This window comes from Chryseobacterium salipaludis, from assembly GCF_022968825.1.
GTDB lineage: Bacteria > Bacteroidota > Bacteroidia > Flavobacteriales > Weeksellaceae > Kaistella > Kaistella salipaludis.
The window spans coordinates 115,344-173,014 of the sequence record NZ_JALHKS010000006.1; the positions used below are offsets into that span (position 1 = coordinate 115,344).

Consider the following 57,671-nt stretch of genomic DNA (forward strand, 5'->3'; position numbering starts at 1 on the left):
CGCTGCCGTAGCCCGCATCTGCCGTAAGCTCCGCTGGTAAAAAATCATATAATTTCTCAAAGGTTTCTAGGTGGGGTCTTAAGGTGTTTAAATCATTGGTCGTCTGGTGCAGGCTGTAATGGATCACGAACTGCGACTCGGAACTTACCTGTACATTATAAGCTGGCTTAAGCTGGCCATTCTGCAGGTGGTCATCCTTCATGCGCATAAAGGTAGCGTCTGGATCGGTCTTACTGTAGCTTCCCCGGCCCTGGAGAAGTTCTTCCTGCTGGGCATACCGGTCGAGATTCTGCGAAAAATTCTTTTCAATGTAGCGTAGCTTTGCTTTTGCCTTGGGGCTGGCCTTGGGATTTTTGCGGATGATATTTTCTATTTTCCGGGCCGTTTTTTCTATTTTTTCTTTGTCAATGGTTTTAAACTCCGGCGGGGTGGGATCCTTATCTTCATCTTCAGCAATGCTTTGAGCGTAGTTCCACATCTCTTCCAGCTGCCGTGCCATCTTCTCCTTGCGGGTTTTAATGGCATTGCCCCACACAAAAGTATATCTGCCTGCCACAGATTCTATTTTGGTGCCATCTGTATAAACTTCTTTTAAAGTAACCAATCCTTCCTGTGCCAATAGCATGACCACCTGTTTAAAGATATCTTTTGAAAATGGTTTTAAGTTTTTGGCTTCTGAAGCGTGCCAGGGTGTTATGATCTGCCACCTGCCGGGCAGAGAGCCACATAAAATTGATGTTCTCGCGCATGGCTTTTTCTATTTTCCTGCTGGAGTAAATATTGTCCATGTAGGCATACACCATCACTTTGAGAAGCATCTTGGGATGATAACCCGGCTTACCTTCATGACTGTATTCATCTACAAGTAACCTTAAGTCCAGTTGTTCAATAACTCCATTCACGATCCGCACTGGATGATCCTGTGGAATCAACTCTTCAATCGAGGGTGGAAAAAGCCAGCTTTGCTGTTGGTTGTAATCCTTAAATTTAATACTCATAGCATTGATTATCAATACTTAAAGATACTAAAAACCAATAAATTGTACAAAAAAAGCTCCCAATAAAGCAAAAAAAACCGCCTCAGTATTGAGACGGCTTCTTCTTTTTTTATGTACAGTAAACTGTGGCAAGATGATTACTTCAGTTCTACTTCAGCACCTGCTTCTTCCAGTTGCTTTTTCAGAGCTTCAGCTTCGTCTTTAGCGATTCCTTCTTTGATTGGAGTCGGAGCGTTGTCTACCATGTCTTTAGCATCTTTCAGACCAGCGCCTGTAAGATCTTTAACCAGTTTTACAACTGCAAGTTTAGAGCCACCAGCTGATTTCAGGATCACGTCGAATTCTGTTTTTTCTTCAGCAGCATCACCACCAGCACCACCAGCAGCAGCAACTACAGTTGCAGCAGCAGGCTCAATTCCGTACTCATCCTTCAGGATGGTAGCTAATTCGTTTACGTCTTTTACAGTAAGGTTTACAAGCGTTTCCGCTAAGTTTTTTAAATCTGACATCTTAATAATGTTTAATTGTTGAACGATTTATTGTTGTTTTTTTTTGAGTTCTGATTACTCAGCTGCAGGTGCTTCACCTTCAGCAGTGTTATCCTGTGCACCGGCAGCTTCTTCTTTGTTCTGAAGCGCAGACAGTACGTTGCGGATAGGCGACTGGAGCAATCCGATGATTTCACCAATCATTTCCTCTCTGGACTTGATGTTCGCCAGGGTATCGAGGTTTTCATCTCCTACATAGAAAGTTTCCTGCAGGTACGCTGATTTCAGCGCCGGGATGGTTTCTTTTTTTCTGAAGTTCTGAATCAGTTTTGCCGGAGCATTCGCTGTTTCAGAAATCATCAAAGCGGAATTCCCTTTGAAGCTCTGGAACATTTCAGAGTAATCTACTCCTTCCATTTGCTCCATCGCTTTCTGCAGCAGGGTGTTCTTAACAACTTTCAGGGAAATATTGTTCTTGAAAGCCTGTCTTCTGAAATCTGAAGTCGCAGCAGCATTCATTCCTTCCAGATTTGCTACATATACCACTTTGGCATCCTGCAGCATATCTTTGATATCTTGTATTACTAATACTTTATCTTCTTTTGTCATTGTCTTACAGATTTTAGTTTACAGATTTAGTATCAATTGCAATCCCCGGACTCATGGTAGAAGATAAGTAGATGCTTTTCACGTAGGTACCCTTCGCTGCAGTTGGCTTGAGTTTCACCAGTGTCTGGATCAGCTCAGCTGCATTTTCGCGGATTTTGGCAGCATCAAAAGACACTTTACCAATACCGGCGTGGATAATACCGTATTTATCTACTTTAAAATCAATTTTACCAGATTTCACTTCAGAAACTGCTTTACCAATTTCCATCGTTACGGTACCTGATTTTGGGTTCGGCATCAAGCCACGCGGACCCAGGATACGACCCAGAGGACCCAGTTTACCCATTACAGCAGGCATGGTTACAATTACATCAACATCTGTCCAGCCCTCTTTGATTTTTTGCAGATATTCATCCAGACCCACATAATCAGCACCCGCTTCTTTCGCTTCAGCTTCTTTATCCGGTGTTACCAGCGCAAGAACTTTCACATCTTTACCGGTACCGTGTGGCAGGGAAACAACTCCTCTTACCATCTGGTTTGCTTTTCTTGGATCTACACCCAAACGCACTGCAATATCAATTGAGGCATCAAATTTTGCGAAGTTTACTTCTTTCACCAGCGAAGAGGCTTCGTCCAGAGAGTACACTTTATTTTTTTCTACTTTGCTTAAAGCTTCCTTTTGCTTTTTCGTCAGTTTTGCCATGTCTATTGGGTTTAAGCGTTAGTGGGTTTAGTTCCTGTCACTCTCAGTCCCATTGAACGGGCCGTACCCGCTACCATGGTCATTGCAGAATCCAAAGTAAAGCAGTTCAGGTCGCTCATTTTATCTTCAGCAATTTTTTTCACCTGTTCCCAGGTTACACTTCCTACTTTGGCGCGGTTCGGTTCACCGGAACCTTTTTTCTGCTTGGATGCATCCAGCAGCTGAATTGCAGCAGGTGGGGTTTTGATAACAAATTCGAAAGATTTGTCTTCGTACACCGTAATTACTACCGGCAGAACCTGCCCGGCTTTATCTTGCGTACGTCCGTTGAACTGCTTGCAGAATTCCATGATGTTCACCCCTGCAGAACCCAGTGCGGGACCTACTGGCGGAGAAGGGTTCGCTGCCCCTCCTTTCACCTGGAGTTTCACCATTTTAAAGACTTTTTTAGCCATTGTTGTTGTTTAAATAATTAGGTAATTTATGAATGTGGAAGCATTTATAAATTTGCAAAGCCGCCGTCTCACCCGGCTACTTCACATTTCAGGCTGCAAAATTAAGAATTAAATTTAATTCTGCAAACGTTAATTGATTGATTTTTAAGTTAAATCTGAATTTAATTTGCGCACAGAAACCACAGTACTCAAAATCTTTTCTTTTATACAGCACAAAAAAATCCACTTTCTCGCGAAAATGGATTTAATTATTTCGAAACTATGTGTTTACATTACTTTTTCAACCTGCATGAAACTAAGTTCCATCGGTGTTTTTCTGCCGAAGATCATCACGGAGACTTCAATCTTCTTCTTATCCTCCAGCAGTTTTTCTACCGTACCGTTGAAACCATTAAATGGTCCGTCGATTACTTTTACATTCTCTCCCACTACAAATGGAATTGCCTGCTCTACGGCGTATTCGGAAAGTTCATCCATACGGCCCAGCATACGGTTCACTTCGGACTTACGCATCGGCACCGGATCTCCTCCTTTGGTAGAACTCAGGAAAGAAATTACACCGGGAATATTTTTAATGATGTGCGGAATTTCTCCGACCAGATTAGCCTCTACCATCAGGTATCCGGGATAGTACGGGCGCTCCTTCGGAACCTTCTTCCCGTTTTTAATCTGGATTACCTTTTCCATCGGAATGACCACCTGCGTAACGAAGTCTTCGAAACCATGGTGCTTCATTTCATTCTCGATGTAGGTCTTCACTTTATTTTCCTGACCGCTTACGGATTTCAGCACATACCACTTCAGCTCACTCATCTTAGGAAAACAATTTAATTGAACATACCGATAGCGAGGGTAATGAAGTTCGTAATTGCTTTATTGAAAAGCGAATCCACACCGAAAACAAAAAGCGCAAGGATCACAGTTGCCACCGTAACTACTACCGTGGAAGACTGCAGCATAGGCCACTTCGGCCATTCTACCTTTTCTTTAAACTCGATGTACGAACCTTTAATAAAATTTGCTAAGCTCATTATCTTTTATTTGCACGGGCACAAGGATTCGAACCCTGATCAACGGTTTTGGAGACCGGTATCCTACCATTGGACGATGCCCGTAAGAAGTTCCGCAAGTTGCCTTGCGGAACTGTATTGGTAGCGCTTATCAGCGCAATAAATTACTCTAGGATTTCAGTTACCTGACCTGCACCTACAGTTCTACCACCTTCGCGGATTGCGAAACGAAGACCTACGTTCAGTGCGATTGGCTGAAGCAACTCAACAGTAATAGTAAGGTTATCACCTGGCATTACCATTTCTACCCCTTCCGGCAAGAAGATCTCACCTGTTACGTCAGTAGTTCTTACGTAGAACTGAGGACGGTATTTGTTGTGGAATGGAGTGTGACGTCCACCTTCTTCTTTAGAAAGGATATACACCTCAGCTTTGAATTTTTTGTGTGGCTTCACAGAACCTTGTTTTGCGATAACCATCCCTCTCTTGATGTCGGTTTTTTCAATACCTCTCAACAGCAGACCTACGTTATCACCAGCTTCCCCTCTGTCCAGGATTTTGCGGAACATCTCCACCCCTGTTACAGTAGAAGTAAGTTTCTCATCACCCATACCTACGATGTCAACCGGATCACCAGAGTTGATAACCCCAGCCTCGATTCTACCAGTAGCCACAGTACCACGACCTGTAATTGAGAATACGTCTTCAATTGGCATCAGGAATGGCTTGTCAGACTCTCTTGTTGGCTGCTCGATCCAGCTGTCAACAGCATCCATAAGTTCTTCAACAGTTTTAACCCATTTTTCTTCACCGTTCAGTGCGCCCAGTGCAGATCCTTGGATTACCGGAGAGTTATCTCCGTCATATTCGTAAGAAGAAAGCAGATCTCTCAGTTCAAGTTCTACCAGCTCCAGAAGCTCAGCATCGTCAACCATATCCACTTTGTTCATGAATACAACGATTCTAGGTACGTTTACCTGACGGCAAAGCAGGATGTGCTCTCTTGTTTGTGGCATAGGACCATCGGTAGCAGCACACACCAGGATTGCTCCGTCCATCTGCGCAGCACCAGTTACCATGTTCTTAACATAGTCGGCGTGACCCGGGCAGTCTACGTGAGCGTAGTGTCTGTTTTCAGTTTCGTACTCAATGTGTGATGTATTGATAGTAATACCTCTTTCTTTTTCTTCCGGTGCAGAGTCAATTGCAGAGAAATCTCTTTTTTCTGCCAGACCTTTATCGGACAATACTTTACTGATTGCAGCAGTAAGCGTAGTTTTACCATGGTCTACGTGACCGATGGTACCAATGTTCAAGTGTGGTTTGTTACGATTAAACGTTTCCTTTGCCATGATTTAAATTATTTATTTAATTAATTATTCAAATTTTCGGTGCGCAAATATAGTGTTTTTTTGAATATCGAAAATCTTTTTTTATAAAAATTCTGATTATCCAAAAAACAGGGCGTCACACCGTTGGGACATTAATGAAATATCGGACTGCAAATTTATATAAAAATATTTATTGCAGAAAATGTACTGCCTAAAATTCACCATTCCGCGGAAATCCTTCCTTCTTCAGGAAATTTTTGTGAACCTCTGTTTATTCTTTTTTAAACCCTTTCCTTCGCGGAGTTCCGATAAAAAAGCCAGTAAATAATCGGGAATACCAGCAGCGTGAGCACCGTCGCTGTAATCAGTCCGCCTATAATTACAACTGCCAGTGGTTTCTGTGATTCAGACCCGATGCCTGTGGATAAAGCGGCCGGCAATAGTCCCACCGAGGCCATCAGCGCTGTCATCACCACGGGCCGCGTACGCACCTTCACCGCTTCCACAATACCAGCGAGTATTTCCAGCCCGCGTTTTTGGTTATGGTGAAATTCAGAGAGAAGAATTACGCCGTTCTGAATACAAATCCCAAACAGCGCGATAAAACCTACACCCGCCGAAATCCCGAAATTAATACCGCTTACATGCAGCGCTAAAATTCCGCCAATCAAAGCAAACGGAACATTCGCCAATACAAGCAATGAATCTTTCAGGTTTCCGAAGAGGATAAACAACAAGAAGAAAATCATCACCAGACTGATCGGAACCACCTGCCCGAGGCGCGAAGTGGCGCGCTCCTGGTTTTCAAACTGCCCCGTCCAGCCGATCGAATACCCTTGCGGAAGATCCAGTTTATCGATCTTTTGCTGCGCTTCGGAAATGGTGCTGCCCAGATCCCGGTCGCGCACCGAGAATTTCACACCGATGTACCGCTGCACATTATCACGGTAGATAAAGGCTGCACCGTTGTCCTGCTGGATTTCCGAAATTTCGTTCATGGGAATCAGCATATCGTCCTGCGTGGGGACCATCAGCCGCGCCAAATCTTTTTCATCTTTTCTGAATTCCTGATCATACCGGATCCGGATATCAAATTTGCGGTCGCCATCATATAATTCAGAAGCCGTGACCCCGCCAAAAGCCGTCTCCAGCACAGATTGTGCATCCGCCAAGGCCACGCCGTACTGTGCCATCTTCTCCCGGTTCAGTACGACCACCAGTTCCGGCTGCCCGATATTCTGAATGATGCCAGCATCCTTCACCCCATCCACGTCTTTCAGCACACCGTACACCTGCTGCGCCAACTCATCCAGTGTGTGCAGATTATCGCCAAATATTTTGACACCATTTTCAGCTTTGAAGCCTGCTACCGCTTCCGCAACGTTGTCTGAAATAGGCTGGGAGTAGTTATAGTTAATACCCTGAAACCGTTTCAGTTTAGCGTCCATTTCCTCAATAAGTTCATCCATGCTGATTTTGCGGCCCCACTCCTCTTTCGGCTTCAGATCCACTGAGAACTGCACGAAACCAAAACCGTTCGGGTCCGCACCATCGTTGCTTCGGCCCGCCTGCGTAAGCACATTGGTAACTTCCGGAAATTCGCGGAGGGTTTTCTTCAGATCTTCCGTTGTTTTCAAGGACTCTTTCAGGCTGATGCTCATCGGCATTTCTGCGGTTACCCATAAGGCTCCTTCGTTGAGCGGCGGTAAAAATTCTGTTCCCAGGAATCTTGCAGACAAGATCGTCAAACCGAGAAAGCTTAGAGATACGGCCAGGCTGATCTTTTTATTTCTTAAAGTTACTGCCAGACCTTTCGAGACGATACGCTCCCAAAACTCTGCAAATACATTTCTCTTTTCCCGTACATTTTTATTTAAAAGCATATGAGACATGACCGGCACCAATGTCAGGGTAAACAGCAAGGCACCCAGCAGCGCAAACCCAAGTGTAAAGGCAAGTGGCGAGAACATCTTTCCTTCTACCTTTTGGAAAGCAAAAATCGGCAACAGAGAAGTGATAATAATTACTTTTGAAAAGAAAACTGCTTTTCCCAGGCCTGTCCCGGTATTCTTAATCCAGCCTGCCTTGGCAAGTTTATTAAAGCGCGCCATGCCGTATTTCCGCGCCCGATGATCGAGCATCACAAAAATCCCTTCGACCATGACAACGGCGCCGTCAATAATAATTCCGAAATCCACGGCACCCAGAGACAGGAGGTTGGCACTCATGCCGGCCATATTCAGACACAGAAACGCAAACAGCAGCGATAGCGGAATGACAATGGAAACAATCAGCGTGGTGCGCCAGTCGGCCATAAACAGAAACACAATCACCGTCACGAAAATAATTCCTTCAATCAGATTGTGCATAATGGTACTGGTCGTGAAATCCATCAGGTCTTTCCGGTCGTACACCGTGATGAGCTTTACATCTTTAGGTAAAATCTTGGTATTCAGTTCTTCGATTTTAGCTTTCACACCTTCCAGTACTTCTAGAGGATTTTCCCCTTTGCGCATAATCACAATACCTTCCACCACATCGCTCATGTCATTGTACCCCGCCTGGCCCACACGCGGAAGCGATCCTTCCTGCACCGTTGCCACATTTCTGACCAGCACGGGATTACCGCTGTCATTCCGGATGATAACATTTTCAATATCACTGGTGGATTGCAGCAAACCGATTCCGCGGACTACGTAGGACTGCCCGCTGCGTTCAATCACATCACCACCTACATTCAGGTTGCTGCTTTCCACTGCTTCAAAGACCTGTGCCGTGGTAAGTTTATATTGCTCCAGCTTTCTGGGGTCCAGATTGAGTTCAAATGTTTTTTCTTGTCCGCCGAAGACGCTCACATCTGCAATACCGGGCACACTGCGGATGGCGCGGTCCACCACCCAGTTCTGTAGCGTTAGCAGTTCGCGTGAATCCTTCTTGGGACTGTGCAGAATATACCGGAAGATTTCACCCGTCGGTCCGAAAGGTGGCTGCACTTCCACCTCTGTGCCGTCGGGCAGGTCTACGGTCTGCAGCTGGACGTTCACTTGGTTTCGGGCGAAAAAGTCTTCCACGCCATCTTCAAAATTGATGGTGACGATGGACAGTCCGAACATCGTATTACTCCGGATGTTGCTTTTCTTCTGGACCGAACTCATCGAGAGCTCAATGGGTGTGGTCACAAAACGCTCTACTTCCTCGGCACTGCGCCCGTTCCACTGGGTAATGATGATGATCTGCGTATTGGTGACATCTGGGAAAGCCTCAATCGGCATATTTTTAAAACTGACAAAACCCGCAATCGCCAGAATTCCCACCCACACAAAGGTGAATGCTTTATTCTTCAGCGAAAAGGCGATAATGTTTTTAATAAATTTATTCATGAAAAAAGTCGGTCTGAAAGTGAAAAGGTAAAAGGCTGGGGTTTAGTCGGTCAGGCTGCGGTAGAACATCAGTTGGTTTTGTGTAACCACTTTGTCACCGGCGGAAAGTCCCTCAGCAATGAAAGCCGTGTTTTCCGTTTGTTGCAGTATTTTTACTTCCTGCATCCGAATATTATTCTGTGATTTAAAAACCACCACGAAATATTTGTTCTGGTCAAAAATCAACGCCTCGGCCGGAACTGATAATCCGATCTGGTCTGATATTTTTTTCACTTTAATCATCGCTTTGCTGTCGGGAATCAGTGAGCCGTCCGTATTATCCAGAATCACCTTGGCCTGCATGGAATTGGTTTCCGGATTGATAATTTTAAAAATCTTATCGATCTTGCCGTGATAAACGCGCTCCGGATCAGTCAGGGTAGATACTTCCGCCTTCATGCCCACCGAAATTTTATTGATATCGCTTTCGTTTATATTCACAATAGCCCAAACCTCCGAGGTATTCGCCACATCGAAAATATTATCGCTGCTGTCGCTGCGCAGCTGCATGTCTTTATTGATATTCTTTTCCACGATATAGCCACTGATGGGCGCCGTAACGGAATAGATATTTCCGGAGCGGATGCCGTGCACCTGATTCACGGACTGTGAGCGCCTCAATTCGTCCTGTGCTTTCTGCACTTCACTGCGGGCTTCGCGAACTTCTTTTTCGGTGCCCAATTTTCCTTCGTACATTTCTTGCGCTACCCGCAGATTATTTTTGGCAGTTGCCAGATCAGTACGCGCATTGGCCAGCTCTTTCTGGAAACCGGCTACTTCCGTGGAACGGATGGTGGCAAGCACCTGCCCTTTTTGTACAAAATCGCCCAGTTCCGCGTTTACTGAAATCACATTTCCGCCCACGAGCGGATAGATATCAATATACTTATTCTTATCAGCCTCAATTTTGCCAAAAAAACGCATTTCTGTGCGCACGTATTCCTCCTGCACTTCGGCCAGGCGTGTGGATTTCATCATGGTATTGCTGACGATAAAAGCTTTCTCGGTTTGAAGGCTTTGCTGTTTCGCAGTGTCTTTACTGCAGCCTGCCAATAGAAAAACAGCCAGGAATAATGGTATGGATCGTGTCATCTGTTTTATTTAAAAAGGGTGTTTTGGGTAAGGCGGCTGAGTTCAGCAGCCGTGATCATAATTTGTTTTTTCATTTCGTAGCGTTGCAGGGCAGTTTCCCGGTAACTGTCAATAAAGTCTGTGAAGTCTAACAAGGTGACGTTTCCGCTCCGGAAATTTTTTAAGATTCCGCGATAAACCGTCTGCATATCCTGCCAGTCCTGTGGCGAGAGATTGGCATAAAACTGCCAGTGCTGCTCCCACTTTTTATATGCGGCGGCAACTTCATTATCCAGCTGCAGCCGTTGTGCGGCGGCCAGTTGTTCAGCCTGAATGATCTGCACTTTGGCCAACTCCACATTGCCAGCATTTTTTTTCCAGAGCGGCAGCGGAATTCCAACACTGAAGTTGACCTCATTATGAAAAATACCGCTGTTCTGATTCCATTGCAGTCCGGCGGTGAGATCAGGCGTGATCAGGGATTTCTGTAGTTTGTAATTAATCTGCTGTGTTTCGGTGAGGTGTACTGCATAGCGGTAGCCGGGATTGAATGCTCTCGCTTTTTCCTGTAATTCGGGTAAGCCAAAAAGCGGGGCCGCCGTAAGTTTGCTCTCTTCTTCGTCTTGCGACAGGTCAGGGATAAATTCTTCTTCCGTTCCGAGCAGCGTGGCCAAGCGCCGGGTCCGCTCGGTGATTTCATTTGTAACCTCGAGCCGGTCAGCAGATAAAGCCATGACGATCGCCTGCAGCCTTACCTGATCCCGCAGGGCAATATTCCCTTTCGAAGTCTGAATGCGGTACGCTTCCAGCAGTTCGTTCATGTACACAAGCTGATCATCAATGTTTCCCAGTTTTTTATGCTCATAAAACAAGGCATAGAAATTTTCACGCAGTTCTGCCTGCAGATTAACCAGCAGTTCTTCCAGCTGAAGTACGGCCAGTTCGCGGTTGGATTTGGCTAGCGCTATTTCGTTCCGTCTTTTGCCGCCCAGCAGAAAGAGCTGCTCCACCGCCAGTTCTTTGTGTGCACCGATATTAAAAAAGCTGGGCTGGCTCGGCCGGATGAGATTGGACTCAAAACTGATTTCCGGAAGGTCCCAGATCCGCGCATGTAAAACTTCTGCGTCCTGCGCCGGAATATTGTATTGCTCCGCCAGCAGTTCCATATTGTTGCGGACAAAAGCTGTTTCGCACTCCGCCAGGGTGATTTTTTGCTGAGAAAAAACAGCAGCCGGAACCAAAAGCAGTAAAGCGAAAAATTTTTGCTTCATATTCTTTAGTAAGATTAAGGCTGCAAAAATTCGCTCTAAAGCTTAAAAGCTGCTTTAAATTTGATTAAAAAAAACTTAAACTACGGGCATTACGCTCTTTTAAAGATGGCGGAAAGTGACGGTAAAAATATTTTGATCTGTGCCGGCTGAATGGTATGCAATGGCGGCCTGATGGAATTCCAGAATTCGTTGACAAATACGCAGACCGAGCCCGGAACCACTGCGAAACTGAGTATCGGCGCCGCGCCGGAAAGCTTCAAACAGGTTTTCTTTTTCCGTTTCTGTAATCAGCTGGCCGCGCGACATTACTACGGCAGTGATTGTTCGGTCGTCCTCGGTTATCTCCACTTCTACAAAAGGTATATAGCTGTACAGGCAGGCATTTTTAAATAAATTAATAAAAACGGTATCCAGCAAAGGTTTTAAACCACGAACCGTCAGCTCACCGGAATATTCATTCTCATTAATATTAAAATGAAGCTGAAAATCAGGAAAGTTTTTCTTCACGTTCCCAAAAGCATCAAAGATGACTTCATCAATCCGCACATCTGTAAACTCGCGCTGTAATTCCTGCTCCTCCAGTTTGGCCAGCAACAGCAAAGAATTTACAATATCAGACAGCTGATAAACTTCTTCGGAAATGCGTGAGATGTAACCAGCGGTTTCAGGATTATGCTTTTCTATCCCGGACAGATTTTCCAGCTGGAAGGCAATTCGGGTAAGCGGTGTTTTGATTTCATGGGAGGCGCTGGCCGTGAATTCTTTTTGAGAGGAATAAGACTTATCAATGCGACGCAGCATCGTATTAAAAACTTTTGCCAGCAGATTTATTTCATCCCGGCGATCGGTTTCTGGCAGGCGTTCATTCAGGTTATTAGCGGAGATGCGCGTAATTTTCTGCTGAAAGAGATCCAGCGGTGCCATCACTTTCCGGGCAAAGAGGAAACTCAGGATCCAGACAAGCGCGCTGCCTGTAAAGAAAACGATGAGCATCACGGTACTCAGATAATCCAGTTTTTCCTTACCCAGAATATCTTCCGATTCGATCATGAAGTAGCGTCCGTTGATTTTCTCGCCGTAGATTTCGGAATCGTTTTCCCGGCGGTAGATCATGCCGTGGTCGCGCAGGGCTCTGAGATCTTCATTGCTCCAGTCCACTTCCATATCAATCACGGAACTGTAGACGAGCTCAAATTCTTTATTAAAAACCAGTATTTCTTCTTTCTGAATAGCGTAGGTCGGTGTGGAAGTAATCAGTTCCAGGTTCTGGACTTCTGCTTCATCGCGGCCGCCGGTAAAGTAATTGGCAACCGTGTAAATCCGGTCTTTCAGGATATCCGTAAATTCTTCTTTCCGGAATTCAGCAAAGAATAAATAAATGATAAAGAGCACCGCGCCCAGAAATACTGAAAACAGCAGGCTGACATTCAGCGCGATTTTATTCTTTAAATTCATGAGCGCCCCTGCAGAAAATATCCGAAGCCGGATCGGGTGTGAATCAGTTTTTGATCAAAATCTTTATCAATCTTTTTCCGCAGGAAATTAATGTACACTTCCACCGTATTGGTATTGGTGTTAAAGTTATGCTGCCACACCTGCTCCGAGATCTGCTGTTTGGAGAAAGTGCGGCCCACGTTCTCTGCCAGCAAAAGCAATAACTGAAATTCTTTTACCGTAAGCGTAATTTCACGGCCGGCGCGAAAAACTTTTTGCTCCGTTTTATTAATGCTGAGATCCGCCACATAGATGACTTCATCTGTACCGGTTTCTGCTGTATTTTTCCGGCGGATAAGCGATTGAATGCGCAGCAGCAATTCTTCAAACTGGAAAGGCTTGACCAGATAATCATCAGCGAGGCGGTTGAAGGCTTCTTTTTTATCCTCCAGGTCACCGTAGGCTGAAATCATGATGATCGGCGTTTGCTCGTCCTGTTCGCGCACAGCAGCGCAAATATCCAGTCCGCTCATTGCCGGCACATTGATGTCGAGCAGATACACGTCATAAGAAGCGCGCACAATTTCGGCCAAAAACATCGTACCGTCATACACTTTTTTCACCTCGAAATTATTATTCTCCAGAAATTTTCCGAGTTCGGCCGATAGAATTAAATCGTCTTCCAGTAAAAGAATCTTCGTCATGCTCAATTGTAAAGGAGGGGTAATATAGCAAAAAAGACGGGCTTAAGAAAATGCCGCTTTGGCGGCAGCATCAGGAAAGCATGCAATAAAAAAATTCCGCCAGCAGTAACTGACGGAATTTTAACAGAGCCAACTATGAGATTTGAACTCACGACCTCTTCCTTACCAAGGAAGCGCTCTACCCCTGAGCTAAGTCGGCAAATGGTGTCTTCCTTTTGAAGGAAGCGTCTCGTCATTTATGACGAGACTAAGTCGGCAAAAAGTTTAAAAAAAAATCACAAGCCGCCGAGAGGTTGTGATTTCTTAGAGCGGAAGACGAGGGTCGAACTCGCGACATTCAGCTTGGAAGGCTGACGCTCTACCAACTGAGCTACTTCCGCAGATTTTGTTTCCAAAAGGTGTTGGTAACGCTTGCAAATTTAAAACAATTTTTAAATACTGCAAGAAAAAAAAGAGTGGGGAGAGCAGGATTCGAACCTGCGAAGTCGTAAGACAGCAGAGTTACAGTCTGATCCATTTGGCCACTCTGGAATCTCCCCAATCATTATTTTTAAACGAGCCTCCTGAGGGATTCGAACCCACGACCCCGAGATTACAAATCACGTGCTCTGGCCAACTGAGCTAAGGAGGCAAAGATTTCTAAAGAACTTCTGATCTCTTTTTGCGAGTGCAAATATAAGGGAGTTTTTTTGAAACCTACAAATTTTTACAAGACTTTTTTCAAATCTTTTTATCAGGCCATTTCCTTTTTCTTGATTAGCAGCTTCTTAGCTGTTTCTGCACAAAGGTCAATACTTTCCTCAAAGGAAGCACAGGTCTTCTTCACCACAATATCATCACCCGGAACCGCAAGAATAATCTCCGCTGTTTTATTTTCCTTATCGGTTGTGTTTTCAACTTTCAGGAATACCTGGCACCCGTGAATCTTGTCATAGAAAGTTTCCAGCTTGTTGAGTTTTTTTTGCAGATACTCTTCCAGTGGTGCGTGCGGGGTTACCCCGAGGGCTTGTACAGTAATTTTCATAATTCAGATTTTTTAGCTCTGGGATGAGCGTTGTTAAACACTTTTTTTAATTGTTCAATATTTGCGTGTGTATATACCTGTGTGGAAGCCAGTGACTGATGCCCCATGATTTTCTTTACACGGGAGATTTCAGCACCGTTATCCAGCACATGGGTTGCAAAAGTGTGGCGAAGAATATGAGGACTCTTTTTCATCTTCGTAGTTACCGTACTAAGGTAATTATTTACGGCAGAATAAACAAATTTGGGATTCAGCTTTTTGCCGCTGCTGTTGATGAAAAACGCCTGTTCTGCGCCATCCCGGCCAGGTCGTTGTTTCAAATATGCTGCCATTCTGGACGCCAGCCAGGCAGAAATTGGGATGATCCGCATCCGGTTTCCTTTTCCGTGCACGCGCATTTCCTGGGCCTCCAAATCTACATCATTGAGTGTCAGATTGCAAAGTTCCATCCGCCGCATGCCGGTCTGATACAACACCTCAATTATTAATTCTTTTAACGCTGCATTTTTTCCCGTAAACGGATCCTGCTGCTGCAACTGTTCCATCTCCTCATGTGAGAAGGGAATTTGTTTTTCAGCATAAAACTTGAGGGAGGCAATGCCATCCACAGGGGATTCTTTGAGTTCACCAAGACGCAGCATAAAAACATAAAAGCTTCGCAATGCTGATAATTTACGGTTAATTGTGCGTCGTGCCAGCCCGTCCTGGCTGAGTTGCGCAATGAAATTCCGCACGACTTTACGGTCGGCACGCAGCGGATTATCGTGCCCTTCGGTTTGCTGCACAAATCCCACGAAATCCATAAGATCTTTTTTGTAGCTCAGTATCGTGTTTGGCGAATAGCGTTTTTCCGCCGCCAGATATTCAAGAAATCGCTCTGTCATCCCGCTAATGTATAAAAATAAAAAATCACCTCTCAGCTATAACCGGCCAAGGGGTGATTTAGTATATGATGTAATAAAATTTCGGCTTAAGCCTGCTCTTCCAAGCTCAGGTTTCTTTGCTTGTGCGCTGCTTTCAGTCTCGCTTGTCTGTTTACTACAGAAGGTTTGTTAAACTGCTGTCTGCTTCTCAGGGCTCTGATCACACCTGTTTTATCAAACTTTCTTTTGTACTTTTTCAGCGCTCTGTCGATAGCTTCGCCGTCTTTTACTGGGATAATTAACATATTTTACATCTCATTTTGGATTGCAAAAGTAAGATTATTTTCCGGATTCGCAAAATATTTTGTTACATTTAAAAATTGTTACCGTACGCACATGAAACCAGTATATAAAGTCATCAATGCCTCCGCAGGTTCGGGGAAAACATATACACTTGTAAAAAACCTGCTAGCGCTCTGCCTGCAGCATCCTGCGCAACCGGATTCCATTGCGCGTATTCTGGCGCTTACCTTTACCAATAAGGCAGCCAATGAAATGAAACACCGCATCATCAGCTGGCTGAAAGAATTCACCAAGCCTGATTTTGCACATAATGAAGATCTGAAAAACATACAGGCCGAACTGAAGCAGCGAAATGTACGGTTAACGCTGGAAGACCTGCATGACCGGTCGCAGCAATTGCTGGATTACGTATTGCATCACTACTCCACACTGAATATCGGTACCATCGATAAGTTTAATGCTAAACTGGTCCGCAGCTTTTCACAGGAGCTGGGTCTGGCGCAGAATTTCACGCTGGAAATTGACCCCAATCCGCTGCTTCTCGAAGCGGTGGATAAAATGCTGGACAACGTTGGCGACGAAAGTGAACTGTCCGGCGCCTTTCTGGACTTTGTACACTACAGCCTGGATAATGATGAACGGGTCCACATTAAATCCACTCTTTATAAATCCGCCAAAGAATTTGTGCAGGACAAACATTATTTTGAGCTGCAGCAAACCGGCGATTTTGACTGGGAAGGATATGAGAATTCCAAAGAAACACTGCGCCAGCAAATTCGTTCGCTGCAGCAGGAAGCAGAGCAACGTGCCCGCGAGATGCTTGAACTGATGGAATCCCGCGGTGTCGAAGCACCTGATTTCTCCGGTGGTGAAAGTGGCCTCGGCGGTTTTTTCAAAAAATTTCTTGCGAACAAAGTACCTGCATTGCCGGAAAGCCTTGATAAAGAAGAATCGCTGCTGGCAAAATATGCGAAAGGTGCTTCTGCCAAAGGAAAGAAAAAAGAAGCAGAAATAATGGAGATGCTGGATGAGATGCTGGAAGCACGTGAGTTTATCATCCGGAACTATACTGAAAGTCAGAAAAAGCAACGGATCCTCAACGCACTTTTACCACTTAAAGTAAATAAAGAAGTACAGGACCAGCTGGCCATTCTGGAAGAAGAAAATGACCTGGTGCTTTTGCCGAAGTTCAATATTATGATTCACGAGAATCTTCGGAACGAGCCGACCGCCTTTATTTATGAAAAAATCGGGACTCAGTTCAGCCATTATTTCTTCGATGAATTTCAGGACACTTCTACCCTGCAGTGGCAAAATTTCGTTCCGCTGCGGGATCATGCCAACTCGATGGAACACATGAGTTTCACCGTCGTAGGCGACCCAAAACAGAGCATTTACCGGTTTCGAGGCGGCGACGCGCAGCTGATGCTGAACATTATCAGCGGAAATGACGGCGCTGCCATCCGGGCAGAAACTGAAAATCTGGAAAGCAATTACCGCAGCGCGCAGAATATTGTTGATTTTAATAATGAATTATATGAGTATATGTCCGGCAGTCTGCACGGGGAATACCGGGATCTTTTTGGTACGCAGGCGAAACAGATTTCCAAAACCAAATGGCCGGGAAGAGTTCGTGTTACCTTAGTGGAAAAATTCAGTGCCGGCAGCGAATTTTTTGCCGAAACCGCAGAAAAGATGCGCGAAGATATTGCGCAGTGCCTGGAGCTGGGCTACCGGTTTTCTGACATCACCATTCTGTGCCGTGACAACGGCGACATCAAACAGTTCTCGCAATTGCTGGGCAGGCTGCAGGTGAATTATAAAGGAATGGAAACGTACGTCCGCACTATTTCTGAATCCGGGCTTACACTAAATCTTTCGGTTACCTTACTGGCGCTCACGGAATTTTTGCAGTGGCAGGATAATTCGAAAGAGTTTCAGCACTGCATCAAAATGATGTATCATTTGCAGCAACTCGGGCGGATTAAAATGAATGATTTTACTGCGGAAGCGCTTGATATTCTGGCACAGGAAAATAAGGAAGCCATGCAGCGGTTTATCGAGGAAAGATATCAGGTGAAACTCAGTGCGGGCAATCTGATTGAATTAAATTTATATAATCTGACCGAACATTATCTGCAGGAATTTGCAGTGGACGACCACGAGACCGATTTTATCCTGGCGTACCTGGAAATGGTCTATGATTACACCCAGAACAACGCAGCAACTTTAAAAGATTTTTTACGCTACTGGACAGAAGAAGGCCAGCACATTACCATTCAGGCAACGGAAAATGTGGACGCAATCCAGCTGATGACCATACACAAATCCAAAGGACTGGAATTTCCGGTTGTGCTGCTGCCTTTAAGAAATAAAAAACCACGCGCCGGAAGTTATTGGTTCAACAGTGAAGATACAGCCGGACCTGCCAAGGTAAACGTCAAACTCTTTGATGATAAACTAACGCTGCAGGATCCGAAAATTGCAGCGTTCAATTCGCATTACGATTACCAGGATAAAATTGACCGATTCTGCCTGCAGTATGTGGCGACCACGCGCGCCTCGGAGCAATTGTTTTTTTATGTAGAACGTCCGCCGAAGTCAGCTAATTACTTAGAAATTTATGATTTTCTGGCGGCAAAAACTGCAGATGAAGATACCGGGAAAACTGTTTCTTTTGATCTCTATGAGGTGCCACCAGAGCAATTACGCAAGCAACCGGAAAAAGAACGGCAGACCTATCAGACAAAGGCCATCCGTTTCCGAAATCCTGATAAGCTGTATCCGGAAGCCATTAAAATTGCGACACCCTCCAAAAGCTACCAGAACAGGATTGAGAAAGTGCGGCTGGGCATTTTTGCGCATGAAATTCTGGCGCGCATCTGTACACCGGCAGATGTGCCTCCCGTGCTGGAAAGCTATTTACTTGAAGGAACAATTACCCTGGAGGAAAAAGAGCGGATTGAAGACAGGCTTTACAAAGTAATTTCAGAATATGAACCCTATTTTCAACCGGGTCTCGAAGTGAGAAACGAACAGGAAATGATGCTGACCACACCCGAAGGAATTGAAATATTCCGCCCGGACCGGCTGATTAAAAAAGAGGAAGGATTTATCATCATCGATTTTAAAACGGGAGAAGTATCGCCCAAGCACCAGACGCAGCTCAACCGTTACCAGCAGGTACTCGAAAAGCTGGGACACACTGTGTTGGAAACGGTTATTATTTATGTATAAAAAAAGCTGCAGTTCGAGCGAACTGCAGCTTTTGCATATTTTAAAATATAAATTAATTATTCCTGTGGCGCAAAAGTCCTTTGACTCAGCTCCTGATCGAATAGATACAGCGCTGACTGATTTTCACTGACCATGCGGATTTTGGTTACCAGCTGCGAGGCAGACGCTTCCTCTTCCACCTGCTCTGTCACGAACCATTGCAGGAAAGTAACAGTGGCAAAATCACCCTCATCGTTGGCATTTTTCAGGATATTGAAAATACTGCGCGTTACCAGCCTTTCATGTGCCAGCGCTTTTTCGAATATATCCACCGCGCTTTTGAAATCAGCTTCCGGTTCCGGAATAGCCTGCATACGTATCGGTGCACCGACATCTATCAGGTAATCAAACATTTTATCGGCATGCATGAGTTCTTCTTTGCTCTGCACCCGGAAGTAATTGGCAATGCCGTCCAAATCACGCTCATAAAACCAAGCCGACATGGCCAGGTAATATTGTGCAGCATACTGCTCGTTGGTAATCTGCTGATTGAGCAGCAAAGCAATGTTTTCACTAATCATATTCTTTCATTTAGAGTATAAACAAATATACTTAAAAATTTGAGGCACAAAAAAAAGCGGAAATTTCTTTCCGCTCCCCATTAAAAAAAATAAAACTATGAACTGTTGTTTTTTATCTGTGTTTCCGATGCTGCATTTTTCGCGCCTGGCTCATGCGTTGCATACGGTCCTGCTTTTTACTCTGCCATTTTTCAAATTGTTCCGGCGTCAGGATTTCTTTCATTTCTGCCTGATGCTGCTGGCGGCTGGCGGCTGCCATTTCACGCTGTGCTTTCATCTGCGTTTTTCGCTCGGCCATCAGTTGCTTATTTTCACTACGATGCCGGTCCTGCACACTTTTAATTTTATTTACCTGCGCATCCGAAAGATTAAGATCCGTTTGCATCATTTTTAATTTTTCCGCCTGGCGCTGTTCGATTTGTGCCGGCGTCGGCTTTTCCATTTTTGTGCGCTGCTGTGCGTGCGCTGAAATTGTGAAGACGATAATGGCTGCGACAGCTAATGCTTTTTTCATATTAAGTAATTTTATAAACTATCTATTTGTTGTTTGTCTTTCTGTCTTTTGGATAGGGATCTCAAGCAGGAGTTAAAGCTTTATTTCATAATTTTTTGTTAAAAATAACAGTTTTAAACCCTTGTCCTATAGCGTGTTAGCGAAATAAAAGAGCAGTCCTCCGAAAAAAACTGCTCTCCCATCATTATTAACATTAAAAATCTAAAATTACCGGGATGTGAGGCGCATGCCCGGATTTCGTGCGGAAGTATTTCCTGAGCGGGAACTTCCGTTATTTCTTATGGTTGCTTCCGGCGAACGTTGCCGGCCGGTTGCATTATTTCTGAATCCGTTATCAGAACGGCTGCTATTCTCTCGAGCGGATGGCATCCTGGTCTGCGGTGCCCGTTGCACGGAAGGGCTTTGAGCTGAAGATCTGCGCGTGTCATTTCTCTGCATATCCGAAATCCTGTTCGCTGTTCCCGGATCATTTCTGAAGCCTGAACTTCCGCGGGTACCACTGCCTGTTGAAGTTCCTACGCGCGGGCTGTCCTTAAAGCCAATCTGCGTGCGCGGATTGCTGGCGTGATACTGCTTGGGATTAACTTTATAATGGTTAATATTAATATGTCGGTATCTCGGCATTACATATACCGTGCGTACATAGTGACGTCGGTTGTAATCATGGTAGTACGTTACCGGATTGTAGCCATTATAATAATTATTCTGAAACACGACGAAAATCCGGGGCCCTAAAATCTGCTGCAAAGCGTAGAACCGGTCGTAGTACCAGCGGTCCGGATTGTAGCGGTAATAAGAACTCCAGGACGAGAAAGACGGGAAGCTCTCATTCAGCAGCATTATCTGCTGTACCTGCCACGGAGATAACCGGTACTGACGGAAAAACCGGTTCCAGTTTACTTGTGAAATACTGTGGCGGTAGGCATCATAATAGTTGCTGTATAATTCCGGCGTGTAGTAATTCTCGGGGTATTCATAATAGTAATCTTCCGGGAAATAATACTCGTCATCATAGTCACTGTAATAATCACTCTGTCCGCCGTACGGATAATAATCCGGATAGCTCTGCGCGGAAATCATACCGGCCAGCAGCATGGAGACACCTAGTATTACTTTTTTCATTTCTTTTACTTTTATTATTAATATTTCCATGCAGACCGTTCGGTGATTTGGTGGAATCCTGTTTCTCTTGCTGCACTTTCTGTATTTTGGATATCACTTGAAAACGAAAGTTAAATGCTTATTTAAAAATAAATGAATGTGGATGGTCTTATGATCTAGAATTAGGAGTAACACAAAGAAAAACCTCCGCACAAAGCAGTGCAGAGGTGGAATTGTTGTATTTAAAATATTTTCAGGAAACCGAATAGGTAGTACCTTCGCGCCCATCTTTCAGTTCGATACCTTCTGCCAGCAAGCGGTCGCGTATTTCATCGGACAAGTCAAAGTTTTTTGCTTTCCGGGCCTGGTTCCGCAAATCAATCAGTACCTGCATCGCCTGGTCCAGTTTTCCCGCATCCTGTTGCTGCACGGCTTTTAACCCTAAGACATCGAAAACGAGACCACGCAAAGTGTCCTGCAGAAGTGGGTGATCTTCTGCGGAAACGGAGGCTGTTTTTTCATTTAATTTAAAAATGAAATTTACTGCCTCAAACAAGTGTGCGATCAGAATCGGTGAGTTAAAGTCATCCTTTAAGGCTGCGTAGCATTTGTCTTTCCAGGCAGCCACGTCAAAGCCATCGGTTTTATCTGAAGTCTGGATGTTTTCCAGGATCTGCATTGCCTGCATCAGCCTGTTGAAACCTTTCTCACTTGCCTGCATCGCTTCATCGGAGATATCCAGCACGCTGCGGTAATGCGCCTGCATGAAATTAAATCTCACCACTGAAGGCGCGTATGCTTTATGGAAAAAATCATTATCACCTGTGACGAGTTCCATCGGCAGGATGTAATTCCCGGTGGATTTACTCATGCGCTGCCCGTTCATGGTAAGCATATTGGCGTGCATCCAGTATTTCACCGGCGACACTTCATTGCAGGCCTTGCCTTGTGCTACCTCACATTCGTGGTGCGGAAACTTCAGGTCCATTCCGCCGCCGTGAATATCAAACTGCTCGCCCAGATATTTCGTGGACATTGCCGTACATTCCAGATGCCACCCCGGGAAACCGGCGCCCCAGGGAGAATTCCAACGCATAATATGCGCCGGCGAGGCGGCTTTCCACAAGGCGAAATCCTGGGGGTTTTTCTTTTCATTCTGCCCGTCCAGATCGCGGGTTTGGGCAAAGAGTTCTTTAATATTCCGCCGGGAGAGTTCTCCGTAATTCAGGCCCCGACGGTTATATTCCAGTACATCAAAATAGACGGAACCATTACTTTCATAGGCGAATCCTTTTTCGATCAGTTTTTCCGTCAGTTCAATCTGTTCCAGAATATGGCCGGTGGCCGTGGGCTCGATCGTTGGCGGCAGCAGATTAAAGGTTTCCAGCACCTTATGAAAGTCCACCGTGTATTTCTGAACGATTTCCATCGGTTCCAGTTTTTCGAGGCGGGACTGCTTCACAAAACGGTCATTGTTTACATCACCATCATCGGTCAGATGGCCCGCATCTGTGATGTTGCGGACATATCTGACATCATAACCCAAATGTGCAAGCGTTCGATACACAAAATCAAAAGACATAAATGTACGGACGTTCCCCAAATGCACATTGCTGTACACTGTAGGGCCGCAGACATACATCCCGACTTTACCCGGATGCAATGGTTCAAAAACTTCCTTTTCGCCGGAAAGCGAATTATAAATCGTAAGCGGTGTCATAGTACAAATATTATATTAATCAAGTTTTGCATGGCTGCCAACATAATGCAGAAATTCCTGGCGTGTAATCGGATTGGTACGGAAAATACCGCTGAGTTCCGCCGTGATTGTAGAGCTTGCGGTATCCTTGATCCCACGACAATTTACACACAGGTGTTTTGCATCGATAATGCAGGCCACATCTTTTGTATTCAGTGCAGATTTCAGGGCATCCACAATCTGCATGGTCAGCCTTTCCTGAACCTGCGGACGCTTGGCATAATAGTCCACCAAACGGTTAATTTTCGAGAGACCAATGACAGTTCCGTTGGAGATATACGCAACATGAGCCCTTCCGATAATCGGCAGGAAATGATGCTCACAAAAAGAGTACACGGTGATATCTTTTTCCACCAGCATCTGGCGGTATTTGTATTTATTGCTGAAGGTAGATATGCCCGGCCGGTTCTCCGGCAGTAAACCGCCAAAGATTTCGTTCACGTACATTTTGGCCACGCGCTTGGGTGAATCTTTCAAAGAATCATCAGTCATATCCAGCCCCAGCGTTTCCATAATCTGATGAAAATGGTGCTGAATTTTTTCCATTTTTTCATCCGCAGTCTGATCGAAGGCATCGGCACGAAGCGGTGTGTGCTCCTTGCCGGTAAACATATCATCATCGTTATCGAAGTCGTGCGTCATATCATTCATAAATGAGCACAAAATTACGGATTTAATTTCTGTTTCACCGGCGGTTCCATGTGGCAATATGCGCTAAAGAAAATATCCGGTCTGCAGCAGCCGGATATTAATATTTATTTTATTTAAGTTTTAAAAACCTCCTGTTCCCCCAAACGTGAAGGTTGCTGTGAGGCCTGCCCGCACCGTCATGAGTGGGAAAGCGGTGGAAATTTTATACTTGGTCAGCAGCTGGTCATAGAAGAAACGAAGGTTAAAATTCTGTGACACGCTGTAATCGGCAGAAAGCTTGATACTCATCAGGCGCTGGCCGCCGGTTACCTGCGAATCATCCTGTAGAATGTTGGTAATCCGCGTCTGGCTGTCGCGCAGTGAGAAATCCCCGCGGATGTTTAGGTCGCTTTTCACGGTTCTTTCCTTGCCCTTGAAATTAAGTTTCATTTTCAGGTCTTTCAGGATATAACCAAAGCCCACGATATACTCTTTGCCCATATCTTCGGTCAGCGTATGGTTCACCAGTCCCAGCATAAACAAACGGTCGCGGTTGTACTGCGCGCGGAACTGCATATTGTTTCTCATGGTAACATCTGCCCCGATCAGCGGCGCAAAGGCTTCCACATATCCAACTTGTGAATAGGTGTACGGATTATAATAATCACCAAAAGCATCACGGTTTGTAGCTCCGTTAACCTGCGCATTATAAAAATCAATGCTGGACTGAATTCCGGACGCCGTATACGTAGAAGTATATCCGTGCAGCACATCAAACTTGGAGAACTGGCTGTTGATGAGCGGAATATTCTTCAGGCCGGAATATGTTACACGCCAGTTAGGCAACGGGAAACCTGCCTTGGTTGGATTCTCGCTGGCGGTTCCTGCGGATTTACCTTCTACGGCTGCCTGGAAAGCAGGTACCAATATATACGCATTTGCGAGCGAATGGCCATCGGTGAAACCGTCTGCCTGCAACGCGCCGCCTAAACGCTGTGATATTTCCCGCGCGTTGCTGACCATATTATCATAAATGGCTCTGCCATCCGTAAAGGCGGTATTGAAAGTCCAGGCTGTTTTGGAATAGGTAATCATATCGTTCCCGAAAGAAAACTGGAATCCATTGGCCGGATTGGAATCTGCATCAAGATTATAACCGCTCTGGGTGAAGTTGCGGGTATAATTCTTCAGGAAATTCACATCGATCCGGAAATCATTGACCGGCATGATCTGCACATTGGCCAGGAAATTCTGGTTTTTCAACTGTACGTACGGATCCGTCATATAGGCAGAATTAGATACCCAGCCGCGCTCAATCACGGTCCGGCGGATATCGGCTTGTGATCCTAAAAGGAAGCCCATCGTCGGGCCACCCAAGGTCTGCCCATAACCATACCAGTTTGGAGCCGACAGTAAACCAGGCAGCACAGTGCCATTGTTTTCATTATAAGAAAAGTCCAGCTGTTTGATGCTCGTCAGTGCATACGCCACGCTCTCCATCGGATTCAGCTTATTTTTAAAGGTGTAGCTCTTAAAGCTTTTCTTTTTATTTTTCTTCTGCCATTCCAGATTGTAAGCATTATTCAGTGAATCAATTTCCTGACGGCGTTTCTGCATTTTCGTGGTAATGTTCTGGAAGTATTTAAATTTCCCAAAGAACTTCGGCACATCCACAGCGCCGGTTGCGATCAGGTTATTGGTATTCTGACCGATGCTGCCCAAGCTTTCCTGAACACCGGTTTCCGGGTTAATGAAGCGAGTTTGCACCGTACTGCGCGCATTCCAGTTGTAGGTGAGTCCGTAGCCTATTTCTGCATTAATGAAATCCAGATACGGCAGATATTCAAACGGGAAACGGTAGTTCAGCTGTACGCGGTGGTTGTACAATACCGGACGTCCCGCCCGCAGCGGATCAGCGAAAATAGATTTATTCGTCAGGTTTGCCACACTGAACTGATCATTCAGGGTACGCATGGCAGAATTGATTTCCAGTTTCAGTGACTTGGTGAAATTAAAGCCTAAACCATACTGCCAACCAAAGTAGAAGTTACTGTTTCTGATCGGCGCAAAATCCTGACCGGCAGCAGCACCCAGAACCGCATCAATATTACGGAACTGAACCTCATTGTAATTCCGGTCGATCTCTGTGCGGAAGGACAAGCGGGTTGGTACCGGATTGAAGTTGATCTCCTTCGCCCAGCGCAGATATTTATAGGACTTAGCGGTATCGCTCACTAACTTGTTAAATGGTCGCAGCACATACGGTTTAAAGGAATAGTTATAATCCAGATTGGCACGCAGGAACTGACGGTAGTTTTTGGTAGTGTACACATCGCGGTAGAAATCATCATTGTAAATCGCCGTGAGCGACAGATTTTCCACGTCGTAGAATTTCTGCTTCCGCGCCGGATTCACTCGTTCTTTTCTCATGTTCACCACGCCGATGCTACGTTGCTGGGTGTAAGTGCGCGCTACTTTTTTCAAAGTTTCCTTTTCCGGCGATGCTTCGAAAGTGACGTCATTATCCAGCGGATTGTATTTCGGGTCTTCGATGGTTTGGGTATAACTATAATTTACCGGAATCCGCATTCCTGCTTTTTCAGGCAGGAATTTATCCACATTAACCGTCGTATTAATACTGTAGGCCGATTGAGTTGCCTGCGAGCGCTCCGAAGGTTTTTCCGCAATTCCGCCAAAACCAATGGTAGAATAAGAAGCATTGGCATTCACCAGAGCAAAATCACCAAGATTAAAGTTTAAGGAGGCGTTCGCTGCATAACCGCCTTTATTCTCGATTTCAGATAAACGGATTTCATTTATCCAAAGCACCAGATCTTTAGAAGCCAGGCCTCCTTTGTTCCGGACCCCCAGCATAATGGTGGTCACATTTCCTAAACTCGGGCGGCCTTTGATGTAGATTTTTTTATTGTTCGGATCAAGTGTACTATACTCGGGATCTTCCCAGCGCTGATCAAGATTTGTAGAACTCTGATCACGACGTAGTTTGGCATCAATCAGATACTGCAGCTCGAGATCCACATTGTTTTCAGACGGCCAGATTTCCAGCGGTGACCGTGCTGTTTTTGGTGTGTATTTTAAAGAGGCTTCGTATTCATAATAGTTATCTGTGGCATCGCTACCGAAACGGATAAAGAATTTCGCCGTTTCATCATATTCGGAAGAATTAACATTTTTTAAATCTTCGGCGTGTACAAATAATTCCATTTTCTTGTACCGGCGCATATCCAACGCAACATTTTTAAAGACACCGCGCGACATATTATTTTCCAGCGGAGATGCTTTTAAATAGAGGGACGCTTCGTTCTGTCTTTGTGCGCCTGCGTTTCCGCTCAGCACCTGACGGTCAATCCCCGGTGGCAGCACGTACGGCGGCTGATTCAGGCCGTTCTCTTCCAAGTTGACACTTCCTACATCCAGGTTCTGGTCACTCACGAAATTGATTCCTTCGATATCGGTGGTATTGGTCGCAATGTCTTTGGTGTACTTTCTCCAGTCGCTGCGCACCAGGTCCAGGGTTCCAAATCGCAAGGTAGACGCCTGATCAAAACCGGTTAAAACCATTCTCGCATAACGAACATTATTTAAAACCGCGGCACTGGCCTCTCCGGCCTGCGTGTCATACTGTGCGACTGGTACGCGGAATAAGTACCACTTGTTCTTCCCGGTTTGCCCGTTCTGGAATTTGGCTTCTACTTCTTTTACATCTACGATAAAATTCTGGCCTAAGACCATATTATTTTTGTCGAGGCTTACGGTATACTGGTTATAACTTTCATTCTGATCCAGGTTATAGTCACCGTTGATGTCTTCTGCATCCGGCGTTTGGGTTGCAACTTCCAGCGAGTTGCTTTCGGAGTTGCCCTCCGGTCCGCGGAAATACTTGTAACGTTCGGTAACAGAAGATGCCTGATTGCCCTGGAATTTATCTGACAGATAGAACACAAAATCATCTGAAGCCGGGTCTAAGTTCTTGGTAACTGGATTCACAAAATCGGTTCCGAATAAAGCCGCTTCGCCCTGCGCGTCCAGACCATCGTACCCTAAATCCTGCGCCGCACGGTCCTCGCCTTCGGTAGAAAACGCGTATAAGACCGGGAATTGATTCGGCTGGATTCCCCAATTCGTCGTCGTCGTATTGGCCGGCGTGGAAGGTGTTGGCAATCCGTTTTCATACATCAGCTTGCCATCTTTCAGTACATCTTCAGATACGTTTCCTAAGTGAAGTAACAATTTAGGATCAGCGCCCAGCGGATTTCCATCTGCGTACGGGTCCATCATCCAGAACTCCACATACTCGATATTGGAATTGGTAAAGTTGGAAACAGAGATCGGACGCATTAAACCTGCCCAACGCTGCTGTGTAGTTTCTGTTGCTTTATTTACGTTGTAAGGCCCACGTTCATTTGGGAAATAACTGATATCCAATGTATTGGTGTATAATTGCTCGCCCGCAACAAAATCACGGCTGTTATACAATTCGGAAGTCTGCACACGACGCGACGCATGATTGGAAACTGCCTCGGCGTTGATGCCGCTTGGTGCTTTTCCGCCCACGCCATAGAAACGCGGATCAATATTATACCAGGTCAGAAGACCACGCCCGTTTCCGTGCGCCAAATCATTGGTAAGGCCGGCATTGGCAAAGATCGGTTCCGGATTTTGCTCCGGCTTGGAAGCCAGGCTCCACATGGCAGGTTCCTTCAGGGAAATCTTGGAGGTACTTTGTTCAAAATCATCAATATACGCCTGATCGCCGATGTTCTTATTCTGACCCGGAATTAAATAGGCGCCTTCCGCCAAAAAGCTGATATTGGACGGTGCTTCTGTGTTTACAAAAGGAATTTTATCAGTAAGTCTCGTCAGGAAAGGCAGCTGGTTATTATAGAGTACATTAAAGCCGGCCATCGTATTATTCACCGCTTCCTGCCCGAAGTTTACTTTCTGCGTCAGTGGCGTTTCAGCATAATTCACGACCGTGGTTCCGACGGTTAAATGCTCATTGAACTTGCGTTCTAAATTTAAACCCAGAAAACGCTTGCGCTGTGTATTAAAGGTCAGTTGATTTTCCAGTGAAATGCTGATCGCCTGACCGGATTGTTTTACGGTTTCATTAATAATATTAACCGTTCCCAGCATGTAGTCCACCGTATAATCAATGCCTTCCTGAAGCTGAACACCGTTGGCGGTTACCTTCACGGAACCTTGCGGTACATTGATGGCGCCGAGCGAAATCCCCGTTCCCTGCGTACCCTTGTAGCGGCCTTCCATGGTATAACGAAGCGCCAGGTTGTTTTGGGAAGCGGTTTGTTTCTGCTGTTCGTATAATTCATTAAATACAAACTTAGGATCGTTGGTTCCCAAAACGGATTGCAGGTAGGTACCGAAGGGTTTGGCTTTGGTAAAAATGACGCGTCCGTTTTCCGGATCCACCGTAATTCCCGGTACAAAGTCGAAGATTCCATCACCGGTTTCACCATCCACCGTCTGGAGGTCATTATTTAAGTTAAGCCGGTCCCAGTTGAAAAGTTTCAGCAGGTTTGGATTGGTCTGCGGGTCGGGCGCATTCACCGTTGCCGGCAGGTAATTCACTTTACCGCCACTTTGCGGATCGCGGTAATACACGTTCAGCAGAAAGCCGTCCGGGTTGATCTGATTGCTGTTGAGGGAATAGATGTTTTTCATCATCAGGTCCCACATCGGCGAGGTGGTCCGCACGATGCTGTTTGGCTTCAGTACTTTGGTAATCAGCACAGAACTTTCTTCGGAAAACTCACCGACTTTATACACTTTACTGTCACCATTTAAGGTATAGCTATAAGAAACAGCCAGCAGCTGATTGTCATTTAAACGCTGGTTCAGAGAGACATAACCCAGTTGAGGGTGAAACGTGAATTCGTTGGCAGAAAGTTTACGCGCTTTCCGGTTAAAGATAAACTGTTCACCATCCGCGTATTGTTCCGGCGAGCCGGCAGCGTTGGGGAAGGTCTGTCGGTTGATGGCATTGTAGGCCGTATTCACATCGCGGATCGCAGTACCCAGGTTGACGATGCTTTGGTATAAATTATTCTGGCTGTTATCCGGATAGCCGCTGGTGCCTTCTCCCAGATCCCGGATTCCCAAAATTCCTTTCTGATCCTGTAAGTTGCCGGAACCCTGATCCAGCACCCATGCTTCGATACGTGTGATGCTCAGGCGGGAATTAATCTGCGGATAATTTAAAAGAGCACGGTCATAATTTTCCAGGAAGTAATGGCCGATGAAATAGTGCTGATTATCTTCGTAATCAACTGCATTTAATTTAAAGGTATTCATCACACCGCCGCCTTGCGCAACAATGGTTCGTGCTTCTCCCTGTTGCTGGGAAAACACCAATGTACCGTAGGTTTTCCCTAACTGAAATTCTGTTTTAAGACCAAATAAAGATTCTGAACCGCGAATCAGACTGGTGGACAAAGGCATGTTCACATTTCCGAACTCCACGCGCTTTATGATTTTATCCTCACCACCGGTGGTCTTATCATTTAATCCTTTTGATTGCAGATCGCGCCAGGTTCCCTTTGCCTGCCAGACAAGGTTCATCCGGTTCTCGAAAGCAAAACCGCTTTGGGTATCATAGTTGGCTTTCAGTTGAAGATTCTCGCCTACTTTCCCAATGAGACCCAGCTGAATCCGTTGCTGAATATCAATCGCGAAGTTGGTTCTGTTCTGTGGAAGAATGAGCGGGTTATCAATTTTCTGGTATAAACCGCCGAGATCGAAAGAAGCAAAACCCTGCGGAATAATTTCAATTTTATTTCCGCCAAATAAGGTTTCAAACAGAGGATTACGAATATTTACGGTTGGAAGCAGTCCTTTCTTTTCAGCATCGGTCTGATCTTTGCGGTAGCTCAGGGCATTGTTGCCCGATTTTTCGCGGTAGTAGTCGCGCAGCTGCCGGGAAAGAATGTACTGATTGTATTCCTCAGAAGACATCGCGACGGGATTTCCGACGATCATACTGCCAATTTTCGGATAGAGGAAATACATCCCGCTGGCAATATCATACACAGCTTCATAACGCACCGGATCCGGCAGCGAATAATTTTGCCGTACAGAAGATTCCGGCTCAGCAGGAGTTTGCTGCGCCAGAAGCTGGGTTACCGAAAATAAAAGACACAGTAAGACACAGATCTTACGCCGAAAAAAAGAGTGCTTCTTCAAATGCTAAATATTTTTTAAAATCTGCTTAACCAATGCTTCCACCGTAAGGTCGGGTTCCTGCTTGAGCAGGCGATTGGCAATCCGCTCGCTGGTTTTTCTGGGAATACCCAATACCTCCAGTGCAGATAACGACTCTTCTTTTACTTTATTATTTACCACAGCGGAAATATTTTCCTCGGAAACACTGAACTTCTGCACTTTATCCCGAAGGTCCACAATGATGCGCTCAGCAGTCTTGGCACCGATGCCTTTTACCTTTTGGAGCAGCATACTGCTGTTGTTCATAATCGCGGAAGCAATTTCATCCAGTGACAGGGAAGAAAGCATAATCAGCGCAGAAACCGGCCCGACCCCATTTACGCTGATGAGCAAGTTAAACATCTCTTTTTCGAGCAGGGTACTAAAACCAAACAGCAGATGGGCATCCTCGCGGATGATCTGCTGTATGTTCAGAAATGTTTCCTTGCCCAAGGTGAGCTGCTGCGACGTTTGCAGACTGATGCCCACCAGATAACCAACTCCATGCACCTCAATCACGGCAGAAGTGGGATGCACCTGCTGCACTATGCCTTTTAATGAATAGATCATCAGACAATTTTTAAGTCATTAATATAAATGAATTAGCGGTCCAGGCCTTCCTCACGGCGCTGCGCATCCAGTACGGCTACCGTTGCCAGGTTGACAATTTCATCTACGCTGGCACGCATCTGCAGCACATGAACCGGTTTTTTAAGTCCCATTAAAACAGGACCCACTACCTGCGCCACTTTTAACCCGCGGATGATTTTGTAAGACAGGTTCGCACTCTCCAGATTCGGGAAGACGAACACGTTCGCCGGCGTGGTTCCCAATTTAGAGAACGGGTAATCGGATAGGTGTTCACTGTCCATCGCAAAATCCGGCTGAATTTCGCCGTCCACAATCATTTTTGGATACTTCTCGTGCAGGATGGAGACGGCTTTTGCTACTTTCTTCGACGTTTCAGAGTTCGCAGCAAAGTTGGTAAACGATAACATCGCTACGCGGGGCTCGATGGCAAAGGATTTCACGGTAAGCTCAGACATTCTGGCGATATTGGCCAGGTCTTCCGCAGTCGGATCCTGGTTGATGGACGTATCTGCGAAGAAGATGGGTTTCTTTTCCGTAAGCACCATCATCATTCCGGCGATTTTGTCCACTCCCTTTTCACGCTCGATTACTTTCAGAATCGGCTTCAGCACAGAAGCGTAGTTTTTGGAAAAACCAACAATCAGCGCATCGGTATCGCCATGGTGGAGCATCAGCGGCCCGAAGTAGTCCATCTGGCGCACATAGCGGCGGGCTTTATATTCATTCATGCCTTTACGCTGGCGGCCTTTCCACAGAGTGTTGCGATAACGAACGCGGTTCTCTTCCTGATCGTCATCCATCGGGTCGATGATCGGAACATTTAATTCAATACCGAATTTTTTCATCTGTTCCTGAACATATTTCTTCTCACCCAGCAGAATCGGATGGGCAATACCTTCTTCATAAAGGATTTGAGCAGCTTTCAAAACGTTATATTCTTCCGCATTGCCGAGCGTAACTCGTTTCGGATTGCTGCGCGCGCGGTTCTGCATCATGCGGATGAGTTTTTCATCACGTCCCATGCGGTCCAGCAGCGCATTTTCATAATCATCAAAATCTTCGATCGGCTTGTGTGCAATCCCGCTTTCCATCGCTGCTTTTGCCACCGCTATGGAAACTTTGGTGATCAAGCGATTATCAAATGGTTTTGGAATAAAATATTCTCTGCCGAAGTGCAGGTTCTTCAGGTTATAGGCCAGGATCACGGCTTCCGGCACCGGTTCTTTGGCAAGTTCGGCGATGGCGCGCACGGCAGCCAGTTTCATTTCTTCATTAATGCCGGTTGCCTGCACATCCAACGCACCCCGGAAGATATATGGGAACCCGAGTACGTTATTCACCTGGTTAGGATAATCACTACGGCCGGTGGCCATAATTGTATCCGGGCGGGTTTCCATCGCAAGGTTATACTCAATCTCAGGATCTGGATTGGCCAGGCCGAAGACAACCGGATTTTCCGCCATGGAAAGCAGCATTTCGGGCGACATTACATCTCCCTTGGAAAGACCGATAAAAACATCAGCACCCTGCAGGGCTTCTTCCAGTGTCTGCAAATCAGTATCTGCGATAAACTCAAGTTTTTCGGGCGTAAGGTTGGTGCGGTGTTTATTAATGACCCCTTTGGAGTCGCACATCAGAATATTTTCTTTGCGAACACCCAGCTGAACATATAATTTGGTACAGGCAATGGCCGCTGCCCCCGCGCCGTTCACCACCATGCGGATATCTTCCACTTTTTTACCGGCGATCTCCAGCGCATTTAATAAAGCCGCTGCAGAAATAATCGCGGTTCCGTGCTGGTCATCGTGCATCAAAGGAATATTCAGTTCTTCTTTCAGGCGCTGCTCAATATAGAAAGCTTCCGGCGCCTTTATATCTTCGAGGTTGATACCGCCAAACGTGGGAGCAATTCCTTTTACGATTTCAATGAACTTGTCCGGATCTTTTTCGTCGATTTCAATATCAAAAACATTGATGTCTGCAAAAATTTTAAATAATAATCCTTTTCCTTCCATCACCGGTTTGGAAGCTTCGGCACCGATGTCGCCCAATCCCAATACCGCCGTACCATTCGAGATAACCGCTACCAGGTTTCCTTTGCCGGTATACTCATAGGCTTTTTTCGTATCCTTTTCAATCTCGAGGCAGGGAATAGCCACACCCGGCGAGTACGCCAAAGAAAGGTCGCGCTGAGAAGAGTGAGGTTTGGAAGGGATTACTTCAATTTTACCTTTCGGTTCCATGCGGTGGTAATCCAGTGCCGCCTGATTAAAATTTCGTTCGTCCCGATTATTTTTACTTGACATAAATGATATTTTTATAAGAATGGCTCCAGGAGCCGTATTGTTTTAAATTTTTAATTAAGAAAGCTGCAGCAGATATTTTTTGTGATAATCGACCAAACTTTCAATAGGTTTCTGTACGATTCTTCCTACCGTCAGATTGAGTTCTGCTGCGGCCGCCCGAAGAATGTCCTCATAAATAAAAGCGATGTAGCCGATGAAGTTAATTTCCACTTCGCGGGCCTCCGGATACGGCAGAATATGAAAATCCATAAAGTTCTTCATTTCATCAAACACCATATTCTGAAAATAAGAATGGTTTTTATGCTCGGCAATAAATTCATTAAAACTGCCTAAATATGCATTGGCACGGGGATTATGATACATGCTTTGCAAGGCCTGTTCGATGGTCAGCTCGTACTTTTTCCGAAAAGCCTGCTCCAGATCTGCCGGCAGCTTTTTCATAAAGAACCGGCGCAGCAAATGCTTGCCAAGTGCGCTGCCGCTACCTTCGTCGCCAATCAGGAAACCAAGTGAGGGAAGATCAACACGTATATTTTCTCCATCAAAAAAGCAGGAATTGGAACCGGTGCCCAAAATGCAGACAAGACCGGGACGACCTGTATACGCCGCATATGCCGCGGCAATCATATCATCTTTCACCTCAATATCTGCCTCGTTGAATATCTGCAAAAATTCCTTTTTAACTTTATCCGCATTGGCCGCAACGCCACAGCCCGAGCCATAAAAGAACACCTGGTTAATTACAGGAACCAGCGCCGCCAGATCAGCATTACGGTTAATCTCTGCTGCGATAAAATCTGGATTGATGATATTGGGATTGAAACCCAGCGTTGTGGTTTTCAGATGCAGGCTGCCGCTGTCTTCCAGGATCACCCAATCGCACTTGGTGGAACCGCCGTCTATAATGGCAATCATAAGGTTCTTTATAAATTAGTCTGCTAAAATATTAATTTAATTCCAATCGTACCCTTGCTAAATAGTGCGGTTGTCCACAAACGGCAAAGCGGGCCGAAACCCGCTTTTAATATATTGTGCTACCCCGGCCGTTTATTCTACCGCAAGAACTTCTGTAATTTCCGGTGCGAATTGTTTCACGGTATTTTCCACCCCGAGTTTCATGGTGGAAAAGCTCATGGGGCAACCATTGCAGTTCCCCTGTAATTTCACAAGAACTGTGTGGCCGGTTACATCCACCAACTCGATATCTCCCCCATCTTTATTCAAAAAAGGCCGTATACTTTCCAGCGCTTCGAGCACGCGTGTTACTGTATCTTCCTGTGATTTTATATTTTCCATGTTGCTGTGCAGCAGTTTTTCTTGTATGTAGGTTAACGGATGTTCTTCCGCTTTATTTCTTTTTTGGCGAGCAGCCGGCCATAGTAGTAATCTTGACAGCTTCGGTTGGCGGCAGATTCTTATTGCGCTCCACCAGGCTTTCAATCATTTTCTGTGTGGTTTCACGATAGATTTCGGCAATTTTGGAACCTTCCTGAAGCGCGGCCGGACGGCCTACGTCTCCTGCTTCCCGAATGCTCTGAATCAGTGGAATCTCACCCAGAACCGGAATGCCCAGGTCCTCGGCCAAATATTGTGCTCCCTGATTGCCAAAGATATAATATTTATTCTCCGGCAACTCTTCTGGTGTAAAATAAGACATATTTTCGATAAGTCCTAATACCGGAATATTGATGCTTTCCATCTGGAACATGGCAATTCCCTTACGCACGTCTGCCAGTGCCACATGCTGTGGCGTACTCACGATTACCGCGCCGGTTACCGGTACTTCCTGAATAATGGATAAGTGAATATCACCTGTGCCCGGCGGCAGGTCCACGAGCAGGAAATCCAGTTCACCCCAGGCAGCGTCGCGAATCATCTGGTTTAACGCTTTGGAAGCCATAGGCCCACGCCAAACCACCGCCTGATTCGCACCGGAGAAGTATCCGATAGACAGCATTTTTACGCCATAATTTTCCACTGGCTTCATCAATGTGCGGCCATCTACTTCCACTGAAAGCGGTTTTTGATCTTCCGTGTCCAGCATGGTAGGGACAGACGGGCCATAAATATCCGCATCCAGCAATCCGACTTTGAAACCCATATTTGCCAAGGTCACAGCCAAGTTCGCAGCTACGGTAGATTTGCCCACCCCGCCTTTTCCGGAGGCAATGGCAATAATATTGGTAATGCCGGGAATTTGTTTTCCTTTAATTTGATTCTGCTGCACTTCCGAAGGTTCCGGTGAGGCAATCTTGAGCTTTAACACTACGTCTTCCCCAAATTCAGAAGCAAAAGCCTGCTTCATGGCTGCTTCCAGTTTTTTCTTTTCGTGCATGGCCGGTGAATGCGCGGTCATATCGATATACACATCGTTCCCCATCACCTGGAAATTGTGCACCAGATCATCCACTTCTATCTCTTTCAGGAAAGCCTGAACTTTCGCTTTCGTCAACATAATTCAGAATATATTTTTAGAAATGTAAAATTACGGAATTTTTTCCTTGTTTAGAATCATTAAAGTCTATGACAATTATCGCGTTTTCTGTGTTCTGCTGAAACGAAATAAAACTGCAACTTATTGAAAATATGAGCGAAAGCAGTGTTTTGGCAAAAATATTGTACAATGATACAGGATATTATAATCATTAATAAGAAAACACACCATTTTAAAAATTATTATTATGAAACATGCACTGTTAACTGTGTTCGCCGCTGCCGCGCTGGTGGCCTGCAAGAAGAACGAAACCACCACCATGGATACCACGACGGATACCACCATGGCAACCGACATGGACATGGACAGTACCATGGGAACCGATTCACTGGCAACTTCCAGCACCATTATGAATGTGAATCTGAATGACCAGGATACAGACTTCCTGAAGAAAGCGCTGATTGGCGGAATGTACGAAGTAATGGCCGGAGATCTGGCTGCCGTAAACGGCATGAATGATAAAGTAAAAGACCTGGGAAAAATGATGGTGAACGACCACACGAAAGTGAATGATGAACTGAAAAAATGGGCAACTGCCGCCAATGTTGATATCCCAACCGAACTTGATGCAGAGATGCAGAAAAAGTACAATGATTTAAAAGCCAAAACCGGAGCAGATTTCGATAAGGCATACGCTAAAATGATGGTTGATGATCATAAAAAAGACATTGAACTGTTTAAGAAAGAGGCTTCGGCGGGAGGCGATCAGTCCTTAAAAACTTTTGCATCCAGCACGGTTCCTAAACTGGAAGATCACCTTAAAAAAGCAGAAGACGCACACAATGCAGTGAAGTAAGCTGCAGATAACTTACAGCAAAATCCCACCGAAAGGCGGGATTTTGCGTTTTTTATATGGCTGTAATTGAATTTTTAAACTTCAGTGCTGCCGCCTTCCAGCTGGCCTTCCCATTTGGAAACGGCTGAGGTAGCAAGAGCATTACCCAACACGTTGGTCATACTGCGACCCATATCGCAGAAGTGGTCAATCGGCAGGATTAGCGCAATTCCTTCCGGCGGTATTCCGAACATTGTACAGGTGGCCACGATGATTACCAAGCTGGCTCGCGGCACACCGGCAATCCCTTTTGAGGTAAGCATTAACACCAGCAGCATGATAATCTGCTGCCCCAACGACATATCAATTCCATAAATCTGCGCAATGAAGATCGATGCAAAGGTCATATACATCATACTTCCATCGAGGTTAAAGGAATAACCCAGCGGCAGAATAAAAGACACGATACGGTTATTACAACCGAAGCGCTCCAGTTCTTCCACCAGTTTGGGGAAAACCGCCTCGGAACTGGTGGTGGAGAAGGCAATAAGCAAAGGTTCTTTTATCCGGCGCAGCAAATCGAAAAGACGATTTCCCAGAATAAAGTATCCCACCACACACAGCGCAAGCCACAATACGGCCAATGCCAAAAAGAAGTCGCGCAGGTAGATGGCATATACTTTAAAGATTTCAAAGCCGTTGGTAGCAACTACCGCAGCGATGGCACCGAGTACACCCAGCGGGGCAAACCACATAATATATCCTACCATTTTCAGGATCGCGTGCGCGCAGATGTCCAATGCGCGGACGACCGGCTGGGTATACTGTTCACCCATATTGGCCAGCGCTACGCCGAACATGATGGAGAAAACAACAATCTGCAGGACTTCGTTGGTAGCGAAAGCTTCGAATAAACTTTTAGGAATGACGTGTTTCACAAACTCTTCCAGAGACAATCCCTGACTGTGGGCAACTACTTCGCCGGCAGCATCAGCAGCGGGTTTGTCCAATTGCATGACCAAGCCGGGCTCCAGCCAGTTGACAAAGATTAGACCGATAAAAAGGGAAACCAAAGATGCGGTGATAAACCACAGCATGGCTTTCGTACCAACGCGGCCAATCATTTTAATGTCGCTCATTTTGGCGATGCCTACCACGAGGGTGGTAAATACCAGCGGCGCAATAATCATCTGTACCAACCGGATGAAGATGGTGCCGAGCAGCTTAATATTTTTGGAGAACCCTTCGGCGCTGTCGGGAAACTGAAGGTGCACAACCCCACCCATGATGACGCCGGCAATCAGCGCAATGACGATGGCGATAAAGAGTTTATTCTGTCCTTTCATATATTTCTTTTATGTTCGGCTACAAATATATGTTTTTTAGGAGAAAGAATTTTGAGCGGGCTTCCGGACAAGCGATTGCAGCGGAAATCCTTTTTACCGGAGCGCAGCTCAGGAAAAAGAATGCAGCGGAAAGCGCGGTCTCGTCAGGGGGTTGATAAACCCCGTGGCGAGATGGCCCCAAATAAAAAAGCTCCTGCGTGACAGAAGCTTTGATTTACCTGGATTAATCTTGCAAGTAGCGGGAGTAGGCGTATCCCTCCTCACCGCGCTGGTTCCGAACTTTCCACCAATCATCGGATGTTTGCTCGATCAGCGTAACGGTATCACCACGGCCGGCCTTGCCGACAACGGTAGCTTCCGTAGATGGGGCCTGGCGGATATTGAGGTTTGAATTTTCTGTATTGACGCGCAGGGTGACACCGGGCGTAAGGCCGGACACCTGGACATCAACATTAATGTCTGAGGCTTTATATTCCGGATCCACCACGCCTACGGCATTCCAAACGGCATCTTTTGCGGCCGTGGTCGCCGCGCTGCCGGATACATATAATACACCGTTCTGCTCGGTTACCTTTAGATTGGAGATTCCGGCAGACTGCGCAGCGCTGATAACGCCTGCATATTTTTCCTGTAATGATGTCATGGCTGCTTATTTTACGTTATAGTTATAGTTCACTTTCCCAACCTGCAGGGCATCTACAGATTCCTTAATTTGTCGCGCCTGGCTGGCGGAAACCTCTCCGGTAATGGTGAGTTCACCGTTGATAACTTCTGCCTTAGCGGTCGGAAAATCTTTCAGTGCATCATTTACTTTTTGCTGTATTGCGGGATCCGCGGCGGTAGTTGTTTCCACTACTTCGGGTGCAGCAATAGTCGTCATATCATGTACATCCTTGATGCCGGGAATTGCTTTGAGGGATGCGATCATATTGTCGCGCTCCGCTTCGCTCTGGAAGGTTCCGCTCAGGTGCGCGCTGCCGTCTTTCACTTCCACAGAAGCATTAGGATTGGATGTTACCACTGTGGTTGCCTGCGACTGCAGTTCCGCATCTGAGGTCTTTTTTTTGCAGCTTACGGAACCAAAAGAAATGGCCAGCGCCAGTGCTGCAAGTGCAAAGTGCTTTTTCATAGTTGATTTTTTGATTAAGGTTAAAATTAGGCAAAAGGGAAATCGCTCTTGCTATAACGCTTGCAATTTCTCCAAATACAGCTTGAGCTGCTGCAAAATAAGGACCAAAAGAATTTCTACGGCACCAGCATTTGCCGGAAGGTAAGATTGATGCGCGGTGCTTTAACCGTACGCATCACCGGCAGGCTGTGCACCCAATGTTGCTGCGTAGCTCCCTTCATAACCAATAAGGTTCCGGCAGGCAACATGAGTTGTACTTTTTCACCGGTTTTTTTGTGTTTAAAAATAAACCTGCGTTCTGCGCCGAAAGACAGCGAGGCAATGCTGCCGCCGGGCTGAAGTTCTGATTCTCCATCGGAATGGTAGCCCATTCCTTCAGTTCCGTCGTGGTAAAGATTGGCCAGACAGGAATTATAGGTATCACCGGTTGCGCTTTGAACTCTGTTTTTTAAATCTACGAGCACAGAAATCCAGGGAAGTGCGGAACGGGTTTTATTGGAGTACGTATAATCTAGTGGAAAATCTGCATACCAGGCCATTTCCCGTTTGGTAGTGATGTGCTTGCCAAACATGACGACCTCATCCGGCCGCCAGCTGATGTTTTCCAGCAATTCTTTTTCGTACCGGACCGCTTCGGTGCGGGATAAAATGCTCCCAAACGACAGAACTTCTCCGTCATAAGGAAGCAGGTTCTTATCAGGCTGCGGCTCCAGAGGGAAAAGTTCTGTCATTGAAAGTTGATTGTAAAGGAAGATTAGAGTTGCTCCATCATTTCTTCTGTAATTTCCATATTGTGATACACGTTCTGAACATCGTCATCTTCTTCAAAACGTTCCAGCATTTTCATATTGATTTTAAACTGCTCTTCGGAAACTTCTTTGGTATTGTTGGCAATACGCTGCAATTCCGCGCTCTTCGGCTCCAGCCCGAGGGTTTCCAGTTTGTGGGATAAGGATCCGAAGTCTTCAAAGGCTGTTGTGATGAACACTTCTTCCTCGTCCTGCTCTATTTCTTCGGCGCCGCCATCAATCATTTCCATTTCGAATTCATCCCAGTCTCCCCGGATCGCTGAACGGTCCAGCGTGAAGATTCCCTTGCGGTCAAAGATGAAGGCAAGTTCACCATTTTTACCCAGGTTTCCATCAAATTTATTAAAGATTGCGCGAACGTTTGCAACGGTACGCGTGGGGTTATTGGTTGTGCATTCCACAAAGAAAGCCACACCACCCTGACCATAGCCTTCGTAAGTTACCTCCTCAAAGTGCTCAGCATCGGCACCACTTGCTTTTTTGATGGCGCGCTCCACATTGTCTTTTGGCATGTTCGCGCCCTTGGCATTCTGAATACAGCGCCGCAGTGCCGGGTTTGAATCAGGATCCGGGCCACCGGCTTTTACCGCAAGTGCGATGTCTTTACCAATCTTGGAAAATGTTTTGGCCATCTTATCCCAGCGGGCCATTTTAGAAGCTTTTCTGTATTCGAACGCGCGTCCCATAGTCTAATGATACTTTATTTTAGTTAGACAAAATTACAAATTAGTTTATAAAAAAACACCCTCCGCGGGGGAGGGTGCTTTGATATTTAAAAATGAATCCGAAGATTATTTTCTCTTTTTAGCCGGAGCTTTTTTCTTAGCAGGAGTTACAACATCATGCTTTTTGTAAGTAGCCCACTCTACGTCGTCTTCAATTGCTTTAACAACTACTTTTCTGTCTTGTTGTCTTTCAGCGTCAGAAGCTGTTTCCGGAACTACCGCTTTAGATTCACCAACACCGATAGATTTCAGTGAGGATGGATTAACACCTCTTGCATCCAGGGCAGAAACTACAGACTGTGCTCTTCTTCTGGACAGGTCAAGGTTATAAGCTTCAGGACCTTTCTTATCTGTTTGTCCTTCCAGCAGGTAGTTACCGCCGTCAGCTTTGATGATATTCGCAGCTGCATCCAGTCTTGGACCTGACTCAGCTTTGATGGTTGCTTTGTTAAAGTCGAAGTAAATGTTTTTCAACTCACCTTCTACTTCAGTAGCAGTCACTGATTTTGGTTTTGGACATCCGTTGTACTCAGGCAGACCTGGAACTGTAGGACAAGCATCGTCTTTATCAAGGATTCCGTCACCATCAGTATCTGGCCAAGGGCATCCGTTATTTTCTACCGGTCCTGGAACTGTAGGACAAGCATCGTCTTTATCTGGAACTCCGTCACCATCAGTATCTGGCCAAGGGCATCCGTTGTTTTCTACTGGTCCTGCAACATCTGGACATTCGTCATCGATATCTGGGATACCATCTCCGTCAGTATCAGGGCAACCCTGGAACTCTGGTAAACCTGGGGTATCAGGACATCTGTCTTCTTTATCTGGGATTCCGTCTTTATCTCTGTCTGTATTTCCGAAACGGAACAACAGGGAAGCAGATGCTTGCCAGAAGTTAGCAATATCTGATTTGTCAACCGGTGTAGACACATAATCTCCCTGAATACCTAAACCGAAGTTCTGAGTGATCCAGAAGTTAGATCCAATACCAGTAGCAACTGCGAAGTGGTCTTTTCTTCTTTGAGTGTTAGCTTCGTTATTAGAAAAACCTTGGTAAACAGTACCGTTGGTATCAGTTACCGGGAAGTTAACTCCTGTGTAATCATGTCTCAGGTAGTTAGCACCTACTCTTAAATAAGGGTCAAACCAGGAATCTTCATTCCAAAGGCCGTTAAATTTAAATTGCAGCCCCAGACCGGTCATCAGGAAGAATTCTTTCCCCATACCGATTCTCTTGTTATCCACGTTTCCTACGGAAGTCTGCCAGTCCAGTACCAAATATTGGTTCAGGTTACGAGCAACCGTAAGTTTGGATAAAGGTGGAGTAATTGTAAAGTTGTTGATGTTATACAATTCACCTCCATCTCCGCCACCAAAGGCAGTTCCAAACACGTTACCTACATTTCCTCCTGCAGCAACATGATTTACTCCGTGAGCCCCCACCCCGATAAGCCACGGGTTTGTGGTGGTCTGAGCGAATACAGTAGAGGCAACTGTAAGTGCCAATGCTGAAATTCCTAATTTTAGATTTTTCATAGAATTAAATGATTAAATAATTGATAATGCAAAATAAATATAAATTTTCTTTCCAGGCAAAGATTAGCAGGCTGTTTTTAACCTTTCTTTAGCATTCTGTCCAGATTTCTTTTGTTTTCCCTGTCTTTTATAGTTTCCCGTTTATCATAAAGTTTTTTCCCTCTTCCCAACGCTATTAAAACCTTAGCTTTTCCTCTGTCATTAATATACAACTTTAAAGGTATAATGGTATTGCCGGCATCCTTAAGTTTTCGCTCGTATTTTTGCAATTCCCGTTTGTGCAGCAACAACTTCCGTTCCCTTTTTATTTTATGATTGTAAAAAGTTCCCAATTTATACTCGTCTATCATCATGTTGATGATGTACAACTCCCCGTCGATGAACTGGCAGAACGCTTCGGAAATGCTGGCTTTTGAAGAACGTAACGATTTGATTTCCGTACCGGTAAGCACAATTCCCGCTTCAGTTTCTTCCGACAATTCGTACTCAAAACGCGCCCTTCTGTTCAGGATCGAAACCGATTTTTCAATTTTCATATTTGCGCCATTTTATTTTTTACCGGTGTTAAATTTTAAACATTTTTAACACCAACGGATTAATTTTTAAGAAAAGAAGACACGTCTTAAGGCTAAAAAATTCACGCTCAGCAACATTCTGATTAAAGCCGATTTCTTTTCGTATTTTTGCACCAAATTTACAAAACTATATGTTAACAGTATCTAATTTATCTTTACAGTTCGGCAAGCGGGTGCTTTTTGATGAGGTAAATATTATGTTTTCAAAAGGGAACTGCTACGGCATAATTGGTGCCAATGGCGCCGGAAAATCCACCTTTCTGAAAATTCTTACCGGAAAACAAGATCCTACTACCGGATCAGTATCACTGGAGCCGGGTAAGCGCATGTCGGTTCTGGAACAGGATCACTACGCGTATGATCAGTTCACGGTACTGGACACTGTATTAAGAGGTAATAAAAAACTATACGAGATTAAATCTGAAATGGATGCTTTGTACGCCAAGGAAGATTTCTCAGATGAAGACGGAATCAAAGCCGGGGAACTTGGCGTTCAGTATGACGAAATGGGTGGCTGGAACTCCGAGTCTGATGCCATGACTATGCTTTCCAATGTAGGCATCAAAGATGACATGCATTATCAGATGATGAGCGAACTGGAAAACCAGGATAAAGTAAAAGTATTGCTGGCACAGGCGCTGTTCGGAAATCCGGATGTATTGATCCTCGACGAACCTACCAACGACCTTGACATTGCGACTATTTCCTGGCTGGAAGATTTCCTGGCCGGATATGAAAACACCGTGATCGTGGTATCGCACGACCGCCACTTCCTCGACACCGTCTGCACGCACATTGGTGACCTGGATTACGCGAAATTAAACCTGTACACCGGGAACTACTCTTTCTGGTATCAGGCTTCCCAGCTGGCAACGAAGCAACGTCAGCAGGCTAATAAAAAAGCAGAAGAAAAGAAAAAAGAACTTCAGGATTTCATCGCGCGTTTCTCCTCCAACGTAGCAAAAGCGAAACAGGCAACGGCGCGTAAAAAGATGATCGACAAGCTGAACATCGAAGATATTAAACCTTCTTCCCGACGCTATCCCGCCATTATTTTTGATGCCGAGCGCGAAGCGGGTGACCAGATTCTGGAAGTAAAAGGCCTGGAAAAGACGCGTGACGGCGAATTGCTGTTCTCTGATATTAACCTTAATTTAAAGAAAGGTGACAAAGTAGCGGTACTCTCAAGAAACTCTTTGGCAATTACAGAGTTTTTCCAGATCCTAGCCGGAAATACCGAAGCTGACAAAGGAACCTTTAACTGGGGAATTACAACGTCCCAATCCTACATGCCGCTGGATAACAGTGAATTCTTCCAGGATAATGTTAACCTGGTAGACTGGCTGCGGCAATTTACAAAGAATGACGAGGAAAGGCACGAGGAATATATGCGCGGCTTCCTTGGGAAAATGCTCTTCTCCGGAGATGAAGCCCTGAAATCCTGCACCGTACTTTCCGGAGGCGAGAAGATGCGCTGTATGTTCAGCCGCATGATGCTGCAACGTGCCAACGTACTGCTGCTAGATGAACCTACGAACCACTTAGACCTGGAAAGTATTACCACACTCAATAACTCACTGGTAAGTTTCAAAGGAAACATTCTGCTGGCATCACATGACCACGAAATGCTGCAAACGGTTTGTAACCGCATCATTGAACTGACGCCGAAAGGAATCATCGACCGCGAAATGACATACGATGAGTACCTGGAAGACAAAAAAGTGAAAGAACTGCAAACGCAGATGTATTCATAAGCTAAATAAAAACAGGCTGCCCGGAATGAGCAGCCTGTTTTTTTTCACCATTTATTAATATAAGTCATATCCGAGGTAATTTCTACTACGCGATAAATAAGCCGGCGATCATTGCCGCATCATCGCCACTCAGCGTTTCATCGAAAGAAGCAGATCCTGCTGCGGCTCCGAATAAGGTAGCCGTATTGAAACCCACCTGTACGGTAGCTTCTTCTCCATTATAAACCGCCTGGGCAGCGGCCGGGATGTTGCCGCCGTTGTTCAGTTCTATCCATCCTTTGTTACCGCGCATCCGGCGAACCTGCGACGCGTGGCGTGCTTCCACGGAATGAATCTGAAGCGCTGCCTGCAGAACATTTTTGTTAGATGCCACATTGCCTGCCTCGCCTTTGTAGGTGCGCACGCTCCTATCTTCAAAACCCTGCGCCAGAGTCATAAACTGCGCATAATCCGTGAAAGGCTGAAAGTTTCCACCGGCAGTAAAGTCAAAAGTGGGTTTCGGGCCCGGCGATACACCCAAGACATCAGCGTAGATTTAAGGAAACCAACGTGCGCCGTTTCATGTTTGCTGATTTGCTGAAAAACAATGCGGTCCGCAGAGGGTATCAAACCTGAAGTGGCCAGGCCGACGCGGTAATATTCATCTTCCAGATATTCCAGCGTGAGGGCCAGCTGGAGCACATCCGTTAGAGCAGAAGCCGCAGAGGCAGTTACTGCAGTTGAGGCACCGGCAGCGGCATAAACCACCGTTGGTTCCGCTGTATTCAGCGCAGCACCCGCTTGTTTTTGTGCGCCTGTTTGCCTGTTGGCAAATTTGGTAAAGAATTGGTCATCCGCTAAAGTATCGAGTATTTTTAATAAGTTCATGATTTCTGATTTTTAAGGTTAGATGAAAAATGCAGGATTAGGCAATGCCCTGCTCACGCCAGGTGAAAGGTGTTTTGATGAACCCTGCCGCGACCTGAACAATCTGCTTCGGATCTTTTGCCACATCGAGGCCGTTTGCATCCACCACATCATCTCCCGAGAAATCTGCAGAACCCGGATTAATTGCATTTCTGATGGCAGAAGCGTGCCTTGCCTCCACCAAAACTATTTTCCCGGCCATCACCAGGTAATCTAAATTGCTGATTAGCTTACCGGCACCATTGTACGCAGCAACTCCGGTATCTTCCAGTGCTTTTGCGGTCGCCAGAATTGAATTTCGGCTGTTGAAATCCACACCATCATACTTAAACTCCAGTTTTGGCAACACATCGTTCGTCGCCCCGCTGATCGCTGCTTTAAAGAAATCTCTGTGCACCACTTCGTGATGGTAAATATCAGTAAACATCTGCTTCTCGGCATCAGAAATATTTTTGTAAAAATTATTGACCACTTTCGTATAGAAATCTGCCTCCAGTTGTTCCAGTGCATAAGCGTAATTCAAAACATCCACATCACCTTTCCCCAGATCAAATACGTCGTTCTGCGGATAATCAAAATCATCATCACGGCATCCTGCCAGCGCAAGTCCCGCCAGCACCAGACCGGCACCACCGAGCTTCAGGAAATTTCTCCTGTTGGTATCCAAGGTTACACCCCCATTGGACACTTCAATTGTTTTTTCATAATTATATATTTTGGTTAATGGTTCTATTTATAATTACGAAGAGAATTGTACAGCAGTTTTGCATCCGCAGTTAAAAAGCAGGCTCACACTTATAACTAACTGAAATCCAGCAATAAAAATTTTAAATAATTTAAATTATTCAGATAATCCCTTACCATTTTACCACTTTCATATAGTATAATTTGATTTTTATCTAGCGATTTTCAAAATTCTTTAGTAAACTTTTATTTAAGATAATTTATAAAGATGCCTGCCTTAAAGAGCTGCCATATTTTTCCTATTTTTGTGAAACTATGAGTCAAAAATGGATTTACCGACCCGAACCGGATGAGGATATTGTGGATGGGATATGCTCTTCACTTGGTTTTGGCACGTTTGAATCCAGAATACTGGTCCTACGTGGTATTGATAACTATCAGAAAGCACGCGAATTTTTCAAACCTAACTTAAACGACATTCATAATCCTTTCTTAATGAAGGACATGCAGCTTGCCGTGGACCGGATTGCTACCGCAATCGAAAATGGTGAGAAAATTTTGGTGTACGGCGATTATGATGTGGACGGAACCACCGCGGTTGCCCTGATGTACCTTTATTTAAGCAAAATTGTCGAAAAGAAATACCTCGATTATTACATTCCCGACCGCAATTCGGAGGGATACGGGATTTCAAAAGAAGGCATTGACTTCGCGAAGGAAAATGATTTTTCTTTGATTATTGCCTTGGATTGCGGAATCAAAGCTTTGGATAAAATTGACTATGCAAAAACACTCGGCGTAGACTTCATTATTTGCGACCACCATTTGCCGGGCGAAACCATCCCGGATGCTGTCGCTGTACTGGATCCGAAACGGCGCGACTGCCGCTATCCTTTTAAGGAACTTTCAGGCTGCGGCGTGGGCTTTAAGCTTTGCCAGGGACTGAACACTATTTATAAAATACCGGAAGCTGAACTCTTTGAGCTTACCGATTTACTGGCGATCTCCATTGCAGCAGATATTGTGTCGATGACCGGCGAAAACCGCGTTCTGGCAAAACAAGGGCTGAAAGTATTACGTAAAACCCGAAATCTCGGTTTGCGCTTATTAATCCCGGAAGATAAACTCGCTCACTTTGAAATCAGCAATATCGTTTTCGAAATTGCACCCAAGATTAATGCAGCCGGTCGGATCTCGCACGGGAAAGCAGCCGTGGAACTAATGGTTTCCGATAACCTGAAACACGCGCACCAAATCGTAAATGATATTGTAACGCTGAACGACTCCCGCCGCGAAATGGATATGAGCAGCACCATTGAAGCGCTGGAACAGGTAGAGAAAACAGGGCAACTGAACAAGTTAACGACAGTGGTGTATGGCCCGTCGTGGAACAAAGGCGTCATTGGTATCGTGGCTTCCCGCTTAATCGAAAGCCATTACAAACCTACTTTGGTATTTACGGATGGGAATAATGGTGAGCTCGTAGCCTCTGCCCGCTCGGTAGCCGATTTTGATGTACATCATGCACTGGAACGATGCTCGGATCTTTTCCTGAAATTCGGTGGCCATCCTGCGGCAGCCGGCCTGAGTATGGAGAAGGAAAAATTTGAACAGTTCAAAGAAAAGTTTGAAGCCGTGGTTGCCGAGAAAATTCAGGAACACCAGATTCAACCCAGTCTGACCATTGATGCGGTGATCCACCCCGATGCCTTGCACAAGGATTTCTTTTCTTTCCACCGCAAGCTGGCGCCCTTTGGGCCACATAATATGAAACCTATTCTGGTACTGAAAGACATGGCAGTGGCAGGGTATGTAAAAACGATGGGCAAGGACAATAATCACCTGAAGTTTTATATTCGTCAGGATTCCACCGGTCGTAACGTGGAGTGTGTAGGTTTTAAACTGGGGCACTTTGCAGATGATTTCCGTACACGGCGGTTCGATGTTGCCTTTACCATTGAAGAGAATCACTGGAAAGGAAATGTGAATTATTACCTGAATATCCGGGACGTCAAGTTTCTCTAATTTTTATTTTTAAACCATCCGGTGCCGCTCAAATTCCCGGCTGCGGTCAAAAAGATAGCGGTACGTGGCCAGCTTACGCGTCACCTTGGTATCCAGATTTTCAGCGATGCGTATCATTTTAGGATTAAAATCACCAATCCACTGCATCTCATATTCGGTGAAATCTGTTGTTTTGCGGAAATGCCTGGTTCCTTCCCAGATCATATAGCCATCCACGCCGCGCCGTTGCCATTCCGGCACCACGCCAAAGACCAAGCCGACCATTTTCTTGTTTCGCCGGAACTTTTTAATTAATAAAAAGAGGATTTTATAAAAAAGGCCGAATCGTCCGTTCAGATATTTAAACCACTGGTTCAGGTCCGGAATATTCAGCCACATCGCGATGGGTTCGCCCTGATCATATACAAACCACGAGATATGTTCATTGATCGCAGGCTTCAGGGAGCGAAACATCTTCTTGGCCTGCAGTTCCGACATTTGTTTTCCTTCACCGTGCTGCGCCCAGGCTTTATTATACACATGCGCAAAATCAGCGGCAAACTTATCGAGGTTGTTTTTCCTTAAAGGTAAAGCGCGGATATTCGGTTGTTTGGACAGCCGGGCGTGCATATCCATGAAATTCTGTGCTACGGGATCATGTACTTGCCGGCCGAAACATAACTGATTAAAATAAACCTGAAAACCATAGTTTTCGAAAAGCTGACGGTAATACGGCGCATGATAATTCATTCCATATAAGGGTTCGGTAAACCCTTCTATCAGCAAACCCCAGAACCGGTCGCGCTCGCCGAAGTTGATCGGTCCGTCCATTGCTTCCATGCCCCGCTTTTGCAGCCATTCTTTTGCGTAATCAAACATAAAATTTGCGGTTGCCTGATCATCAACGCAGTCAAAAAAGCCAATGCCGCCGGTAGGTTGTGCCTGGCGGTATTTTTTATTCGTGAAAACAGCCAGCCGGCCTACCGTTTGCCCCGCGCTGTTTTGAAAGAGAAAGCGTTGACATGCACCGGATTTAAAAAATTTATTTTTAGCCGGATCAAACACCTGTTCCACATCCGGATCCAGCGGACGGATATAATGGGGATCGTCTTTAAAAATACGGGATGGAAAATCCAGAAACTCGCGCTGCTGCGGTTTTGAAGTCACAGAAATCACCTTCATATACCAAATGTAGCAGATTTTCCGGCCAATCAAAAGGATATTTTTATTTTTTTCTGTACTTTTAAAAAAATTGCAGCTTGTGAAGAAAACCCTTGTCATTTTCGCCCATCCGTATCTGGAATATTCCACGACCAATGTAGAACTGATTAAGATCTACAAGCAGTTTGAGCACGTGGAACTCAAGGATTTATATGAGGAATATGAGGATTTTCATATTTCGACGTTTCGCGAGCGAAAGCGGATTCGCGAATATCAGCGGCTTATCTTCCATTTTCCCTTAATCTGGTTTAGTGTACCGCCTTTGCTGAAACTGTGGATTGATGAGGTTTTCGATATGAGCTGGAAAGCAGAAAGTGATCATCCGCTGCGCAATAAAGATGCCGCCATTATCGTAACAGCCGGTGCCAGTGAACAGAATTTCCAGCCGGATGGCATTTACAGCACGACTATTGAAGAACTGATGAAACCACTGGTCCTCTCACTTGACGTAAATGGCATTGAGGTGAAAAACCTGCTCGCTGTGTACGACGCGGATGACCTGCAGCCGGCAGCGCTGGCGCCGGTGGCCGATCAAATTATAAAAATCCTTGAAACCTCATGAATGAAAGCTCCTTAGCGTTTACTGCCCTTATCTTTCTTGGTGCCGCCATCATCATGGTACCGCTCGTCCGTAAATTGGGACTCAGTTCGGTGATCGGCTTTATCCTGGGCGGAATCATCATCGGTCCGTTTGGGTTAAAGTTAACCGGCAGCGACTCTCAGGACATTATGGAAGCTACCGAATTTGGCGTGATCATGCTACTTTTCCTGGTAGGATTGGAAATTGAGCCCAAAAAGTTCTGGACCATACGAAAAAAGATTATCGGGATGGGACTGGGACAAATGGCGGCTACCATATTTTTATTGCTGGGGATTTTTTTTCTCGCAGGCTGGCAGTTTAATGCTGCCTTGGTGGCGGCTCTTTGCTTTAGTTTGTCTTCCACGGCGATTGTATTGCAGACCTTAAAAGAAAAAAACATTTTCCGGACCGATGTCGGGCAGGCTTCTTTTTCAATTTTACTGTTTCAGGATATTGCGGTAATTCCCATTCTGGCGCTGCTCCCCGCGATTGCCCGGGTGCCTGATACAGATGAAAAGCAGATTCTGCTGCAGTATTTACCGGAGTGGCTGCAGCCTTTTTCCATTATTATCGGAATAGCATTGCTGGTAGTTCTGGGCAGATATGTTTTTGTTCCTTTTCTGCGCTACGTTTCACGGTCGGGTATGAACGAACTCCTGACCGCCTCTTCACTCTTCCTGGTGATTGGCGTTTCAGAACTCATGCATGCTGTCGGACTCAGTGCCGCGCTCGGCGCTTTCCTGGCAGGACTGCTGCTGGCCACCAGTGAGTTCCGCCATGAACTGGAAAGCCAGATCGATCCTTTCAAAGGATTATTGCTGGCAGTCTTTTTTGTGAGCGTGGGCGCTACCATCAATTTTTCGGTGATTATGCAGGATCCGCTGTTTATATTCAGCACGACGATTGTGGTACTCATTGTGAAGATGCTGGTCTTGCTGGCCGTTGGCCGGTTTTTTAAATTAAAACTTCACCAGAATTTTCTGCTTGCGTTCGGCTTATCACAGATTGGGGAGTTTGCTTTCGTTCTGATAAACTACTCCACCAAATTATATTTACTGGAACCCGTGCTCAATTCGCAACTCATGGCGATTACGGCCATCACCATGTGTATTACTCCTATTCTACTTCTGGTTAATGAACATTGGATTGAACCGCGCACCCGACCCAAAAAACCAGGCTTGGGAGAAATGGACACCCCGAAGAAATTACAAAATGTAATCATCGTCGGATTCGGGCATTTTGGTAGTACGGTCGGTCGGCTACTGCGCGTGAACGGAATCGGTGCTACCGTTTTGGACAGTGACAGTGAACGTGTGAACCTTCTGCGCAAGAACGGCTTCAAGGTGTATTACGGCGATGCCTCCAAACCTGCCATCCTTCGTTCCGCCGGTGCCGCGACGGCAGATCTTTTAATTTTATGTTTAGACAATCCGGAGCAAAATAAATTTATACTTGAATATGCCCGTGAACATTTTCCCCAACTCAAAATATTTGTCCGCGCAAAAAACCGGCTCGATGCCTACGACTTCATCAACAGCGGCGTGGATAATATATACCGGGAAACCTTGGGCACAGCCGTTGACATGGCCGTTGATGTTTTAAAAGCGACCGGCATGCGCGCCTATGCAGCCCGCAGGCTTGGCAAAAGATTTATGCTGATTGACAAAGCCATGACCCGGAAACTCGCCAAAGAACAGCTCCGCGACGAATCCAGCTTTTCCATGAAAGCCTATCTGGACTATGAAGCTGAACTGCTGGCAGAAGACAGCCATTCCTTTGACGAGACCCAGTGGAATGAGCATGAGGAATATCAGGATACGTAATAGTTCCCTTAAATATAACCAGCAAACGTAATTTCAAAACAACGCCCTTGCAATCTCCCGGATGTTGTCACTTTTCCCCATTGAGTAAAAATGCAGGACTGGCACACCCGCCTGCATCAGTTCGCGGCACTGCGCAATGGCCCATTCAATCCCCACCTGACGAACGGCCGTGTTATCTTTTGCTTCCTGCATCGCGTTGATCAGCGGTTCGGGCAAATCGATTTTGAAAACCTTCGGCAACATCTGCAAATGCGTTTTCACCGCCACCGGTTTGATCCCCGGCAGAATGGGCACGGTAATTCCGGCCTCACGCGCAGCGGCTACAAACTCAAAATATTTCTGGTTGTCAAAAAACATTTGCGACACTACATAATCAGCGCCCGCTTCCACTTTTTGTTTCAGGCGTTCCAGGTCAAACTGCAGCGAGGGGGCTTCAATGTGCTTCTCCGGATAGCCAGCCACGCCAATGCAGAACTTTGTATTATCACCGGCTGCTTCCTCACTGTGCAAAAATTTGCCGCCGCCCAGTTCCCTGATTTGCGTAACCAGCTCACTAGCATACGAATGTCCGCCGTCCGAGGCCTCGAAATGCTGGTGTCCTTTCATGGCATCGCCACGCAGCGCCATCACATTTTCAATCCCCAGATACATACAGTCAATCAGCAGATATTCCGTTTCGGCCGGCGTGAAACCACCACACAGCACATGCGGCACCGTATCCACGCCATATTTATGCTGGATCGCTGCACAGATTCCCAGCGTGCCGGGACGCATCCGGGTAATGCGCCTTTCCATCAGGCCGTTGCCTTTGTCCAGATACACATACTCCTCGCGCGACGTCGTTACATCCACAAACGGTGGATTAAATTCCATCAGCGGATCCAGATTTTTATAGAGATCACCGATACCCGTCCCTTTTTGCGGCGGTACCACCTCCAGTGAGAACAATGTTTTCCCGGCCGCAGCCGCCAGATGTTCCGTAATTTTCATATGCTATGTCGTAAAAATAAGTAGTTGTTTACATTGGATTTGGGCGTGTCCCTTTCCCCTGCGAAGCCCCGGGCACGGGCCGCGCTGTCCGCTACTACTCCTCGGCCTGCCTTCTCAGGCAGGCCTGCGGGGTAAACGCTTCCATCGCTCACGCGGGGTACGCATCTATGGTCAGTTTTGATTAAGAAACAAGGTTCGGGCTCAGCCATTTTCGGGCATAATCTGTCTCAATTCCTTTACGGGCGGCATAATCCCGCAGCTGTTCTTCCGTAATTTTCCCGACGCCGAAATACTTGGCTTCCGGATGGCCGAAATAATAGCCACTTACCGCTGCCGTCGGGAACATCGCCAGACTTTCCGTGAGTTCCAGCCCGATATTTTCTTTCACCTTCAGCAGTTCCCAGATGGTTTCTTTTTCGAGATGGTCCGGGCAGGCCGGATATCCCGGAGCCGGACGGATACCGCGGTATTTTTCCGCAATCAGCGCTTCATTATCCAGTGATTCCGACGCGGCATATCCCCAGCATTTTGTCCGGATTTCATGGTGCAGGAATTCCGCGAAAGCTTCAGCCAAACGGTCAGCCAGCGCTTTCACCATAATTGCATTGTAATCGTCGCCCTGCTGCTGGTATTCCTGTGCTTTTTCATCGGTTCCAAAACCGGTGGTCACCGCAAACGCACCCATATAATCCTGTACACCCGAACCTTCCGGTGCCACAAAGTCACTCAGCGCGAAATATTTTTTGCCGGCAGATTTTTTCAACTGCTGGCGCAGCGTGTGAAACTTCACCAATGGTTGCCGGTCCTCATCAAAAACCACAATATCATCCTGCGCGTCCGACTGTGCCGGGAACAAGCCGAAGATTCCTTTTGCCGTCAGCCATTGTTCCGAAATAATCTTTTCCAGCATTTCCTGCGCTTCACGATACAGCACGCTCGCCTGCTCGCCCACCACATCGTCTTTCAGGATATCCGGAAACTTGCCGTGCAAATCCCAGCTCCGGAAAAAAGGCGTCCAGTCCAGGAAAGGCACAAGTTCCCGCAAATCCTGATGTTCAATCACAGTAACGCCCAGTTTGTTAGGCTGGGCAATATCATCCTGTCGCCACTGGATTTGGTGACGCTCCTCGCGGGCCTGCGCCAGCGGAATATATTCTTTCACAATCTGGCGGCTCAGGAATTTCTGGCGGAAATCTTCATAATCATTCCGCAACGCTGTCTGATAGCTTTCTTTATTTTGATCCAGCAACTGAGAAACAATCCCGACCGCGCGTGAGGCATCGTTCACATGCACCACCGGGTGCGAATATTTCGGGAAAATCTTTACGGCTGTGTGCGCTTTACTGGTGGTTGCTCCACCAATGAGCAGCGGTACCTTAATGCTCTGGCGCTCCATCTCTTCCGCCACATAAATCATTTCATCCAGACTGGGCGTAATTAAGCCACTCAGACCAATAACGTCCACGTCATGTTCCGCGGCAGCAGCTATAATCTTCTCTGCCGGCACCATCACCCCTAAATCTACGATCTCGTAATTGTTGCAGCCCAGCACCACGCTCACAATATTTTTACCGATATCATGTACATCACCCTTCACGGTAGCCATAAGGATTTTGCCGTTCGCAGGTCGTGCCGTATCTTTTTCCGCTTCGATGAAAGGCTGTAAGTACGCCACCGCTTTTTTCATCACCCGGGCAGATTTTACCACCTGCGGCAGAAACATTTTGCCGCTGCCGAACAGGTCGCCGACCGCGCCCATGCCGGTCATCAGCTGCTGCTCAATCACATCGAGCGGCCGGGAGCTTTGTTGCCGTGCTTCTTCTACATCGTCTACAATGAACTTGTCAATCCCTTTTACCAAACCATGGGTGATCCGGTCCTGCAAAGGTTCCTGTCTCCACGCCAGATCTTCGGTCAGTTCCTTGCGAACAGATTTCACTTTTTCGGCGTAATCCAGCAGTCGTTCGGTGGCATCCGCACGACGGTCGAGCAAAACATCCTCTACCAGTTCCAGTAAATCCTTTGGAATGTCATCATACACTTCCAGCAGTGCCGGATTCACAATGCCGATATTCATTCCGGCTTTTATTGCATGGTACAAAAAAGCGGAGTGCATCGCTTCGCGGACCCGGTCATTTCCGCGGAAGGAGAAAGAAATATTGGAAACACCGCCGCTCACAGAAACATGCGGCAGATTTTCGCGCACCCAGCGTGTCGCCTCAATAAAATCAAGTGCGTTCCGCCGGTGTTCCTCCATGCCGGTGGCAACGGGAAAAATATTAAGATCGAAAATAATATCCTCGGGCGGAAAGCCGGCTTTGTCTATAAGTAAGTCATAGGAGCGTTTGGAAATCTCAATACGGCGGTCGAAGTTATCAGCCTGACCGGTTTCATCGAAAGCCATCACAATCACAGCGGCACCATAACGCCGGATGAGTTTTGCCTGCCGGATAAATTCTTCTTCGCCCTCTTTTAAACTGATGGAATTAACGACACATTTCCCCTGCACCACCTGCAGGCCGGCTTCCAGAATTTCCCACCGCGAGGAATCAATCATAATCGGAATACGGGCAATGTCCGGTTCTGCGGCAACCAGATTCAGGAAACGAACCATTGCCGCTTTGCCGTCGAGCAGGCCGTCATCGAAATTAACGTCCAGAATCTGCGCACCACCGGTTACCTGGTCGCGCGCAATCTCCAGTGCCTCGACGTAATTATTTTCTTTAATAAGTCGAAGGAATTTTTTGGAACCGGCTACATTGGTTCGCTCCCCGACATTGATAAAATTGGATTCCGGTGTAATGACCAAAGGTTCCAGACCGGATAACTGTAAATATTTCATAGCGTACGCTGACTTTTTTAGTTGAAAGATTTTACATCTTTCTGCATTTGCCTCCACAACGGCGGCAACTGCTGTCTGAAGTCAGCGCCTGCCGCTACATGGATTCCTCCATCATTTCACCGATGGATGTAGCATTGGTTTTCAACAGGTTATAATGCATGCCCAGCGCCGTGAAGAGCGGATACTGCTTATACCTGAAATTATGTTCTTTGGCGAATTTCTTTATCTCATCGGTGATTTCGTGATAATATTCATAGCTGTAATTGGGAAAAAGGTGGTGTGCCACATGATAATTAAAGTTCCCAAGGACATAGCGGAAAAACTGGTTATTTTCCTTTAAATCGTTGGTAACTTCAAACTGATGGCGCAGCCAGCTGTATGGCAGGTTGCTGTTTTCATCCACCAAGGGGAATTCATTCTCCGGTACTGCGTGCAACGGCAGCAGAACAAAAAGCGCAAATGTACTTGCGACCAGTATCTGTAACAGCCACGCTCCTACTGCCAGTTTCCACGATACATGGAAAAAGACGATTGGCACCACAATCTGATAGAAGAAATAAAACAGCTTGAACAGCAGCATTTTCATTTTTTCTTTTCCGGGAATACGCGTCTGCACTTTCTGGATGATGCGGTTCCGATCGAAAAAGTCGCGGAAGTCGCGAATAAACATCCAGTTAAATAAGTACAGCGGATAGACCATGAAGAAAAACCGGTGCTGGTATTTCTGTATTCCTTTTGCCTCGCCGTAAGGATAAATTTTAAGAACGCCGCTCTGTTCAATATCCGTGTCCCAACCGTCTACGTTCGGGTACGAATGATGACTCACAATATGTCTCCTTTCCCAAATAAAGCTGTTGGCCCCGATGAAATCGAAAATCCGCAGGACGGCTTTATTGTATTTTTTGTTTTTAAATATGTTATTATGAGCGGCCTCATGAATCAGATTCAGGTAAATCAACACCAGAATAATTCCCATAGCCGCGAAAAACGACGCGTAAATGACAGGGTTTGCTCCGTTAAACACCGCCGCCAGATAACAACCCAGATACAACAGCGGCAATACAAAAACTTTTACTTTAATAATGTTGTCGCGGTTCCCGGGAATGGCTTTTACACGTTCATTAACTCTCTTCCTCAGTTCAGTGAATAAGGCGGTTTCCTCAGCACTCTTGTTGTAAACCGGTTTCTTCATGGCTCAAAAATTTTCTACTGTTAAATTAATAAAAAAATGTTTTGATCGCACAACCGGCTCAACAGCAACATTTTATCCCGGAACCAGGTCCGGAATAAGCCGTGGAGCATACTGTTCTGCCCGTTCTGCAATCGCTTTTATGTGTGCAGGTGTCGTGCCACAACAGCCCCCGATAATATTTACCAGGCCTTTTTCGAGATAAATGTTGATTTGTGACGCCATTTGCTCCGGCGTTTCATCGTATTGGCCGAAGGCATTGGGCAGGCCGGCATTCGGATAGGCGGACACGGCAGCACCGGTATTAGCGGCAATGGCTTCCAGATAAGGCGTGAGCTGGCCGGCGCCCAGCGCACAGTTCAATCCAATACTCAACAGCGGCGTATGCGACACCGAAATCAGAAAGGCTTCTGCCGTTTGCCCGCTCAGTGTACGGCCCGAGGCATCGGTAATGGTTCCGGAAATCATCACCGGTATTTCCACGCCGAGTTCTTCACGAAGCTCATCAATGGCGAATAGTGCTGCTTTTGCGTTCAGCGTATCAAAAATTGTTTCCACCAGCAGGATATCGGCACCACCTTCCAGCAGCGCAGCTGCCTGTTGCTTGTATGCCGCTGCAAGCTCCCCAAAGGTGATCGCACGAAAACCGGGATCGCTCACATCCGG

General features: G+C 46.0%; 47 protein-coding genes, 5 tRNA genes and 1 pseudogene (2 of these 53 cut by a window edge). 6 read left to right on the forward strand and 47 right to left on the reverse strand.

The features are described 5' to 3' along the window. From MVI27_RS10475 to rpsU, 21 genes and pseudogenes are all read right to left on the reverse strand, one after another. Positions 1–1,007: pseudogene (locus tag MVI27_RS10475) on the reverse strand (IS1182 family transposase) (it extends 542 nt beyond the left edge of the window). A 128-nt stretch (positions 1,008–1,135) separates the two neighbouring features. Then, positions 1,136–1,507, reverse strand: coding sequence for a 50S ribosomal protein L7/L12 (gene rplL, locus MVI27_RS10480; RefSeq protein ID WP_246961606.1), 372 nt, complete (start codon positions 1,505–1,507; stop codon positions 1,136–1,138). Positions 1,508–1,561: 54 nt separating this feature from the next. Then, the gene (gene rplJ, locus MVI27_RS10485; RefSeq protein ID WP_246961608.1) at positions 1,562–2,095 is read right to left on the reverse strand and encodes a 50S ribosomal protein L10; all 534 of its coding nucleotides are present in this window, start codon (positions 2,093–2,095) and stop codon (positions 1,562–1,564) included. Positions 2,096–2,108: 13 nt separating this feature from the next. Further along, on the reverse strand, positions 2,109–2,801 hold the full coding sequence (gene rplA / locus MVI27_RS10490; protein ID WP_246961610.1) for a 50S ribosomal protein L1: 693 nt from the start codon (positions 2,799–2,801) through the stop codon (positions 2,109–2,111). 11 nt (positions 2,802–2,812) lie between these two features. Continuing rightward, complete coding sequence (rplK, locus tag MVI27_RS10495) at positions 2,813–3,256, reverse strand: 50S ribosomal protein L11 (RefSeq protein WP_246961612.1); 444 nt, start codon at positions 3,254–3,256, stop codon at positions 2,813–2,815. Positions 3,257–3,523: 267 nt separating this feature from the next. Next, complete coding sequence (gene nusG / locus MVI27_RS10500) at positions 3,524–4,069, reverse strand: transcription termination/antitermination protein NusG (protein WP_246961614.1); 546 nt, start codon at positions 4,067–4,069, stop codon at positions 3,524–3,526. Positions 4,070–4,083: 14 nt separating this feature from the next. Beyond that, the gene (gene secE, locus MVI27_RS10505) at positions 4,084–4,287 is read right to left on the reverse strand and encodes a preprotein translocase subunit SecE (RefSeq protein WP_246961616.1); all 204 of its coding nucleotides are present in this window, start codon (positions 4,285–4,287) and stop codon (positions 4,084–4,086) included. Between the two features lie 13 nt (positions 4,288–4,300). Beyond that, positions 4,301–4,371: transfer RNA gene (locus MVI27_RS10510), tRNA-Trp, on the reverse strand. 59 nt (positions 4,372–4,430) lie between these two features. Beyond that, positions 4,431–5,618, reverse strand: coding sequence for an elongation factor Tu (gene tuf / locus MVI27_RS10515; RefSeq protein ID WP_246961618.1), 1,188 nt, complete (start codon positions 5,616–5,618; stop codon positions 4,431–4,433). 260 nt (positions 5,619–5,878) lie between these two features. Further along, entirely contained in the window at positions 5,879–8,977 is a 3,099-nt protein-coding gene (locus tag MVI27_RS10520) for an efflux RND transporter permease subunit (protein WP_246961620.1), read from the reverse strand. Positions 8,978–9,019: 42 nt separating this feature from the next. After that, positions 9,020–10,108 carry an efflux RND transporter periplasmic adaptor subunit gene (locus tag MVI27_RS10525; protein WP_246961622.1) on the reverse strand — a complete coding sequence of 363 codons (1,089 nt, stop codon included), beginning with the start codon at positions 10,106–10,108 and terminating at the stop codon, positions 9,020–9,022. A 5-nt stretch (positions 10,109–10,113) separates the two neighbouring features. Further along, positions 10,114–11,358 (reverse strand): TolC family protein, encoded by a 1,245-nt coding sequence (locus MVI27_RS10530; protein WP_246961624.1) that lies wholly within the window; start codon positions 11,356–11,358, stop codon positions 10,114–10,116. A 99-nt stretch (positions 11,359–11,457) separates the two neighbouring features. Beyond that, entirely contained in the window at positions 11,458–12,813 is a 1,356-nt protein-coding gene (locus tag MVI27_RS10535) for a HAMP domain-containing sensor histidine kinase (protein ID WP_246961626.1), read from the reverse strand. Next, positions 12,810–13,496, reverse strand: a complete 687-nt coding sequence (locus MVI27_RS10540; protein WP_246961628.1) for a response regulator transcription factor — start codon at positions 13,494–13,496, stop codon at positions 12,810–12,812. The genes MVI27_RS10535 and MVI27_RS10540 overlap by 4 nt, the downstream gene beginning before the upstream one ends. Positions 13,497–13,623: 127 nt before the next feature. After that, a tRNA-Thr gene (locus MVI27_RS10545) sits at positions 13,624–13,695 on the reverse strand. 108 nt (positions 13,696–13,803) lie between these two features. Beyond that, positions 13,804–13,876, reverse strand: a tRNA-Gly gene (locus tag MVI27_RS10550). 76 nt (positions 13,877–13,952) lie between these two features. Beyond that, positions 13,953–14,035: transfer RNA gene (locus tag MVI27_RS10555), tRNA-Tyr, on the reverse strand. An 18-nt stretch (positions 14,036–14,053) separates the two neighbouring features. Continuing rightward, a tRNA-Thr gene (locus MVI27_RS10560) sits at positions 14,054–14,127 on the reverse strand. A gap of 102 nt (positions 14,128–14,229) precedes the next feature. Continuing rightward, positions 14,230–14,520 carry an HPF/RaiA family ribosome-associated protein gene (locus MVI27_RS10565; RefSeq protein ID WP_246961630.1) on the reverse strand — a complete coding sequence of 97 codons (291 nt, stop codon included), beginning with the start codon at positions 14,518–14,520 and terminating at the stop codon, positions 14,230–14,232. Then, positions 14,517–15,404: a tyrosine-type recombinase/integrase gene (locus MVI27_RS10570; protein WP_246961632.1), complete on the reverse strand. Its 888-nt coding sequence runs from the start codon at positions 15,402–15,404 to the stop codon at positions 14,517–14,519. The genes MVI27_RS10565 and MVI27_RS10570 overlap by 4 nt, the downstream gene beginning before the upstream one ends. Before the next feature lie 86 nt (positions 15,405–15,490). Beyond that, complete coding sequence (gene rpsU, locus MVI27_RS10575; RefSeq protein WP_246961634.1) at positions 15,491–15,688, reverse strand: 30S ribosomal protein S21; 198 nt, start codon at positions 15,686–15,688, stop codon at positions 15,491–15,493. Between the two features lie 91 nt (positions 15,689–15,779). Between rpsU and MVI27_RS10580 the strand changes: the two genes are divergently transcribed. Then, positions 15,780–18,923 (forward strand): UvrD-helicase domain-containing protein, encoded by a 3,144-nt coding sequence (locus MVI27_RS10580; protein WP_246961635.1) that lies wholly within the window; start codon positions 15,780–15,782, stop codon positions 18,921–18,923. Positions 18,924–18,979: 56 nt separating this feature from the next. On the opposite strand, the gene MVI27_RS10585 is transcribed toward MVI27_RS10580, so the two are convergent. The 11 genes from MVI27_RS10585 to MVI27_RS10635 form a co-directional block, all read right to left on the reverse strand. Next, on the reverse strand, positions 18,980–19,483 hold the full coding sequence (locus MVI27_RS10585; RefSeq protein ID WP_246961637.1) for a ferritin: 504 nt from the start codon (positions 19,481–19,483) through the stop codon (positions 18,980–18,982). Between the two features lie 112 nt (positions 19,484–19,595). After that, positions 19,596–19,997 carry a hypothetical protein gene (locus MVI27_RS10590; RefSeq protein ID WP_246961638.1) on the reverse strand — a complete coding sequence of 134 codons (402 nt, stop codon included), beginning with the start codon at positions 19,995–19,997 and terminating at the stop codon, positions 19,596–19,598. Between the two features lie 207 nt (positions 19,998–20,204). Next, the gene (locus MVI27_RS10595; RefSeq protein ID WP_246961640.1) at positions 20,205–21,119 is read right to left on the reverse strand and encodes a hypothetical protein; all 915 of its coding nucleotides are present in this window, start codon (positions 21,117–21,119) and stop codon (positions 20,205–20,207) included. Between the two features lie 232 nt (positions 21,120–21,351). Next, positions 21,352–22,818, reverse strand: a complete 1,467-nt coding sequence (gene cysS / locus MVI27_RS10600) for a cysteine--tRNA ligase (protein ID WP_246961642.1) — start codon at positions 22,816–22,818, stop codon at positions 21,352–21,354. Positions 22,819–22,833: 15 nt separating this feature from the next. Continuing rightward, entirely contained in the window at positions 22,834–23,499 is a 666-nt protein-coding gene (gene folE, locus MVI27_RS10605; protein ID WP_246961729.1) for a GTP cyclohydrolase I FolE, read from the reverse strand. Between the two features lie 129 nt (positions 23,500–23,628). Next, complete coding sequence (gene sov / locus MVI27_RS10610; RefSeq protein WP_323134627.1) at positions 23,629–30,708, reverse strand: T9SS outer membrane translocon Sov/SprA; 7,080 nt, start codon at positions 30,706–30,708, stop codon at positions 23,629–23,631. Positions 30,709–30,711: 3 nt separating this feature from the next. After that, positions 30,712–31,296 (reverse strand): Holliday junction branch migration protein RuvA, encoded by a 585-nt coding sequence (gene ruvA / locus MVI27_RS10615; protein WP_246961643.1) that lies wholly within the window; start codon positions 31,294–31,296, stop codon positions 30,712–30,714. Between the two features lie 32 nt (positions 31,297–31,328). Further along, positions 31,329–33,623 (reverse strand): NADP-dependent malic enzyme, encoded by a 2,295-nt coding sequence (locus MVI27_RS10620; protein WP_246961645.1) that lies wholly within the window; start codon positions 33,621–33,623, stop codon positions 31,329–31,331. Positions 33,624–33,677: 54 nt separating this feature from the next. Further along, entirely contained in the window at positions 33,678–34,538 is an 861-nt protein-coding gene (locus MVI27_RS10625) for a BadF/BadG/BcrA/BcrD ATPase family protein (RefSeq protein ID WP_246961647.1), read from the reverse strand. 132 nt (positions 34,539–34,670) lie between these two features. Beyond that, positions 34,671–34,919: a NifU family protein gene (locus MVI27_RS10630; RefSeq protein WP_246961649.1), complete on the reverse strand. Its 249-nt coding sequence runs from the start codon at positions 34,917–34,919 to the stop codon at positions 34,671–34,673. 52 nt (positions 34,920–34,971) lie between these two features. Continuing rightward, entirely contained in the window at positions 34,972–36,078 is a 1,107-nt protein-coding gene (locus MVI27_RS10635; protein WP_246961651.1) for an Mrp/NBP35 family ATP-binding protein, read from the reverse strand. Positions 36,079–36,304: 226 nt separating this feature from the next. Between MVI27_RS10635 and MVI27_RS10640 the strand changes: the two genes are divergently transcribed. Further along, positions 36,305–36,913 carry a DUF4142 domain-containing protein gene (locus tag MVI27_RS10640; RefSeq protein ID WP_246961653.1) on the forward strand — a complete coding sequence of 203 codons (609 nt, stop codon included), beginning with the start codon at positions 36,305–36,307 and terminating at the stop codon, positions 36,911–36,913. A gap of 74 nt (positions 36,914–36,987) precedes the next feature. Here MVI27_RS10640 and MVI27_RS10645 read toward each other — a convergent pair whose 3' ends face one another. From MVI27_RS10645 to smpB, 7 genes are all read right to left on the reverse strand, one after another. Next, entirely contained in the window at positions 36,988–38,238 is a 1,251-nt protein-coding gene (locus MVI27_RS10645) for a dicarboxylate/amino acid:cation symporter (protein ID WP_246961655.1), read from the reverse strand. A 223-nt stretch (positions 38,239–38,461) separates the two neighbouring features. Then, complete coding sequence (locus MVI27_RS10650) at positions 38,462–38,881, reverse strand: SH3 domain-containing protein (protein ID WP_246961657.1); 420 nt, start codon at positions 38,879–38,881, stop codon at positions 38,462–38,464. Between the two features lie 6 nt (positions 38,882–38,887). Continuing rightward, positions 38,888–39,367, reverse strand: a complete 480-nt coding sequence (locus MVI27_RS10655) for a BON domain-containing protein (protein ID WP_246961659.1) — start codon at positions 39,365–39,367, stop codon at positions 38,888–38,890. 116 nt (positions 39,368–39,483) lie between these two features. Then, complete coding sequence (locus MVI27_RS10660) at positions 39,484–40,098, reverse strand: alpha-ketoglutarate-dependent dioxygenase AlkB family protein (RefSeq protein ID WP_246961661.1); 615 nt, start codon at positions 40,096–40,098, stop codon at positions 39,484–39,486. A gap of 23 nt (positions 40,099–40,121) precedes the next feature. After that, positions 40,122–40,862 (reverse strand): YebC/PmpR family DNA-binding transcriptional regulator, encoded by a 741-nt coding sequence (locus tag MVI27_RS10665; protein WP_246961663.1) that lies wholly within the window; start codon positions 40,860–40,862, stop codon positions 40,122–40,124. 105 nt (positions 40,863–40,967) lie between these two features. Next, positions 40,968–42,437, reverse strand: coding sequence for an OmpA family protein (locus tag MVI27_RS10670; RefSeq protein WP_246961665.1), 1,470 nt, complete (start codon positions 42,435–42,437; stop codon positions 40,968–40,970). 77 nt (positions 42,438–42,514) lie between these two features. Beyond that, the gene (gene smpB, locus MVI27_RS10675) at positions 42,515–42,973 is read right to left on the reverse strand and encodes an SsrA-binding protein SmpB (protein WP_246961667.1); all 459 of its coding nucleotides are present in this window, start codon (positions 42,971–42,973) and stop codon (positions 42,515–42,517) included. Between the two features lie 170 nt (positions 42,974–43,143). On the opposite strand from smpB, the gene MVI27_RS10680 reads away from it, so the two are divergent. Beyond that, positions 43,144–44,766: an ABC-F family ATP-binding cassette domain-containing protein gene (locus MVI27_RS10680; RefSeq protein WP_246961669.1), complete on the forward strand. Its 1,623-nt coding sequence runs from the start codon at positions 43,144–43,146 to the stop codon at positions 44,764–44,766. A gap of 85 nt (positions 44,767–44,851) precedes the next feature. Here MVI27_RS10680 and MVI27_RS11925 read toward each other — a convergent pair whose 3' ends face one another. From MVI27_RS11925 to MVI27_RS10690, 3 genes are read right to left on the reverse strand one after another with little or no spacing between them, the layout of a single operon-like run. Further along, positions 44,852–45,286 carry a ferritin-like domain-containing protein gene (locus MVI27_RS11925; protein WP_323134626.1) on the reverse strand — a complete coding sequence of 145 codons (435 nt, stop codon included), beginning with the start codon at positions 45,284–45,286 and terminating at the stop codon, positions 44,852–44,854. Beyond that, positions 45,199–45,633: a ferritin-like domain-containing protein gene (locus tag MVI27_RS11930; protein WP_323134625.1), complete on the reverse strand. Its 435-nt coding sequence runs from the start codon at positions 45,631–45,633 to the stop codon at positions 45,199–45,201. The genes MVI27_RS11925 and MVI27_RS11930 overlap by 88 nt, the downstream gene beginning before the upstream one ends. A gap of 37 nt (positions 45,634–45,670) precedes the next feature. Continuing rightward, the gene (locus tag MVI27_RS10690; protein ID WP_246961671.1) at positions 45,671–46,360 is read right to left on the reverse strand and encodes a ferritin-like domain-containing protein; all 690 of its coding nucleotides are present in this window, start codon (positions 46,358–46,360) and stop codon (positions 45,671–45,673) included. 311 nt (positions 46,361–46,671) lie between these two features. On the opposite strand from MVI27_RS10690, the gene recJ reads away from it, so the two are divergent. Beyond that, a complete protein-coding gene (recJ, locus tag MVI27_RS10695; protein ID WP_246961673.1) occupies positions 46,672–48,381 on the forward strand; it encodes a single-stranded-DNA-specific exonuclease RecJ in 1,710 nt (569 codons plus the stop codon). 9 nt (positions 48,382–48,390) lie between these two features. Here recJ and MVI27_RS10700 read toward each other — a convergent pair whose 3' ends face one another. After that, positions 48,391–49,542 (reverse strand): hypothetical protein, encoded by a 1,152-nt coding sequence (locus tag MVI27_RS10700; protein WP_246961674.1) that lies wholly within the window; start codon positions 49,540–49,542, stop codon positions 48,391–48,393. A 79-nt stretch (positions 49,543–49,621) separates the two neighbouring features. Here MVI27_RS10700 and MVI27_RS10705 point away from each other — a divergent pair, with 79 nt between their 5' ends. Both MVI27_RS10705 and MVI27_RS10710 read left to right on the forward strand, forming a co-directional pair. Next, positions 49,622–50,143, forward strand: a complete 522-nt coding sequence (locus MVI27_RS10705) for an NAD(P)H-dependent oxidoreductase (RefSeq protein WP_246961676.1) — start codon at positions 49,622–49,624, stop codon at positions 50,141–50,143. After that, positions 50,140–51,984 carry a cation:proton antiporter domain-containing protein gene (locus MVI27_RS10710; protein ID WP_246961678.1) on the forward strand — a complete coding sequence of 615 codons (1,845 nt, stop codon included), beginning with the start codon at positions 50,140–50,142 and terminating at the stop codon, positions 51,982–51,984. The genes MVI27_RS10705 and MVI27_RS10710 overlap by 4 nt, the downstream gene beginning before the upstream one ends. A 33-nt stretch (positions 51,985–52,017) precedes the next feature. Here MVI27_RS10710 and metF read toward each other — a convergent pair whose 3' ends face one another. The 4 genes from metF to MVI27_RS10730 all read right to left on the reverse strand — a co-directional run. After that, positions 52,018–52,974 carry a methylenetetrahydrofolate reductase [NAD(P)H] gene (gene metF, locus MVI27_RS10715; RefSeq protein WP_246961680.1) on the reverse strand — a complete coding sequence of 319 codons (957 nt, stop codon included), beginning with the start codon at positions 52,972–52,974 and terminating at the stop codon, positions 52,018–52,020. Positions 52,975–53,155: 181 nt separating this feature from the next. Further along, complete coding sequence (metH, locus tag MVI27_RS10720) at positions 53,156–55,873, reverse strand: methionine synthase (RefSeq protein ID WP_266213268.1); 2,718 nt, start codon at positions 55,871–55,873, stop codon at positions 53,156–53,158. A 37-nt stretch (positions 55,874–55,910) separates the two neighbouring features. Further along, complete coding sequence (locus tag MVI27_RS10725; protein ID WP_246961683.1) at positions 55,911–57,008, reverse strand: fatty acid desaturase family protein; 1,098 nt, start codon at positions 57,006–57,008, stop codon at positions 55,911–55,913. Positions 57,009–57,080: 72 nt separating this feature from the next. Then, a protein-coding gene (locus tag MVI27_RS10730; protein WP_246961685.1) for a homocysteine S-methyltransferase family protein crosses the window boundary here: on the reverse strand, positions 57,081–57,671 show its 3' portion. The gene runs 426 nt beyond the window's last position; 591 of the gene's 1,017 nt are visible here — the last part of the coding sequence; its start codon lies off the right edge, out of view; the stop codon is at positions 57,081–57,083.

Coding starts and splice junctions, on each gene's coding strand:
- metF (WP_246961680.1), bottom strand. CDS start 52,974: ATGAAAATTACGGAACATCTGGCGGCTGCGGCCGGGAAAACATTGTTC.
- folE (WP_246961729.1), bottom strand. CDS start 23,499: ATGACGCACGACTTCGATAACGATGATGATATGTTTACCGGCAAGGAG.
- MVI27_RS10595 (WP_246961640.1), bottom strand. CDS start 21,119: ATGAAAAAAGTAATACTAGGTGTCTCCATGCTGCTGGCCGGTATGATT.
- smpB (WP_246961667.1), bottom strand. CDS start 42,973: ATGAAAATTGAAAAATCGGTTTCGATCCTGAACAGAAGGGCGCGTTTT.
- MVI27_RS10540 (WP_246961628.1), bottom strand. CDS start 13,496: ATGACGAAGATTCTTTTACTGGAAGACGATTTAATTCTATCGGCCGAA.
- MVI27_RS10710 (WP_246961678.1), top strand. CDS start 50,140: ATGAATGAAAGCTCCTTAGCGTTTACTGCCCTTATCTTTCTTGGTGCC.
- MVI27_RS10620 (WP_246961645.1), bottom strand. CDS start 33,623: ATGTCAAGTAAAAATAATCGGGACGAACGAAATTTTAATCAGGCGGCA.
- rplJ (WP_246961608.1), bottom strand. CDS start 2,095: ATGACAAAAGAAGATAAAGTATTAGTAATACAAGATATCAAAGATATG.
- MVI27_RS10535 (WP_246961626.1), bottom strand. CDS start 12,813: ATGAATTTAAAGAATAAAATCGCGCTGAATGTCAGCCTGCTGTTTTCA.
- MVI27_RS10655 (WP_246961659.1), bottom strand. CDS start 39,367: ATGAAAAAGCACTTTGCACTTGCAGCACTGGCGCTGGCCATTTCTTTT.
- MVI27_RS10670 (WP_246961665.1), bottom strand. CDS start 42,437: ATGAAAAATCTAAAATTAGGAATTTCAGCATTGGCACTTACAGTTGCC.
- secE (WP_246961616.1), bottom strand. CDS start 4,287: ATGAGCTTAGCAAATTTTATTAAAGGTTCGTACATCGAGTTTAAAGAA.
- MVI27_RS10660 (WP_246961661.1), bottom strand. CDS start 40,098: ATGACAGAACTTTTCCCTCTGGAGCCGCAGCCTGATAAGAACCTGCTT.
- rplL (WP_246961606.1), bottom strand. CDS start 1,507: ATGTCAGATTTAAAAAACTTAGCGGAAACGCTTGTAAACCTTACTGTA.
- MVI27_RS10625 (WP_246961647.1), bottom strand. CDS start 34,538: ATGATTGCCATTATAGACGGCGGTTCCACCAAGTGCGATTGGGTGATC.
- MVI27_RS10680 (WP_246961669.1), top strand. CDS start 43,144: ATGTTAACAGTATCTAATTTATCTTTACAGTTCGGCAAGCGGGTGCTT.
- MVI27_RS10665 (WP_246961663.1), bottom strand. CDS start 40,862: ATGGGACGCGCGTTCGAATACAGAAAAGCTTCTAAAATGGCCCGCTGG.
- rpsU (WP_246961634.1), bottom strand. CDS start 15,688: ATGTTAATTATCCCAGTAAAAGACGGCGAAGCTATCGACAGAGCGCTG.
- MVI27_RS10590 (WP_246961638.1), bottom strand. CDS start 19,997: ATGAAAAAAGCATTAGCTGTCGCAGCCATTATCGTCTTCACAATTTCA.
- tuf (WP_246961618.1), bottom strand. CDS start 5,618: ATGGCAAAGGAAACGTTTAATCGTAACAAACCACACTTGAACATTGGT.
- MVI27_RS10570 (WP_246961632.1), bottom strand. CDS start 15,404: ATGACAGAGCGATTTCTTGAATATCTGGCGGCGGAAAAACGCTATTCG.
- MVI27_RS10580 (WP_246961635.1), top strand. CDS start 15,780: ATGAAACCAGTATATAAAGTCATCAATGCCTCCGCAGGTTCGGGGAAA.
- MVI27_RS10700 (WP_246961674.1), bottom strand. CDS start 49,542: ATGAAGGTGATTTCTGTGACTTCAAAACCGCAGCAGCGCGAGTTTCTG.
- MVI27_RS10585 (WP_246961637.1), bottom strand. CDS start 19,483: ATGATTAGTGAAAACATTGCTTTGCTGCTCAATCAGCAGATTACCAAC.
- cysS (WP_246961642.1), bottom strand. CDS start 22,818: ATGACACCGCTTACGATTTATAATTCGCTTTCCGGCGAAAAGGAAGTT.
- MVI27_RS10640 (WP_246961653.1), top strand. CDS start 36,305: ATGAAACATGCACTGTTAACTGTGTTCGCCGCTGCCGCGCTGGTGGCC.
- MVI27_RS10530 (WP_246961624.1), bottom strand. CDS start 11,358: ATGAAGCAAAAATTTTTCGCTTTACTGCTTTTGGTTCCGGCTGCTGTT.
- MVI27_RS10645 (WP_246961655.1), bottom strand. CDS start 38,238: ATGAAAGGACAGAATAAACTCTTTATCGCCATCGTCATTGCGCTGATT.
- recJ (WP_246961673.1), top strand. CDS start 46,672: ATGAGTCAAAAATGGATTTACCGACCCGAACCGGATGAGGATATTGTG.
- rplK (WP_246961612.1), bottom strand. CDS start 3,256: ATGGCTAAAAAAGTCTTTAAAATGGTGAAACTCCAGGTGAAAGGAGGG.
- ruvA (WP_246961643.1), bottom strand. CDS start 31,296: ATGATCTATTCATTAAAAGGCATAGTGCAGCAGGTGCATCCCACTTCT.
- rplA (WP_246961610.1), bottom strand. CDS start 2,801: ATGGCAAAACTGACGAAAAAGCAAAAGGAAGCTTTAAGCAAAGTAGAA.
- MVI27_RS10520 (WP_246961620.1), bottom strand. CDS start 8,977: ATGAATAAATTTATTAAAAACATTATCGCCTTTTCGCTGAAGAATAAA.
- MVI27_RS10650 (WP_246961657.1), bottom strand. CDS start 38,881: ATGACATCATTACAGGAAAAATATGCAGGCGTTATCAGCGCTGCGCAG.
- MVI27_RS11930 (WP_323134625.1), bottom strand. CDS start 45,633: ATGAACTTATTAAAAATACTCGATACTTTAGCGGATGACCAATTCTTT.
- nusG (WP_246961614.1), bottom strand. CDS start 4,069: ATGAGTGAGCTGAAGTGGTATGTGCTGAAATCCGTAAGCGGTCAGGAA.
- MVI27_RS10525 (WP_246961622.1), bottom strand. CDS start 10,108: ATGACACGATCCATACCATTATTCCTGGCTGTTTTTCTATTGGCAGGC.
- MVI27_RS10725 (WP_246961683.1), bottom strand. CDS start 57,008: ATGAAGAAACCGGTTTACAACAAGAGTGCTGAGGAAACCGCCTTATTC.
- MVI27_RS10630 (WP_246961649.1), bottom strand. CDS start 34,919: ATGGAAAATATAAAATCACAGGAAGATACAGTAACACGCGTGCTCGAA.
- MVI27_RS10565 (WP_246961630.1), bottom strand. CDS start 14,520: ATGAAAATTACTGTACAAGCCCTCGGGGTAACCCCGCACGCACCACTG.
- MVI27_RS10635 (WP_246961651.1), bottom strand. CDS start 36,078: ATGTTGACGAAAGCGAAAGTTCAGGCTTTCCTGAAAGAGATAGAAGTG.